Annotated in this window: 61 protein-coding genes and 1 tRNA gene; 32 read left to right on the top strand and 30 right to left on the bottom strand. The window is 47.3% G+C overall.

Annotated features, from left to right (window positions below):
• The first annotated feature begins 29 nt into the window (after nt 1–29).
• The 13 genes from cysT (at nt 30) to IE082_RS08425 (ending at nt 10,092) form a co-directional block, all read left to right on the top strand.
• Nucleotides 30–872 carry a sulfate ABC transporter permease subunit CysT gene (cysT, locus tag IE082_RS08485; RefSeq protein ID WP_229809790.1) on the top strand — a complete coding sequence of 281 codons (843 nt, stop codon included), beginning with the start codon at nt 30–32 and terminating at the stop codon, nt 870–872.
• Nucleotides 869–1,786: a sulfate ABC transporter permease subunit CysW gene (gene cysW / locus IE082_RS08480; RefSeq protein ID WP_189493490.1), complete on the top strand. Its 918-nt coding sequence runs from the start codon at nt 869–871 to the stop codon at nt 1,784–1,786. Before cysT ends, cysW begins: the two co-directional genes overlap by 4 nt.
• An 18-nt stretch (nt 1,787–1,804) precedes the next feature.
• Nucleotides 1,805–2,875, top strand: a complete 1,071-nt coding sequence (locus tag IE082_RS08475) for a sulfate/molybdate ABC transporter ATP-binding protein (RefSeq protein WP_189493489.1) — start codon at nt 1,805–1,807, stop codon at nt 2,873–2,875.
• A gap of 24 nt (nt 2,876–2,899) precedes the next feature.
• The gene (locus tag IE082_RS08470) at nt 2,900–3,835 is read left to right on the top strand and encodes a CysB family HTH-type transcriptional regulator (RefSeq protein ID WP_189493488.1); all 936 of its coding nucleotides are present in this window, start codon (nt 2,900–2,902) and stop codon (nt 3,833–3,835) included.
• Between the two features lie 86 nt (nt 3,836–3,921).
• The gene (locus IE082_RS08465; protein ID WP_229809789.1) at nt 3,922–4,455 is read left to right on the top strand and encodes a DUF2059 domain-containing protein; all 534 of its coding nucleotides are present in this window, start codon (nt 3,922–3,924) and stop codon (nt 4,453–4,455) included.
• A gap of 36 nt (nt 4,456–4,491) precedes the next feature.
• On the top strand, nt 4,492–5,436 hold the full coding sequence (locus tag IE082_RS08460; protein WP_189493487.1) for an alpha/beta hydrolase: 945 nt from the start codon (nt 4,492–4,494) through the stop codon (nt 5,434–5,436).
• Nucleotides 5,437–5,549: 113 nt separating this feature from the next.
• Nucleotides 5,550–6,761, top strand: coding sequence for an MFS transporter (locus IE082_RS08455; protein ID WP_229809788.1), 1,212 nt, complete (start codon nt 5,550–5,552; stop codon nt 6,759–6,761).
• A gap of 1 nt (nt 6,762) precedes the next feature.
• The gene (locus tag IE082_RS08450) at nt 6,763–6,981 is read left to right on the top strand and encodes a DUF3820 family protein (protein ID WP_189493486.1); all 219 of its coding nucleotides are present in this window, start codon (nt 6,763–6,765) and stop codon (nt 6,979–6,981) included.
• Nucleotides 6,982–6,998: 17 nt separating this feature from the next.
• On the top strand, nt 6,999–7,745 hold the full coding sequence (ispD, locus tag IE082_RS08445; protein WP_189493485.1) for a 2-C-methyl-D-erythritol 4-phosphate cytidylyltransferase: 747 nt from the start codon (nt 6,999–7,001) through the stop codon (nt 7,743–7,745).
• 86 nt (nt 7,746–7,831) lie between these two features.
• Entirely contained in the window at nt 7,832–8,326 is a 495-nt protein-coding gene (gene ispF, locus IE082_RS08440) for a 2-C-methyl-D-erythritol 2,4-cyclodiphosphate synthase (RefSeq protein ID WP_189493484.1), read from the top strand.
• Nucleotides 8,326–9,078: a tRNA (adenosine(37)-N6)-threonylcarbamoyltransferase complex dimerization subunit type 1 TsaB gene (tsaB, locus tag IE082_RS08435; RefSeq protein WP_189493483.1), complete on the top strand. Its 753-nt coding sequence runs from the start codon at nt 8,326–8,328 to the stop codon at nt 9,076–9,078. Before ispF ends, tsaB begins: the two co-directional genes overlap by 1 nt.
• Entirely contained in the window at nt 9,071–9,526 is a 456-nt protein-coding gene (gene rimI / locus IE082_RS08430; RefSeq protein WP_189493482.1) for a ribosomal protein S18-alanine N-acetyltransferase, read from the top strand. Before tsaB ends, rimI begins: the two co-directional genes overlap by 8 nt.
• The gene (locus IE082_RS08425) at nt 9,526–10,092 is read left to right on the top strand and encodes a hypothetical protein (protein ID WP_189493481.1); all 567 of its coding nucleotides are present in this window, start codon (nt 9,526–9,528) and stop codon (nt 10,090–10,092) included. The genes rimI and IE082_RS08425 overlap by 1 nt, the downstream gene beginning before the upstream one ends.
• Before the next feature lie 108 nt (nt 10,093–10,200).
• Here IE082_RS08425 and groL read toward each other — a convergent pair whose 3' ends face one another.
• The 15 genes from groL to IE082_RS08350 form a co-directional block, all read right to left on the bottom strand.
• Nucleotides 10,201–11,844 (bottom strand): chaperonin GroEL, encoded by a 1,644-nt coding sequence (gene groL, locus IE082_RS08420; RefSeq protein ID WP_189493480.1) that lies wholly within the window; start codon nt 11,842–11,844, stop codon nt 10,201–10,203.
• 34 nt (nt 11,845–11,878) lie between these two features.
• The gene (locus tag IE082_RS08415; RefSeq protein WP_189493479.1) at nt 11,879–12,169 is read right to left on the bottom strand and encodes a co-chaperone GroES; all 291 of its coding nucleotides are present in this window, start codon (nt 12,167–12,169) and stop codon (nt 11,879–11,881) included.
• 155 nt (nt 12,170–12,324) lie between these two features.
• Nucleotides 12,325–12,492, bottom strand: a complete 168-nt coding sequence (locus IE082_RS08410) for a DNA gyrase inhibitor YacG (RefSeq protein ID WP_189493478.1) — start codon at nt 12,490–12,492, stop codon at nt 12,325–12,327.
• Between the two features lie 21 nt (nt 12,493–12,513).
• A complete protein-coding gene (gene zapD / locus IE082_RS08405; RefSeq protein WP_189493477.1) occupies nt 12,514–13,314 on the bottom strand; it encodes a cell division protein ZapD in 801 nt (266 codons plus the stop codon).
• 43 nt (nt 13,315–13,357) lie between these two features.
• Complete coding sequence (gene coaE / locus IE082_RS08400) at nt 13,358–14,062, bottom strand: dephospho-CoA kinase (protein WP_189493476.1); 705 nt, start codon at nt 14,060–14,062, stop codon at nt 13,358–13,360.
• Between the two features lies 1 nt (nt 14,063).
• A complete protein-coding gene (locus IE082_RS08395) occupies nt 14,064–14,870 on the bottom strand; it encodes a prepilin peptidase (RefSeq protein ID WP_189493475.1) in 807 nt (268 codons plus the stop codon).
• Complete coding sequence (locus IE082_RS08390) at nt 14,867–16,069, bottom strand: type II secretion system F family protein (RefSeq protein WP_189493474.1); 1,203 nt, start codon at nt 16,067–16,069, stop codon at nt 14,867–14,869. The genes IE082_RS08395 and IE082_RS08390 overlap by 4 nt, the downstream gene beginning before the upstream one ends.
• 5 nt (nt 16,070–16,074) lie before the next feature.
• Nucleotides 16,075–17,001: a pseudouridine-5'-phosphate glycosidase gene (locus IE082_RS08385; protein WP_189493473.1), complete on the bottom strand. Its 927-nt coding sequence runs from the start codon at nt 16,999–17,001 to the stop codon at nt 16,075–16,077.
• A gap of 6 nt (nt 17,002–17,007) precedes the next feature.
• Nucleotides 17,008–17,931, bottom strand: a complete 924-nt coding sequence (locus IE082_RS08380; protein ID WP_189493472.1) for a PfkB family carbohydrate kinase — start codon at nt 17,929–17,931, stop codon at nt 17,008–17,010.
• Complete coding sequence (locus IE082_RS08375; protein ID WP_189493471.1) at nt 17,928–19,631, bottom strand: GspE/PulE family protein; 1,704 nt, start codon at nt 19,629–19,631, stop codon at nt 17,928–17,930. The genes IE082_RS08380 and IE082_RS08375 overlap by 4 nt, the downstream gene beginning before the upstream one ends.
• Nucleotides 19,631–20,905, bottom strand: a complete 1,275-nt coding sequence (locus tag IE082_RS08370) for an HlyC/CorC family transporter (RefSeq protein WP_189493470.1) — start codon at nt 20,903–20,905, stop codon at nt 19,631–19,633. Before IE082_RS08370 ends, IE082_RS08375 begins: the two co-directional genes overlap by 1 nt.
• 17 nt (nt 20,906–20,922) lie before the next feature.
• A complete protein-coding gene (gene ispB, locus IE082_RS08365; protein WP_189493527.1) occupies nt 20,923–21,903 on the bottom strand; it encodes an octaprenyl diphosphate synthase in 981 nt (326 codons plus the stop codon).
• Nucleotides 21,904–22,016: 113 nt separating this feature from the next.
• Nucleotides 22,017–23,843 (bottom strand): monovalent cation:proton antiporter-2 (CPA2) family protein, encoded by a 1,827-nt coding sequence (locus IE082_RS08360; RefSeq protein WP_189493469.1) that lies wholly within the window; start codon nt 23,841–23,843, stop codon nt 22,017–22,019.
• 113 nt (nt 23,844–23,956) lie between these two features.
• On the bottom strand, nt 23,957–24,529 hold the full coding sequence (gene kefF, locus IE082_RS08355; protein WP_189493468.1) for a glutathione-regulated potassium-efflux system oxidoreductase KefF: 573 nt from the start codon (nt 24,527–24,529) through the stop codon (nt 23,957–23,959).
• Nucleotides 24,530–24,667: 138 nt separating this feature from the next.
• Nucleotides 24,668–26,083, bottom strand: coding sequence for an MATE family efflux transporter (locus IE082_RS08350; RefSeq protein ID WP_189493467.1), 1,416 nt, complete (start codon nt 26,081–26,083; stop codon nt 24,668–24,670).
• A 195-nt stretch (nt 26,084–26,278) separates the two neighbouring features.
• Between IE082_RS08350 and pyrG the strand changes: the two genes are divergently transcribed.
• From pyrG to icd, 3 genes are all read left to right on the top strand, one after another.
• Nucleotides 26,279–27,925 (top strand): CTP synthase, encoded by a 1,647-nt coding sequence (gene pyrG / locus IE082_RS08345; RefSeq protein WP_189493466.1) that lies wholly within the window; start codon nt 26,279–26,281, stop codon nt 27,923–27,925.
• A 507-nt stretch (nt 27,926–28,432) separates the two neighbouring features.
• Entirely contained in the window at nt 28,433–28,636 is a 204-nt protein-coding gene (locus IE082_RS08340; protein WP_189493465.1) for a hypothetical protein, read from the top strand.
• Between the two features lie 69 nt (nt 28,637–28,705).
• Nucleotides 28,706–29,953: an NADP-dependent isocitrate dehydrogenase gene (icd, locus tag IE082_RS08335; protein ID WP_189493464.1), complete on the top strand. Its 1,248-nt coding sequence runs from the start codon at nt 28,706–28,708 to the stop codon at nt 29,951–29,953.
• Between the two features lie 109 nt (nt 29,954–30,062).
• Here icd and IE082_RS08330 read toward each other — a convergent pair whose 3' ends face one another.
• Nucleotides 30,063–31,811: a M61 family metallopeptidase gene (locus IE082_RS08330; RefSeq protein WP_189493463.1), complete on the bottom strand. Its 1,749-nt coding sequence runs from the start codon at nt 31,809–31,811 to the stop codon at nt 30,063–30,065.
• Nucleotides 31,812–31,915: 104 nt separating this feature from the next.
• Here IE082_RS08330 and IE082_RS08325 point away from each other — a divergent pair, with 104 nt between their 5' ends.
• The 3 genes from IE082_RS08325 to IE082_RS08315 all read left to right on the top strand — a co-directional run bounded on the left by IE082_RS08325 (nt 31,916) and on the right by IE082_RS08315 (nt 36,759).
• Nucleotides 31,916–32,698, top strand: a complete 783-nt coding sequence (locus IE082_RS08325) for an enoyl-CoA hydratase (RefSeq protein ID WP_189493462.1) — start codon at nt 31,916–31,918, stop codon at nt 32,696–32,698.
• Nucleotides 32,699–32,704: 6 nt separating this feature from the next.
• Entirely contained in the window at nt 32,705–34,021 is a 1,317-nt protein-coding gene (locus tag IE082_RS08320; RefSeq protein WP_189493461.1) for a cryptochrome/photolyase family protein, read from the top strand.
• A 527-nt stretch (nt 34,022–34,548) separates the two neighbouring features.
• A complete protein-coding gene (locus tag IE082_RS08315) occupies nt 34,549–36,759 on the top strand; it encodes a patatin-like phospholipase family protein (RefSeq protein WP_189493460.1) in 2,211 nt (736 codons plus the stop codon).
• A gap of 150 nt (nt 36,760–36,909) precedes the next feature.
• On the opposite strand, the gene IE082_RS08310 is transcribed toward IE082_RS08315, so the two are convergent.
• The 7 genes from IE082_RS08310 to IE082_RS08280 all read right to left on the bottom strand — a co-directional run bounded on the left by IE082_RS08310 (nt 36,910) and on the right by IE082_RS08280 (nt 40,682).
• Complete coding sequence (locus IE082_RS08310) at nt 36,910–37,266, bottom strand: PspC domain-containing protein (protein ID WP_189493459.1); 357 nt, start codon at nt 37,264–37,266, stop codon at nt 36,910–36,912.
• A 126-nt stretch (nt 37,267–37,392) separates the two neighbouring features.
• On the bottom strand, nt 37,393–37,830 hold the full coding sequence (locus tag IE082_RS08305) for a hypothetical protein (protein ID WP_189493458.1): 438 nt from the start codon (nt 37,828–37,830) through the stop codon (nt 37,393–37,395).
• 43 nt (nt 37,831–37,873) lie between these two features.
• Nucleotides 37,874–38,287, bottom strand: a complete 414-nt coding sequence (locus tag IE082_RS08300; protein ID WP_189493457.1) for a hypothetical protein — start codon at nt 38,285–38,287, stop codon at nt 37,874–37,876.
• Nucleotides 38,288–38,350: 63 nt separating this feature from the next.
• A complete protein-coding gene (locus IE082_RS08295; RefSeq protein WP_189493456.1) occupies nt 38,351–38,851 on the bottom strand; it encodes a C40 family peptidase in 501 nt (166 codons plus the stop codon).
• A gap of 12 nt (nt 38,852–38,863) precedes the next feature.
• The gene (gene xth / locus IE082_RS08290; RefSeq protein WP_189493455.1) at nt 38,864–39,640 is read right to left on the bottom strand and encodes an exodeoxyribonuclease III; all 777 of its coding nucleotides are present in this window, start codon (nt 39,638–39,640) and stop codon (nt 38,864–38,866) included.
• An 87-nt stretch (nt 39,641–39,727) separates the two neighbouring features.
• Nucleotides 39,728–40,021 carry a polyhydroxyalkanoic acid system family protein gene (locus IE082_RS08285; protein WP_229809787.1) on the bottom strand — a complete coding sequence of 98 codons (294 nt, stop codon included), beginning with the start codon at nt 40,019–40,021 and terminating at the stop codon, nt 39,728–39,730.
• Between the two features lie 19 nt (nt 40,022–40,040).
• Nucleotides 40,041–40,682, bottom strand: a complete 642-nt coding sequence (locus tag IE082_RS08280) for a TetR/AcrR family transcriptional regulator (RefSeq protein WP_229809786.1) — start codon at nt 40,680–40,682, stop codon at nt 40,041–40,043.
• Nucleotides 40,683–40,931: 249 nt separating this feature from the next.
• Between IE082_RS08280 and IE082_RS08275 the strand changes: the two genes are divergently transcribed.
• Entirely contained in the window at nt 40,932–41,501 is a 570-nt protein-coding gene (locus IE082_RS08275) for a fasciclin domain-containing protein (protein WP_229809785.1), read from the top strand.
• A 170-nt stretch (nt 41,502–41,671) separates the two neighbouring features.
• On the opposite strand, the gene IE082_RS08270 is transcribed toward IE082_RS08275, so the two are convergent.
• From IE082_RS08270 to IE082_RS08260, 3 genes are read right to left on the bottom strand one after another with little or no spacing between them, the layout of a single operon-like run.
• Nucleotides 41,672–42,556, bottom strand: coding sequence for an NmrA family NAD(P)-binding protein (locus tag IE082_RS08270; protein WP_189493452.1), 885 nt, complete (start codon nt 42,554–42,556; stop codon nt 41,672–41,674).
• A gap of 42 nt (nt 42,557–42,598) precedes the next feature.
• On the bottom strand, nt 42,599–43,000 hold the full coding sequence (locus IE082_RS08265; RefSeq protein ID WP_189493451.1) for a MoaF-related domain-containing protein: 402 nt from the start codon (nt 42,998–43,000) through the stop codon (nt 42,599–42,601).
• Between the two features lie 38 nt (nt 43,001–43,038).
• Nucleotides 43,039–43,416 (bottom strand): methyltransferase domain-containing protein, encoded by a 378-nt coding sequence (locus IE082_RS08260; protein ID WP_189493450.1) that lies wholly within the window; start codon nt 43,414–43,416, stop codon nt 43,039–43,041.
• Between the two features lie 2 nt (nt 43,417–43,418).
• On the opposite strand from IE082_RS08260, the gene IE082_RS08255 reads away from it, so the two are divergent.
• The 11 genes from IE082_RS08255 to phoR all read left to right on the top strand — a co-directional run bounded on the left by IE082_RS08255 (nt 43,419) and on the right by phoR (nt 52,533).
• Nucleotides 43,419–43,700, top strand: a complete 282-nt coding sequence (locus IE082_RS08255; RefSeq protein ID WP_189493449.1) for a helix-turn-helix domain-containing protein — start codon at nt 43,419–43,421, stop codon at nt 43,698–43,700.
• Nucleotides 43,612–44,298, top strand: coding sequence for a LysR substrate-binding domain-containing protein (locus IE082_RS08250; protein WP_229809784.1), 687 nt, complete (start codon nt 43,612–43,614; stop codon nt 44,296–44,298). Before IE082_RS08255 ends, IE082_RS08250 begins: the two co-directional genes overlap by 89 nt.
• A 162-nt stretch (nt 44,299–44,460) precedes the next feature.
• Complete coding sequence (gene arsH / locus IE082_RS08245; protein ID WP_229809795.1) at nt 44,461–45,093, top strand: arsenical resistance protein ArsH; 633 nt, start codon at nt 44,461–44,463, stop codon at nt 45,091–45,093.
• A gap of 56 nt (nt 45,094–45,149) precedes the next feature.
• Nucleotides 45,150–45,575: an arsenate reductase (glutaredoxin) gene (arsC, locus tag IE082_RS08240; RefSeq protein WP_189493446.1), complete on the top strand. Its 426-nt coding sequence runs from the start codon at nt 45,150–45,152 to the stop codon at nt 45,573–45,575.
• Between the two features lie 138 nt (nt 45,576–45,713).
• Nucleotides 45,714–46,787: a phosphate ABC transporter substrate-binding protein PstS gene (gene pstS / locus IE082_RS08235; RefSeq protein ID WP_189493445.1), complete on the top strand. Its 1,074-nt coding sequence runs from the start codon at nt 45,714–45,716 to the stop codon at nt 46,785–46,787.
• 140 nt (nt 46,788–46,927) lie between these two features.
• Entirely contained in the window at nt 46,928–47,878 is a 951-nt protein-coding gene (pstC, locus tag IE082_RS08230) for a phosphate ABC transporter permease subunit PstC (RefSeq protein ID WP_229809783.1), read from the top strand.
• A 9-nt stretch (nt 47,879–47,887) separates the two neighbouring features.
• On the top strand, nt 47,888–48,763 hold the full coding sequence (pstA, locus tag IE082_RS08225) for a phosphate ABC transporter permease PstA (RefSeq protein WP_229809782.1): 876 nt from the start codon (nt 47,888–47,890) through the stop codon (nt 48,761–48,763).
• Between the two features lie 18 nt (nt 48,764–48,781).
• On the top strand, nt 48,782–49,564 hold the full coding sequence (pstB, locus tag IE082_RS08220; protein WP_189493444.1) for a phosphate ABC transporter ATP-binding protein PstB: 783 nt from the start codon (nt 48,782–48,784) through the stop codon (nt 49,562–49,564).
• A gap of 119 nt (nt 49,565–49,683) precedes the next feature.
• Nucleotides 49,684–50,373, top strand: a complete 690-nt coding sequence (gene phoU / locus IE082_RS08215) for a phosphate signaling complex protein PhoU (protein WP_189493443.1) — start codon at nt 49,684–49,686, stop codon at nt 50,371–50,373.
• A 57-nt stretch (nt 50,374–50,430) separates the two neighbouring features.
• Nucleotides 50,431–51,120, top strand: coding sequence for a response regulator (locus IE082_RS08210; RefSeq protein ID WP_229809794.1), 690 nt, complete (start codon nt 50,431–50,433; stop codon nt 51,118–51,120).
• 126 nt (nt 51,121–51,246) lie between these two features.
• On the top strand, nt 51,247–52,533 hold the full coding sequence (gene phoR / locus IE082_RS08205) for a phosphate regulon sensor histidine kinase PhoR (protein ID WP_189493441.1): 1,287 nt from the start codon (nt 51,247–51,249) through the stop codon (nt 52,531–52,533).
• Between the two features lie 103 nt (nt 52,534–52,636).
• Here the strand turns inward: phoR and IE082_RS08200 are convergent, their stop codons facing one another.
• The 4 genes from IE082_RS08200 to IE082_RS08185 form a co-directional block, all read right to left on the bottom strand.
• Nucleotides 52,637–53,644 carry an inorganic phosphate transporter gene (locus tag IE082_RS08200; protein ID WP_189493440.1) on the bottom strand — a complete coding sequence of 336 codons (1,008 nt, stop codon included), beginning with the start codon at nt 53,642–53,644 and terminating at the stop codon, nt 52,637–52,639.
• 86 nt (nt 53,645–53,730) lie between these two features.
• A complete protein-coding gene (locus IE082_RS08195) occupies nt 53,731–54,357 on the bottom strand; it encodes a DUF47 domain-containing protein (protein ID WP_189493439.1) in 627 nt (208 codons plus the stop codon).
• Nucleotides 54,358–54,549: 192 nt separating this feature from the next.
• Nucleotides 54,550–54,625, bottom strand: a tRNA-Arg gene (locus IE082_RS08190).
• Nucleotides 54,626–54,639: 14 nt separating this feature from the next.
• Complete coding sequence (locus IE082_RS08185) at nt 54,640–55,359, bottom strand: POTRA domain-containing protein (protein WP_444542695.1); 720 nt, start codon at nt 55,357–55,359, stop codon at nt 54,640–54,642.
• Between the two features lie 740 nt (nt 55,360–56,099).
• Between IE082_RS08185 and IE082_RS08180 the strand changes: the two genes are divergently transcribed.
• Nucleotides 56,100–56,679 (top strand): helix-turn-helix domain-containing protein (locus IE082_RS08180; RefSeq protein ID WP_189493437.1); only part of this gene is annotated, 580 nt, incomplete at its 3' end.

The raw sequence follows: 56,679 nt of genomic DNA, 5'->3' as shown, positions 1-56,679 counted from the left end.
TGGGAGCTGCAGTTATATTGGAGCACATTTTGAGTAAAGTTCGTAAGCAAATACAGGTGTTGCCAGGGTTTAAGCTGACTCTGGGGTACACCGTGTTCTATTTATCACTGATTGTTTTGATTCCATTGTCAGCGATATTTATTCAAACCGCGAGTGCGGGTTGGACGCCTTTTTGGCAGACAGTGACCGACCCACGGGTGGTGGCGACTTATAAATTGTCGTTTGGGGCATCGCTAATTGCCGCTTTGATTAACATGGTATTTGGCTTGATGCTGGCTTGGTCTCTGGTGCGTTATTCGTTCCCCGGTAAAAAAATTGTCGATGCATTGGTAGATTTGCCTTTTGCTTTGCCGACCGCGGTTACTGGGATTACTTTGGCGACACTGTACTCAAAAGATGGTTGGATTGGGCAATTTTTAGAGCCTTTGGGCATTAAGGTGGCTTTTACGCCATTGGGTATTCTGATTGCATTGGTGTTTATCGGTGTGCCGTTTGTGGTGCGCACGGTACAACCGATTTTAGAAGATTTAGAACTTGAGTTGGAGGAGGCGGCCGCGAGTTTGGGTGCAAGTCGTTGGTTGACATTTCGTCATGTGACGTTGCCCATGTTGTTGCCTGCTTTGTTGACAGGGTTTGCTTTGGCTTTTGCTCGTGCGGTGGGTGAGTATGGTTCGGTGATTTTTATTGCGGGCAATATTCCGATGGTGTCAGAAATCACGCCTTTGATGATTATCAGTAAGTTGGAGCAATACGATTACAACGGTGCGACGGCGATTGCCTTGGTGATGTTATTGATTTCTTTTGTGTTGTTGTTGGTGATTAATGGCTTGCAGGCACGGGCAAGTCGTGCGACGGGGAGGGTACGCGTATGAGTGCTTCAGTATTTAAACCTTCTTTGACGCTATACGAGCAACGCTCCGCGACTCGCGAGTCGTCTGTGGTGCGGCGGGTGATTTTAACCTTGGGTTTGGCTTTTTTTGCATTCTTTTTACTGCTGCCCTTGATTGCGGTGTTTGCTGAAGGGTTGCGCAAAGGCGTAGACGTCTATTTCAATGCATTGATTGATGCTGGTACTCTGTCTGCATTGAAATTGACCTTGTTGGCTGCGGCGATTTCGGTACCACTCAATTTGGTTTTTGGTGTGGCGGCGGCATGGGCGATTGCAAAATTTGAGTTTCGTGGTAAATATTTGTTAACCACATTGATTGATTTGCCTTTTTCGGTCTCGCCTGTGGTCGCAGGTTTAATTTATGTGCTGATTTTTGGCGCACAGGGTTGGTTTGGGCCATGGTTAATCGCACATGGCATCAAAGTGATTTTTGCGGTGCCGGGAATTGTTTTGGCGACGGTGTTTGTGACCTTCCCGTTTGTGGCGCGTGAGTTGATTCCATTGATGCAAGCGCAGGGCAAAGAGGAGGAAGAGGCGGCCATCGTGCTCGGCGCCAGCGGTTGGCAGACGTTTTGGCATGTGACTTTACCGAATATCAAGTGGGGACTGTTGTACGGTGTGATTTTGTGTAATGCGCGTGCAATGGGCGAATTTGGTGCGGTGTCGGTGGTGTCGGGTCATATTCGTGGACAGACCAATACGTTGCCATTGCATGTGGAAATTTTGTACTCAGAGTACCATTTTGCGGCTGCTTTTGCCGTCGCGTCATTGTTGGCAGTGTTGGCATTACTGACCTTGGTGATTAAAACGTATGTCGAATCACGTGTGCATTCTGTCAGTGACGATGTGCCGATGGAAAATATCACGACGCCCATCCATCATGTTTCGAGCCATTAATCGTTTAGAAAGTGCAATATGAGTATTCAAGTTAAAAACATCCAAAAACGTTACGGCGAATTCACCGCCTTGGACGATATTTCTCTCGATTTCCCAACTGGTGAGTTGGTGGCATTGCTCGGGCCTTCGGGCTGCGGCAAAACCACATTGTTGCGTATCATTGCAGGTTTGGATTCGCCAGACTCAGGGCAGGTTTTGTTGGAGGGTGAGGATGCATCCGACACCCACGTGCGCGAGCGTCAAGTGGGTTTTGTCTTTCAACACTACGCGTTATTTCGCCACATGACGGTGTTTGACAACGTCGCTTTTGGTATGCGCATGAAGCCGAGAGCTGAGCGAGCCTCTGAAAAGCAAATCAAAGAAAAAGTCCATGAGTTGCTTAATCTGGTGCAGCTTGATTGGCTGGCTGACCGCTTGCCCACCCAGCTATCGGGTGGCCAACGGCAGCGCATTGCTTTAGCGCGTGCGTTAGCGGTTGAGCCGCGCGTGTTATTATTGGACGAGCCATTTGGCGCGCTGGATGCGAAAGTTCGCAAAGAGCTGCGCCGCTGGTTGCGTCGTTTGCACGATGATTTGCACATCACGTCGATCTTTGTCACGCACGACCAGGAGGAAGCACTGGAGGTTGCAGACAGAGTGGTCCTGATGAATCATGGTCATGTGGAGCAAATTGGCACGCCAGAAGAAGTTTATCGTCATCCACAGACACCATTTGTGTATGGTTTTTTAGGTTCGGTGAACCTGTTTCATGGACGTGTTGAGGGCGACAATGTGCATGTGGGTGAGGAAGTTTTGCCACATGAACCGCATGAGTTTGAGCATGGTGCGCAGGTGGTGGCATTTGCGCGACCACATGAGTTGCAAATTGTCACAGACTTGACCAATGAGCAAGGGATTCGGGCGCGTGTGTCACGGGTTTTGGCGTTTGGTGTGACGGCCAAAGTCGAGCTCGATGGTTTGAATGGCGCAACAGGGCAGCATTTTGAAGTAGAAACCACTCGTGAGCAGATTTTGGCACAGGGGTTGCAAGATGGGCAGGAAGTTGTTCTGCTACCCTCACGTCTCAAGGTGTTTGAACATGTCGAATAATATGCATCACATCATGGAGGCTGTATGAATTTTCAACAACTGAGGATTGTCCGTGAAACGGTGCGCTGCCATTTCAACCTCACCGAAGTGGCCAATGCGTTATTTACCTCGCAATCGGGTGTATCCAAACACATCAAAGATTTAGAGGATGAGTTGGGTGTTGAGTTATTTGTGCGAAAAGGCAAACGTCTACTCGGCTTGACTGAGCCTGGGCAAGAGCTGTTGGTTATTGTAGAGCGCATGTTGCTTGATGCCAAAAACATCAAGAATCTGGCAGAACAATACACCCGTCGTGATGAAGGACAACTCACTGTAGCAACAACACACACGCAGTCACGTTACGCTTTGCCGTCTGTGGTGACGCAATTCAAACAGGCTTTTCCCAAGGTGCACTTAAAGTTGCATCAGGGGAGCCCCGATGAAATTGTACAAATGTTGCTCGATGGTCGTGCCGACATTGGCGTTGCCACTGAGGGCGTGTCGCACGTGCCAGAGATAGTGACATTCCCGTATTACAATTGGCATCATGCGGTGCTTGTGCCTGATCATCATCCGTTACAAACGATAGAACCCCTTACCCTCGAAGCCATTGCGCAATATCCAATCGTGACCTACCACGAAGGTTTTACAGGGCGTGGTTTGGTCGATAAAACATTCAAAAAAGCTGGTTTAACACCAGACATCGTCATGAGTGCCCTAGACTCGGATGTGATTAAAACTTATGCTGAGTTGGGTTTGGGCATCGGTATATTGGCATCTATGGCCTATAACACAGAAAAAGACAATAGTCTAAAGCTACTTGATTCTAATCATTTATTTGCTGAAAACACCACTTATATTGCCGTGCGCCAAGGGCATTTTTTACGTGGGTTTGCCTATAGGTTTATTGAGTTGTGTAATCAAAACTTAAGTGAAAGCACTGTGCGAGCATCGGTTAACCCGTCTCAAGAAAAAACCTAAATACGATGTGGGCGTGATTGCCACAAGCCGACTATGCTGTGGGATAATGCGGCGGTTGCCTACCACCAAAAAACGTGAGGAAAATCATGAAAACATTAAAAACTATACTGTTGGTGATTGCCGCTGGGTTTTCGCTGAATGCTGCAGCGATGGATGATACACCAGAAAATCGAGCCAACCAGTACGTGCGTTTAGAGCAAAGTATGAATCTAAAGTCGATGATGGTTGATATGAAAGAGCAGATTATGCCTGCCATCATGGGTCAGATGGGCATAAGTAAAAACATGTCCAGCGGCCCTGAGTTTCAAAAATACGTGACCTTTATTGTCAATGAAGTGTTTGGTGATACTTTGTCAGACCAAGGCATGGAGAAATTGTTTAAAGAAGTCTATATCGAGTCGTTTACAGCGGACGAGTTGGCCGCCATGGCTGATTTCTATGGCACCGACATTGGAAAAAGCATCATGAAAAAATCAGCTGATGTGGGTGTCAAAACCATGACTAAAATGACAGACAAAATGCAAACTCAATCACCTAATTTGACCCAAAAGATTCAAACGTACATTGAAAACACCCCCAAGTTGCTTGAGGAAATGTCTAAAACCAAGTTGGTGAACTAATTAATCATCCAAATAATTCTGTCCAGAAAGTTATTCATGCCGCCACTTGACTCAGATATGGCCGACTTGCTCGATCGGCTGGCTCGTGCGAAAGCGCCTGATTATCCAGAAATGGGTGCGGTACTGTCCAGAGCATTCGTGGATAAAAACTTGCCCGTGATTGACGTTAAGCCTCTGCCTGTTCACGAGATGCAAGACATCCATGTTGATGGTTGGCAAGGGGCATCGCTTAATGCGCGTTTGTATTTTCCGCATCAGACGAGTTGGGCGAGTCCGTTGCCTGTGCTTTTGTGGTTCCATGGTGGTGGTTTCACGATTGGTTCGATTGCCAGTTATGATGCAGTGTGCCGCACACTGTGCGCGAAGGCAGATGTGGTGGTGTTGTCAGTTGAATACCGATTGGCGCCTGAAGCGAAGTTTCCCACGGCGGCGATGGATGCTTTCTCGGCCTATCAGTGGCTGTTGTCTCATGCGGCTGATTATGGGTTGGATGCACAAAAAATCATCATCGGGGGCGACAGTGCGGGTGGCACGCTAACCGCGGCGACTTGTCTGATGGCGCGTGATGCGGGTATGGTTCAGCCCTTGTCGCAACTACTGGTTTATCCTGGAACGTGCGGGTTTGGTGAAACATCTGCTTATACTCAATACGCGACAGGGTATCGGTTGACCAAACCCATTATTGATTGGTTTTTTGGGAATTATTTAAGCAGTGACGAGGAGCGAAACGACTATCGTTTTGCTCCTTTGTATGCAGAGTCTCACGCAGGCTTAGCGCCTGCGTGGATTGCGATTGCCCAATACGACCCTTTGGCTGATGATGGCCGACTGTACGCCGAAAAGCTGCGTAAGGATGGCACACCCGCTGAATTGGTGCAGTACGATGGTGTGATTCATGGCTTTTTAAATTTCGGTGGCGTGATTGCTCGGGCGCATGAGCTACATGATGGTATGGTGGCCGCAATGCAGCGGGTGATTTAGTGAGTTTGCTCGTATAATAGTCGTCCTCTTGTGGGATACCGTTGCTACGGGGGTTGATTTTTTGGTTTGGGGTGGTTGCTGCTTGATTGCGGCTTTATTTTTGAGAGATTTTGATGAGTGTGAGCAAGCAAGCGAGTAACCATTACATGCCCTTGGTGATAGTTAGTTGTGTGATTTTGATGGTGACGATGGGGATTCGACAATCATCGGGCTTGTTTGTTGCCCCTTTGGTGGCCAGTACAGGATTGTCGATTAGTGTGATTAGCTTGGCTATGGCGATTGGTCAGTTTATGTGGGGCGTTGCTCAGCCTTTGGGCGGTTTGATGGCTGAACGTGTTGGTTCGCGTACTGTGGTGGCAACTGGTGTGGCTTGCTTGGCTGCGGGTATGATGCTTGTACCTTGGATGCAGGGCAGCTTCGGGGTGTTTGCTACTTTTGGTGTTTTGGCTGCTGTGGGTTCTGGTTTGGCGAGCTTCTCAGTTTTGATGGGGGCTGCGGCACAGCGTGTGCCTGAGAATAAACGGGGTTTTGCATCGGGTTTGATTAATGCGGGCAGTTCAATGGGGCAGTTCATTTTTGCGCCGCTGACGTCCTTTTTGATCACAGCTTGGGGCTGGGCAACGGCTGCTTTGAGTTTGGGCTTGATTGCTCTGGCGTCCTTGCCATTGTTGGCGTGGGTGACCAGTCGTTCGGCTCAGGCTGGGATGCGCCAAGCTGCGCCATCTGAACGCATTAGTTTTGGTCGAGCATGTCATTCATCAAATTACCAGTTACTGCATTTGGGTTTTTTCACATGTGGGTTTCACATTGCGTTTTTGGTGACGCACTTGCCTGGTGAGATTTCAATCTGCGGTTTGCCTGCGAGCGTGGCGGGTACATCATTGGCGGTGATTGGCGCTTTTAACATCGTCGGTAGCTTGGTGGTCGGGCAGTTGTGCCAAACACGATCTATGCCGCGTGTGTTGGGCTGGTTGTACTTAATTCGTGCGATTGCGGTTGTCGCCTATGTGTTTGCGTCCAAAACTGAATGGACTTGGTATATCTTTTCGGCGGTTTTGGGTGCATCATGGCTCGCGACTGTGCCACCGACCGCTGGTATGGTGGGGCAGTTGTTTGGCCCGCGCAATTTAGCGACATTGTTTGGCATGACGATGCTTTCGCATCAGATTGGCGCGTTTCTTGGGGCTTATTTGGGTGGTTTGGCTATCCAATATACGTCGAGTTACAATTGGATGTGGTGGGCGGATGCGGCTTTGGCACTTTTGGCGGCATTGGCAAGTTTCACGGTGAAGTTACCCAAACCTCAAGTGTTAAAGGCAGCGTGAGATGAATCCTCAAATGCTCAATGATTTGGTGCAAAAGACCATGCCTTTTGGTAAGTACAAAGGTCGGCTGATTGCTGATTTACCTGGGCATTATTTGGGGTGGTTTGTACGCGAGGGTTTGCCAAAAGGCGAGTTGGGTCAGCTCATTGCACTGGCATATGAGCTCGATCACAACAATCTCAAAGCTCTTTTAGAGCCTTTAAGACAGAGGTCTTTGTGAGTTTGTCTGTGAATTCTATGATGCCTTTTTCGTTTAAAACGATGGCGTTGATTTGTGCCGCTGGTGTAGGCTCTCGTGCGGGCGGTACTTTACCAAAGCAATATCAGTCATTGAACGGTTTGCCGATGCTGGTGCATACCATCGCGGCATTTGCGCAGACGCCCTGTGTGTTGGATGTTCTGGTCGTGATTGGGTCCGCTGATGAATGGTTTGATGAGTTGGTCGCTCCACATTTGCCCGCTGGTGTGATGGTCGCTCGTGTAGGTGGGGCGAGTCGAGCGATTTCTGTGAGCAATGGTTTACAGTTTTTGAAAGATTATGGAAAAAATTTAGACCACTGGGTCATGGTGCATGACGCGGCGCGGCCGTGTATTCGCCCTGAGTTGATTCAGCGATTGTTCGATGGGGTTTGTGCGGCGCAGGCTGATGGTGGTTTATTGGCTTTGCCTGTTGTGGATACGGTGAAGTTGGCTGAACAATTATCGGACGCTGCTCCAGATGTGTATCAAGTCCGTCAGACATTGAAACGAGATGAGCTTTGGTTGGCGCAGACGCCGCAGATGTTTGGTTTAGGTGCTCTGTTGAGGGCTTTGAGTCATGTAATCGATGCTGAAAACTCAGACTGGGTGACCGACGAGGCCAGCGTGATGGAGTCCTTCGGTGTGTCACCGTTGCTGGTTGGGGGGCACGCATCGAATTTGAAAGTGACTTATCCTGAAGATTTTTTGCTGGCTGAGTTTTGGTTAAACCATCACAAAACGTGATTAATGTGATGATAAAGAATGGTAGCTGATGGTTTCATATCTGCAAAATGGCGTGATTTTTTACTTTAAGTTTCAATTGTAATCATATGAATTTATTAAATATTAGAATTGGTCATGGCTTTGATGTACATGCTTTAGTAGAGCAGCGACCTTTGATTATTGGTGGCGTGACGATTCCGTTTGAGAAGGGCTTGTTGGGACACTCGGATGCGGATGTGTTGTTGCATGCGGTGACGGATGCGCTGTTTGGGGCGTTGGCTTTGGGTGATATCGGCACCCATTTCCCTGACACAGATGCGCGTTTTAAAGGCACAGACAGTCGGGTATTACTTCGTGCTGCGTTCGTCAAGGTGAGCGATCTGGGTTATGTATTGGGTAACTTAGACGCGACCATCATTGCACAAGCCCCTAAAATGGCACCGCACATTATGGGTATGCGCGAGAACATCGCAGCGGATTTGCAGACTGACTTAAGCCAAGTGAATGTAAAAGCAAAAACCTGCGAAAAATTGGGGTTTTTGGGACGTTCTGAAGGAATTGCTTGTGAAGTGGTTGTGATTTTATTTAAGAAAGATGCTTGATGACGAACCATTTGGCTTCCATTTTAGCGATTGACACATCGAGCAGTCATTGCTCTGTGGCTTTGCAGACACCTGCGGGTGTTTTGAGTGAGCACGTGGCGACTGAGCAGAGCCATTCGGAGCATATTTTACCGATGATTCGGCGTTTGCTTGACGGTGTGGGTGTGGCGTTGGCGGACGTGGATGGGTTTGCGGTTGGCGTTGGACCAGGTGGTTTTACCGGCGTGCGTTTGGGAGTGGCGGTGGTACAGGGATTGGCTTATGCAACGGGGAAAACTGTGGTTGCGCTCTCGTCGCTACTCGCTTTGGCTCGGGCTGCGTGGGATGCACGCGCTGAGGGTGTGTCAGCAATGACGGTGGCCGTGGCGAATGATGCACGGATGAGTCAGGTTTACTGGGCGGTTTATCGGTTTGAGGTAGAGGCGGCTGACTTTGTTTATCGTGAAATATCTGCGCCGAGTTTGTGCGATGTAGTAGATTTGCCCAATCAGTTGTCTCTTTTGGGAGAGGAGCTTACTTTGGCGGGCAACGCGTTTTCGGTTTTTGATGAATTGACCAACTGGCTGTCAAGCACGGGCGTGACTGTGGCTGAGATTGATCACAGTGCGCCTAATGCACTGTATTTACTGCCATTGGCACAAATGGCGTTCGCTCAAGGTCAGGCGATAGCGCCACATCTGGTGGCACCGTTGTACGTGCGTGATAAAATTGCACAGACCATCGCTGAGCGTGAGGCGGCCAAGCATGCGTGAGTTGGTTTTGCGCGAGATGGTGGTGGCTGATTTAGCCGCTGTTGCTCAGTTGGAGGAATTGGTACATGTGACACCATGGTCACAGGCACAGATTTTGGGGTTGTCGGGGCTTTTGGGTGGGCAATACCGTGGGTTTGTTGCGCAGGCCGATGAGGTGGTGGGTTATGTGGTATTGCAAATATTGGTTGATGAGGTCGAAATCTTGACCATCGGTGTCGCAAAACAAATTCAAAGGCAGGGCGCTGGTGCGCTTTTAATCAAATATGCGCTGACTGAGTTACAGAGCCAATTGCCAAGTGTAAAGGCGTGTTTTTTAGAAGTCCGCGAGGGCAATGTGGCAGCAAAATCCCTGTATCAAAAATTAAACTTTATCCAAGTGGGTAAACGACAAAATTATTACCAAAATCCGCGTGAACACGCGCTGATTTATCGTTTGGACTTGATGTGATGACAGAATCAACAGAAGCAATCCTGACATACCCAGAGCACCATGTGGCTTGGTTGGAGGCGATGGGGGTGACGCGCTGGCAGGCAAATAAGCCTTTCATGAAGACAGCTGCGCTTGAAATTCCCACAAGCAGTACTATGCACAACAGAGCTGTTAAGCTTGTCACAGAACAACCAATTCCCCAGACCTCGCTGACCCCGCAAATCGAAATGGCGAGTTACTGGGTTATCGGTGCCCAGCCTCTAATATCTGCTGAGGCCTATTTGTTGGCGGGTATGATGCAGGCGATTGATGCGAAAGCTGTTGTGTTTAGCCATCCTGCGGATGAGTTGGCGCAAAGTGTGGCGCAGACGGGGCTGGCTTCTTGGCCTCGATTGATTGTGCAAGCCTTACCACTCACAGGATTATTTATAGTGCCAGAAACCGTTAAGGTTTTATTCTTGGGTGATGCGTTATTTGAGCATGCGGCTAAATCATGGTGTTTGCCCACATTGAACGAGTTATTTTCTGAACCGATGCGCAAGCGTGATGCGTGGGCAATATTAAAAAAAGCCAAAATAGCGTGACCTCCTCAAAAATGCTTGATACTCATCGTTGTGATTTAAACGAAATGGTTTGATTATAAAAAAACCGCAGCCTTTCGGTTGCGGTTTTTTTAGGTCAGGATGGCTAAATTACATCATTCCGCCCATACCACCCATTCCGCCCATACCACCCATGTCAGGCATGGCTGGTTTGTCTTCTGGGATTTCGGCAATCATGCAGTCAGTGGTCAGGATGAGACCTGCAACTGATGCGGCGTTTTGCAACGCTGTGCGGGTGACTTTGGTTGGGTCTAATACGCCCATCGCCATCATATCGCCGTATTCGGAAGTCGACGCGTTGTAACCGAAGTTGCCTGATTCGGCAATCACTCTGTTCACAACCACTGAGGCTTCTTCGCCAGCATTTTGGACGATTTGGCGCAAAGGCTCTTCCATCGCGCGCAGAACGATTTGGATGCCTGCATCTTGATCGGCGTTAATGCCTTTCAATCCGTTGATGGCTGCACGAGCGCGGAGCAAGGCAACGCCACCGCCAGGTACGATGCCTTCTTCGACGGCAGCACGAGTGGCGTGCAGGGCGTCTTCTACACGGGCTTTTTTCTCTTTCATTTCGACTTCAGTGGCTGCACCAACTTTAATCACTGCAACACCGCCTGCGAGTTTAGCAACGCGTTCTTGCAGTTTTTCGCGGTCGTAATCAGAAGTTGATTCTTCGATTTGCGCGCGGATTTGTTTTACGCGCGCTTCGATATTTACTGATTGACCCGCACCGTCAATGAGGGTGGTGTTTTCTTTACCGATTTCAACACGTTTGGCTTGACCCAAGTGCTCTAAAGTCACTTGTTCTAAAGTCAAACCAGTTTCTTCGGCGATCACTGTACCGCCAGTCAAAATCGCGATGTCTTCGAGCATGGCTTTACGACGGTCACCAAAACCAGGTGCTTTAACAGCAGCAGTTTTCAAAATACCGCGGATGTTGTTCACCACTAAAGTGGCTAATGCCTCGCCATCAACGTCTTCAGCGATAATCAACAATGGACGGCCAGATTTTGCCACTTGTTCCAAAGTTGGCAACAAATCACGGATGTTGGAGATTTTTTTGTCGAACAACAAAACGAATGGCGAGTCGAGCTCAACCACTTGTTTTTCAGCGTTGTTGATGAAGTACGGTGACAAGTAGCCACGGTCAAACTGCATACCTTCAACGACATCGAGTTCGTTTTGCAGTGATTTGCCGTCTTCGACCGTGATTACGCCTTCTTTACCGACTTTTTCCATCGCTTCAGCGATGATGTTGCCGATTGAGTCGTCTGAGTTGGCAGAAATCGTACCCACCTGAGCGATTTCTTTGTTTGATGTAGTTGGTTGTGACAATTTGCGCAATTCTTCGATGGCAGCCGCAGTTGCTTTGTCGATACCGCGTTTCAAATCCATCGGGTTCATACCTGCGGCAACGTATTTCATGCCTTCGCGAACCACTGATTGAGCCAATACGGTTGCAGTCGTTGTACCGTCACCTGCATTGTCAGACGTGCGTGAAGCGACTTCCTTCACCATTTGCGCGCCCATGTTTTGGAATTTGTCTTTGAGTTCGACTTCTTTAGCGACTGATACACCGTCTTTGGTGACAGTTGGGCCACCGAAGCTGCGCTCTAATACCACATTACGGCCTTTAGGACCCAATGTAACTTTAACTGCGTCAGCTAAAATGTTGACGCCTTCTACCATTTTTGCACGGGCGATATCGCCAAATAGCACTTGTTTTGCTGGCATTTTTTACTCCTAATAAATTTCAGTTAACGTTCAATTAAGCTTGGACAACGCCCATGATGTCTTCTTCGCGCATCACGAGGACTTCGTCACCGTTGATTTTGACGGTCTGGCCTGCGTATTTACCGAACAACACGCGGTCGCCGACTTTCACGTCGAGGGTTTGTTGCACGCCTTGGTCATTGCGTTTGCCTGGGCCGACGGCGATAACTTCACCTTGGTCTGGCTTTTCAGTCGCTGATTCAGGGATGACGATACCTGAAGCCGTGGTGCGTTCAGCATCCACACGTTTGACAATGACACGGTCATGCAATGGACGAATGTTCATGAATAAACTCCTTTGAAGTTTGGTTGAAATAAATCGAAATAAGGCGTTAGCGAGCGATAATCAAACACGATTAGCACTCAGGGCCTTAGACTGCTAATTATGCGGGCGAGTGGGGGATTTTTCAAGAGGTCTTTTATTTTTATTTTTTTGTGTATTTATTCTTCGTCTAAATCATCGCTGGATTGAACGGGTATTTTATAGGTCTCTTGAGACCAAGCACCCAAATCAATGAGTTGGCAACGCTCGGAGCAAAATGGGCGATAGGGTGATTGGGTATTATACTCGTGGCGAACACTACAGGAGGGGCAAGAAATAAGCGGCATAAAAAATGAAATAACAAAAGATCACATGCCACACAAGTTTAAATCAAACTGAATTTCTTGTGAAGGATGAGCTGGAAGTAGGTGTTGTGGTTGGCTTCGATAGGAGGGTAGAGCGAAGCGCAGCCAAATCACGTGCTTGTTGGCACTGATGTCAGGTAAGTAAGTTGAGCTATTGGGCAGCTTCACTTGCAGTAAGTCAAAGCGAGTGCCGTTTAGGGGGATTTGATAAGCTTTTTTGTCTGTCATGCATGATTTGTGCTTTATGGCGTTTCGTACAATCATCAACAACAATTGCAAGGTTTCAAACAAAGGAGCTAATGGTAGCCACCACGTTTCTAAGTCTGTTCGACGCCAGTGGGCTGGCTGTTGCAGCCATTGGTAATAAAATCCTATGTCAGATGAGCAGATACCACCTGGAACGACGATGCGAGTCTTAACGTTGAGTAGCCAGTCATTGTCTGACAAGACGCTACCGAATTTTGGGGATTGTTCGATTTGTTTTTGGGCGTCACTTAGTCGCAATAAGGTTTCAACGAGCTTTTGCTCTGACAGATCGGGCAAGTGACGCAGGTGATTTAAAGACAGTTTGTAGCGATTGATGTCAAAAATCAAGTCGCTTTTTAAATCATAACGAAACGCAAAGTCGTTAATTTCAAACAGAGTCATCAGCGCGCTGTGGTGGTCTTGAGCATGATTTGACTGTAAATAATGCTGCCAACGCTGATGCAGTGCATCAAGTCGTAGATAGGCGCGAAACCGCTCATTTAAAGGAAACTCAAACAAAGTGGTGTCGCTGCGAAGTAGGTTTGTTTCTGCACTCATACAATATTTGAGGCTGGCCTGTGGTTATGACGTTTACTCATCTTTATAAACGTTCTTCTTGGTAATGCTGTAATTTATTGATAATTATATTGATTTGTGTATAGAGGTGCAAGTGCTTATTGCGGTTTTCCACTGTATTTTGTGGACTATTATCAATGACGGCGTCGGCAATCGCTCGCCGAGCTTCTCGACTGGCTTGCTGGTTTAATATCGCCTCAATGGTTGGAAAAGGCAGATTGGGGTTGCGTTGTCTGATTCGTTCGATTTGAATTTCGCGCGGACAATCGATAACCACAATCCAATCAAGGGCTTTTTGCCATTGTTCACTTTCAGCGAGTAGCGGGATATCAAAAATAATCTTTCGGTGGGTTTGGGCAAAGCGATGGGCTTGCGCTGCGGCAGCATCATGAATCATGGGGTGCAAAATGCTTTCTAATGTTTGTTTGGCTTGTTTGTCATTAAAAACCATCTCACGCATGGCAACACGATTAAGCGCGCCATCCTGTGTGATAACAGATTCACCGAATGCCTGCGCCAATGGCTTTATGGCCGCACCACCTTGTTCGGTAAGCTCCTGGGCCATTTTGTCTAAGTCGATGACCGCCCAGCCAATTTGTTTAAAAAGCTGTGTCACCGTTGACTTGCCTGAGCCCATACCGCCTGTGATGCCGACACATAATGCGTTTTTAGGTAGACTGAAATTTTCTCGAGTCCGTAAATAAGGATGAATGATTGACACATCGGCCATATTAAGCCCCCATCAAATGCAGCAACCATCGTGGATAAAAAAGCCCAATCACAGCACCCAAGCTCAAAAAAGGCCCCAAAGGAATCAAAGGTGAGCGTGAACGAAAGGCACGTGCCGCTAAAGCCCAAACCAGAGCGAGTAAGCATGCGGTCAAAAGTACTGTGGGCAGCAACATGAGTCCCAACCAAGCCCCAATGGCTGCATATAATTTCATATCGCCAAATCCCAAGCCTTCGCGTTTTGTCAGAGCATAGTGGATGTGATACACCAAGCGCAGGAGAGCATAACCAAAAACCGAGGCGAAAATGGTATCATACACTTGAGCGGAAGGCGATAAACAAAAATGATATAGCAAGCCCAATACCAAAAGTGGCAGTGTGATTAAGTCGGGCAGCAAATAATGCATTGCGTCAATCCAACTGATGACCCACAGCGCATACAGGAATAAAAAGTAAAACAGACCTGTCCAAGACCAACCCCAATAATACAGTGACAACGCACCAATTAATAGACTCCCAGATTCAACAATAAAATATCGCCAAGGAATGTCCGCCTGACACTCGCCACATCGACCACGTAGCAAGATAAAGCTCACCAAGGGCACATTTTGCCACCAATGCAAAGGGTTTAAACACTTTGGGCAGTGAGAAGCAGGGTGACTCAGATTCAATGGCTCTTCAGCTAAATCATCAGCCTCAGACAATATCATGCGCGGCAAACGATGGATGAGTACATTGCCAAAGCTGCCCAAAATCACAGCCATCAATAAGGCAAAAAACCAGTGAATAATTGTCACTTCAGGCATCATCGAATCGCCGTGCCCAGATTGAGAATCGGCCAATACAACGCAATCACCATAATGGCCACCACCACGCCAATAAACAGCACCAGCAGCGGCTCGATGAGTGATGACAAACGTTTAATGGTTTGCTCAACCAAAAACTCGTTGTGTTCCGCATGCTGATTGAGCATGGTAGCCAGTGTGCCCGACTCTTCGCCGATTTGGATGCGTTGGATTAAGCTGCTTTCAAAAATAGGGTGCTGTGACATCGACAAAGACAGACTATGCCCTTGTAAAATATCGGATGTTCCTGCGTTGATGGCATCACGCATGGGTAAGTTGGGAACAGTTCGAGCAGATACGGTCAATGCTTGGTGCAGCGGAATACCTGCGCCATACAGCAACCCCAAAGTTCTGGCAAACTGAGCGTGCCACGCGGTACTGAGCAAGTCACCAAATATTGGTAGTTTAAGCTTTAACTTGTCTTTGGCATATTGCCAACGCACGTTGCTTGTGCGGTGATAAATCACCAATGCAGCTATGAGCAGCAAACCCAGTGCCCACCACTGATGTCGCAAAAATCGAGAGCTATCAATCAGCATTTGAGTCAGCCATGGCAGAGGTTTTCCGCTGTTTTTGTAAATGCCCTCAAACACGGGTACGACACCAATTAGCAAGGCCACCCAAATCAACAATGCGACCACAATCACAAACAATGGGTAGGCCAGTGCCGTGCGAATTTGTGCATTCAGTTGCGAACGGCGTTCTTGAGTTTGGGTGATATTGAACAATACTTTGTCCAGCTCACCAGCGGCCTCACCACTTTCGATTAAGTTGCAAGTCAACTCATCAAACACCCTTGGATGATGGCGCAATGCGCGATGTAGCGATTCACCGCGTTCGATGTCTAAGCGAATGGTTTGAATCACATTTTTAAAATGTTTGCTTTTTTGGCTGTGAATCAATACCGCCAAAATCCTCAAAAGTGGCACACCTGCTGCATAGAGTGTGGCCAACTCGCTTAAAAATCGGGTCACCAATACGGGTGAGACGGTGCGAAATAGAGGTTCTCTTGACGGGTGAATGCGTGTGGCGATGATGCCGCGTTGTGCCAATTGCTCTCTGATGCTATTTTTGTCGTCGCCGTACAGCACACCTGATACAGCCTGACCAGTGCGATTCTGGCCGTGCCATGTGTAGCGGGTGAACGTGTCGGTTTGATTCATGGATTTTAAGCGGTTGTTGCGTGGTGACAGTAGGCGGTAGCGATGTCTGCTGCGAGTCGAGCGTTATTGAGGACGAGTTGGATGTTTGACGCCAAGCTATCACCACCTGTGAGTTCGCAAACGCGAGCAAGTAAAAATGGCGTGGCTTGCTTACCATGAATCTGTTGCGCATCGGCTTCAGACAGGGCTTGCTCAATCGCAGTGTCAATCATAGCGGCTGGCATGGCAAACTCAGTGGGAATCGGGTTGGCGATGACCATGCCTGATTTGAGCTGCATCGCGTGTTGAGCCAGCATGGCTTGTGCAATCGCGTCGGCACTGTCGAGCTGGTAATCTACCTCGAATGGGCTGCCTTGGGTGAAAAAGGCAGGGAGCTGTTTGGTCTTGTAGCCGATGACGGGCACACCGTGCGTCTCTAAGTACTCTAAAGTCAAGCCCAAGTCCAGAATGGACTTAGCGCCCGCACAAACAACCGCGACAGGCGTCTGTGCGAGTTCTTGTAAATCAGCAGAAATGTCGAAGGTTTGCGCCGCACCACGGTGAACGCCACCGATACCGCCTGTGGCAAACACGCGAATTCCCGCCATGTGGGCAATCATCATGGTGGTGGCGACAGTGGTGGCACCCATGAGCTGATTGGCGACAATATAACCCATGTCGCGGCGGCTGACTTTAGCGACGGCGTGTCCTGCTTTGCCAAGCTGTGTGACTTCATCTGTGCTCAATCCCGCTTTAAGTCGGCCATTGATAATAGCGATGGTGGCGGGGATTGCGCCTGTTTCGCGTACTGTTGCCTCAACCTTGAGTGCTGTTTCAACATTCTGAGGGTAGGGCATACCATGTGAAATAATGGTGGACTCGAGTGCGACGACAGGGCGATTTTCGCGCAAGGCGGTGCTGATTTCGGGGGTGATGTCTAAGTAGGGGTTCATGGTCGTTTAGCTCGATAGTAAATCGTGTATGGCGCTGATGGATAGCGCAGGATTGTTTGTTGGAATAACGCCAACAGTCAGGGCTGCGCAAGCTTGAGCAAATTGGCAAGCATCGTGCAAGCTGGCACCCTGTGCGTGTGCATAAACCAAACCTGACGTCAGCGCATCTCCAGCGCCTGACGTGTTGACGACTCTGCATGATTGTGCATCCATGGCGCCTTGTTCGGTGGAACTGGCGTAGTATAGGCCAGCTTCATCAAGCGTGATGACGACTTGTTGAACGCCCTTATCAAGCAATGCTTGAGCACATGTTTCGACCTCACGTCTGGTGTCGCAACTCATGCCTGTCAGCGTTTGTGCTTCTAAACGATTGGGTTTGATGGTGTGAATGGCATTGAGGTGTTTTTTGACCCGTTTGGCTTTGATCCCCGAAACCGTGTCGACAAACACAGCGCGATCGCCATATTGTCTAAACAAATAGTCAATTGATGATTCACTCAAATTTGTGTCGATCACCCAGATATTGGCTGCGTTCAGCTTGTGCTGTTGGCGCATGAGAAACTCTGGGGTTAAGGCAGGCATGATGGCCATGTCATTGATGGCGATGGACAGCTCACCACTGAGGTTGTGTACCGTCAAATAAACCGATGTGCGCTCGTCTGGCAAATAAGCCGAGGTGCTCATGTCAATGCCGACTTCTTCGTTGTGACGCCAAAGGGCTTCACCATGGTCGTCCGCGCCCATCACGCTGCACAAAGAAACATTGAGGTTCAAACGAGCTAAGTTCTCAGCGATGTTGCGCGCAACGCCGCCTGCGCTCATTTTCACTTTGCCTTCGTATGAGTCGGCATTGGTCAGTTGAGTGCTGCTGACACCCATAATGTCCATATTTGAGCCGCCAATCACAGCGATTTTCGACTGATGTTTCATAATGTGGCCGCCATAATTTCGTCCAGCGTGCATAATCCAGATTGCACTTTGAGTAAGCCCGCTTGGCGCAAGGTCAAAATTCCCTCGTTTGATGCTTGGTTGCGGAGGTCTTGGGCATTGGCATTGTTGGCAATCAGGGTTTGCATGGCGCTGGAAATTGGTAAAACCTGAAAAACACCTATACGCCCCAAAAACCCCGTGTGATGGCACTGCGGGCAGCCAGTCGGTGCATAGGCTTGCCAGTCTGACTGCTTTGCAGTGTCTGCAGCGAAGCCTGCGCTCATCAGTAAAGCTGGGTCAATATGAACAGGGTTTTTACAAGAGCATAGCTTACGAACCAGTCGCTGTGCAGTGATGAGACTGACGGCAGAGGCGATGTTGTACGGCGTGACGCCCATCTGAGACAGTCGAGCCAAAGCCAGCGGCGCATCATTGGTGTGTAAGGTTGAGAAAACAAGATGGCCTGTTTGAGCCGCTTTGAGTGCAATGTCTGCGGTTTCGAGGTCACGAATTTCACCAACCATCAAAATATCGGGGTCTTGTCGCAAAAAAGCACGCAGTACTGTCGCAAAATCAATGCCTGCTTTTTCGTTAATCGAGACTTGATTAATACCCGATAAGAAAATTTCAACGGGATCTTCGACGCTGGAAATATTGACGTGTTCTTGATTAAGTTGGTTTAGGCAGGCGTACAGCGAGACGGTTTTGCCACTGCCTGTCGGGCCTGTCATGAGAATCAAGCCATGAGGATGAGCCAATGCAGTTTCTAACGCAGCGCGCTGCTCTGGTTCGTAACCAAGGTGACTGATGTTTAGGTCAGTATCTTGATTATTCAAAAACCGAACAACGATTTTTTCACCAAACAGCGTCGGCATCGAGCTGACTCGGCAGTCAATAGACTCATCATGAGAGAACTGAAGTTTGATGCGCCCATCCTGTGGCAGACGTTTTTCGGCGATGTCTAATTGAGCCATGACCTTTAAGCGCACCGCAATTTGTTCTTTGAGGGCGACATCTGGCTGATCAATCTCGTGAAGCACACCGTCTATCCGTGCGCGAATTCGATAATGCGTGGCAAAAGGTTCGAAATGCAAGTCTGACGCCCGCTGACGAATCATCTGACTCATCAGCTCATGGATGTAGCGCACCATGGGGGCATTGTTGTTGCCGCTGTTGGCATCGCTCTCGCTCAGTGGGCTGATGAGGCTATTGGCTTCGGGTTGCAGCGGGCTGTTAAAACGTTGGTTGCTTATATTGGTTGAGTCTGACGGATGCTGCGCATGATACTCTGTCAATGAAATGATGCGCCATTCAAAAGGCTGGTTGATGAGGAATTTCAGCCGTTGTAGTGTGACTGGGTTGCTTGCATCAACGATGCCCAAACGTGCTGGCTGCTCAGACAAACAAATGATGCCTTCGGGTGCGTTGAGCTTATCCACGGCCTGCTTGAGTTGTCCGTTCGCTTGAGGTGGGTTGTTTAACTCATGCGCCTGAGCGCGCGGGATACCTGTCTTGTCAGCGAACCAATGTGCCAATGTTTGCGTGGTGAATGGATTGTCAGGCAAATTTAGCCATGCAGTTAGCCAAGTCGGGCTATTGGGCGCATTAAGCTGTGCTAAATCATCTGCTTGTTTGTCAGTAAGGCAGTGATTTTGTTGGAGCAGGGCGGCCAATGATTGCCAAGAGCGGGATTCGGGCATTATTCAGTTTTTTCTTGTTTGGCTTTGTATAAGCGCACTGTGCGTACAGCGTGTTCGTCAACATGCAGCACCTCCATTGCACAGCCTTTGATTTTCAAACTCACAGAAGCATCGGGAATATCCTGCAGGTATTCGACAATTAAACCATTTAGGGTTTTCGGCCCATCTGTGGGCAGATGCAAATGCAAGCGACGATTGAGTTGACGCAGTGGGATGGTGGCCTCGACGATTGCTTGACCATCTTTGTCCCAGCCGATGTACGAGCGTGCATTTGGGGCGGCAGATGTGAACTCGCCGACCATTTCCTCTATGATGTCTTCCATGGTGATGAGTCCAAGCACTTCGCTGTACTCATCTACGACGATGCCCAAGCGCTGTTGGTCTTCTTGAAAGTGTTGTAGCTGCTCAAATACAGCGGCTTCTGAGGGCACAAAATAAGGTTTGGTCAGGTTTTCGCGAATTTCATCATGGGTCAGCTCATCGTTTTCAAGCAGATGCAGGGCTTTTCGGATGTGAAAAATACCAAGAATGTTGTTAATCTCTCCATCGTAGACGGGCAGCTTGTTGTGAAAACAGGTCACCAGCTGATGACGAATGGTGTCAATTGGCTGTGAAATATCTAATGCCTCAACCAGAGTCCGAGGCGTCATCAAATCATTGACCTCGATGGTTTCTAAGTCAAATAAATTGACCAAAATGCTTTTGTGCTTTTTGGGCATAAAGCGTGATTGATCGAGAACCAAAGCGCGTAATTCCTCGGGAGAAAGTGTCTCCTCATCGGGTTTTGGGTTGATGCGCATGATTTTGAGTAGGGCATTGGCAAACAGGTTTGTGAACCAAACCGCTGGGTAAATGATTTTCAACAAAGGCTTCAAAATGAAGCTGGCAGGTAGCGCAATTTTCTCAGGATACGTGGCACCGATTACTTTCGGCGTGAGCTCACTGAACACGATGATGGCAAATGAAATCAAACCTGCTGCAATCGTCAGAGCGTACTCATTGTTTTGAAAATAATAGGTGGCAATCGCACCAGAGAGCATCGCGGAGATGGTGTTGATAACATTGTTACCAATGAGAATCACGCCGAGAAGCTGCTCGGTATTATCCAATAACTCTTGGGTGCGTTTGGCTGAACGGCTGCCTTGCTTGACCAAATGACGTAAGCGAAATCGGTTTAACGCCATCATAGAGGTTTCTGAAATCGAAAAAAAGCCAGAAATCGCCAACAATGCGATAAGAATAGCAATCTGTAACCAAAGCGGTAAATCCGTCACGTCAGTTTCCTCGTTGTTTAAACTTGTCGCGCCACGGCATAGTCGGCCAGTGCCAATAAGTGCATTTTGTAGACAGACTCAGGTAAAAACGCTATGGCTAATTTGGCGGTAGCCGCTTCACTTTCGGCTTTTTTCTGAGTATATTCAAGTGCACCACGGGTTTTTATCGCGTTTAGAATCGCCTGAAACCCGACATGTGTTTCATCAATCCCACCGTTCTCGATGGCCGTTTTGACCAATTGCTTCTCACTGTCCGTGCCATGCTCAAGTAAGTAAATGAGCGGCAATGTCGGTTTGCCCTCACGCAAGTCATCGCCCACATTTTTGCCAAGCGTATCTGTATTACCCGCATAGTCTAAAATATCATCGGCCAACTGAAACGCCGCACCCAAGTGACGACCATAGGCGGCGCAAGCGTCCTCTTGTTCTGGCGTATTGCCATTGATGACAGCGGCCAGTTGTGCGGCGGCCTCAAACAGACGAGCGGTTTTGTAGTGAATCACCTGCATATAGCGCGCTTCAGTCACATCGGGGTCATGGATGTTCAGCAACTGCAATACTTCACCTTCAGCAATCACATTCGTCGTGTCTGCCAAAATCGACATCACGCGCATTTGCTCAACTGTCACCATAAGCTGAAAGGCACGCGAATACAGAAAATCCCCGACCAACACACTCGCCGCGTTACCGAACATTGCATTCGCGGTGCTGCGTCCACGCCGTAAGTCCGACTCATCCACCACATCGTCATGAAGAAGTGTCGCGCTGTGAATGAACTCAATCACAGCAGCGATGGTCGTTTGATGTTTCCCCGTATAACCCAAAGCACGCGCCAACATCAAATGAATCGCTGGGCGTAGTCTCTTGCCGCCTGCATTAATCAGGTATTCAGAAATTTGGTTGACCAGCGGCACGTCAGAGTGCAGCGATTGACGGATGGTCTCGTTCAAAGCCGCCATATCAGCGGCAATCGGTTTGAGTAAATCGGCGCCGCTCATGGCGGCAGGTGTGGGAGAAAGGGCGGTAGTCATGGGCTGTATTATATATCGTCAAGTCTTTGGGATGAAACTTAGTTTGCGAGCATTCTACTTGTCATGCCTTATCAAAATAACTATAGCCTCTCGTCTGCTGCCCTTTTAAGTGCTTCTTGCCATTCATAGCCGACTTTGGGGGCCTTGATTTCGACGGTGAGTTGGCGTTCTAATTCCTCACGGTTTTTGCGGACGGTGGCGGCGAATTCTTTGGTGTTGTCTCGATCTAAGTTTTCGTTCATGTGCAGTAACTCGTAGTTTTTATCACGGAATGAGTCAGCGAACTCACGAGCTTCATACGAATCAACGCCCATCATCTGCAAACATTGGCGGCCTAAACGCAGTGAGCCTTCAAATAATTCGCGTTCAGCCACTGTGACACCGAGTTTACGCAAGTCATAATAATGGCGGACATCATAGGCACGGGCAATGATTTGGAGGTGAGGGAAGTGGCGTTGCGCCATTTCAACGATTTTTAGATTCGTGTCTTTGTCATCCACTGCGACGACAAGTATTTTCGCATGTTGCGCGCCCGCAACTTCGAGCAAATCAAGGCGGGCTGCGTCACCGAAATATACTTTAAAACCAAACTGACGCATGCTGTCAATCAGGGATGAGTCATGATCCAACACTGTTGGCTTAATGCCCGCTGAAAGCAATAAACGACCAATAATTTGCCCAAAACGACCGAAACCTGCAATGATGACAGGGCTGTGGTGCATGTCGGTGTCCATTTCGGCTGTGTCTTCTTTGCCGGTGAGGAAGCGGGCTTGGACGAAATCGTAGGCTTTTATGAGCAGTGGTGATGCAGCCAGCGATAGAGCGACGATGAGGTTGAGCCACGCACCTTGTTCGCTGGTAAATAGCTGCCCACTGACGGCGAGTGAACCGACCACAAAGGCGAATTCGCCACCCTGTCCCAATAATAGTGCAAAGGTCAGACGCTCTCGCACATTGATGCGCACGATGGCCGCGACGATGTACAGTAAAATAAACTTCAAAACCATGTACGCGATGAGTAAGCCCAAAATCTTTGGCCATTGAGCAAACAGTAATGGAATGTCCATGCTCGAACCAATGGTGATGAAAAACAAACCGAGGAACAAACCGCGAAACGGGTTCAAATCAGCTTCTAACTCATGGCGGTACTCAGAGCTGGCGAGCAGAACACCTGCTAAAAATGCACCCAAACCAGCAGAGACACCGACTTTAATCATCAACTCCATCACGGCAATCACCAAAAGCAGGGCCGCACCGACGAATAACTCACGCGAGCCATTCTGTGCAATCCATCGAAGTAGATACCGAATCAAGTAACGTCCCGCGACAATCACGGCAATCACCGCACCGATGGCATTAAGCGCATTAAAGTGTGCTGCGCCTTCAGATGGCGCGAGAATGCCAATGACGATGATCAGCGGAATCGCCGCCATGTCTTGGAACAATAAAACACCAAAAACACTGCGACCTGCTTCTGTTCCCATGAGGTTTTTGTCATTCATGATTTGTACCGCCACGGCTGTAGACGACAGAGCAAGTGCCAATCCGAGTACCAATGCAGGCAACTGACTCAGACCAAAAAATTGAGTGACGGCATAAAAAACACCACCACACACCGCCATTTGTAACGCACCAAACGTGAACACGCGATGGCGCATGTCCCAAAGTTTCTTGGCATCTAACTCCAAACCAATCGTGAACAGCATCAACACCACCCCAAGCTCGGCCAGAGTGCTGATACTGCTCGTATTCTCCGCTAATCCAAACCCATTAGGCCCCAGAGCCAGCCCTGCAATGAGATAACCAAGCACCACGCCCAGACCCAGTCGTTTGGCAATGGGAACGACCACAACCATGGCAGCGAGATAGATAAGGAAATAAAAAAGGACGTTGGTTTGTTCGTGCATATGAATCTTTCAAGTAAATCACTGAGGGCGAGTGCGGTTTCTGATTGTTTTTTCAGAAATGGATGGATAGGAGCATTGAGGCCGAGCTAAAAAGGTTTTTGCGATTATGCACCTCAAGCTTCAGGCAGTGTTTGCTTCTCCAGTGTGACGTGGGTTTTGAGATGAGTCAGCTCCTCAACCAGGCGGTCGCGGTACGCTTCACTTTGGATTAATAATTGCGTATCATCTATTGAGCCTGCGTCATGTGTTATAAATGGCGGTAACCACTCCATCCCGCAAAACAAAGCGGTCTGTTGAATCGGTGTGCCGATTTGCTCAATGGGGAAATTGTTATAACCCGTTGTGGCATATGCTGCTGCGTCGCCACCTGTGGTTGGCGCCCACATGAGTCGTTTACCTGCCAGAGCACGGCCACTATCGCCATACGCCCAACCGTAAGCCAGCACCTTCTCAAACCATAGACTGAGTAAGGCAGGCGTGTGATACCAGTGCATCGGGTGTTGGAGCACGATGGTATGTGCGTTACATAGGGCTTCTTGTTCGGCAGAGACATTGATGTGAAAGTCGGGGTACAGATCGTACAACGACCGAATGTTCACATCAGGCAGATTGTCGACAGCCTCACGCAAGGCTCGATTGGCGCGTGAGTGTGAAGGGTATGGATGTGCGTAAATAATGGTAATCATGGTTTAATTTATTTTGTTTGATGTGATTGAGAATGGAGCAGGGTATTTTCGGTTCTGATGTCTTATAGGCGTGCATCTATTCTTTCGGTCTTTTTTAGCAATGCTAGATGTTTCTTTGTTGGTTGTATGAAATAGTCATTAACTCGTCGGTTTAAAAGATGGGATGGCCGTCGCGTCATCAACAGCGTTGTTAGCGGTGGTTTGGGTCTTGATGGCTTCTTTTTCCAGTCTTGCCACCACCTTAAAGCACAGCCAGCCGCCCACCAGTCCAAAAATGACCACACCCAAACCATAGCCAGCTAGAACGCCTGTTGCCCCAAACCAATGCGAGCCGAGCCAGACAAAAGGAATCACGCCGAGTGTCGCCCGTCCCCAGTTGAGCATGGTTGAGTAAAACGCAAAGCCCAAGTTATTAAAAGCCGCATTGGCGACAAACAACACGCCATTAAACAAAAAGCTCGCTGAGACAAACAAACAGAAAAACACAATCAAATTCTTGGCGTCGCCCGTTGCGCCAAAGATGGCAGCCACTTGGTTACGGAACAAAGCCAACAGCAGCCATACTACCAATACATAGATGACAGTGACTTTCAGACTTTCTCGCATGGTTTCACGAATGCGGTCAAATCGTTGTGCACCTAAGTTCTGACCCAAAATCGGCCCGACCGCGCCTGATAAAGCAAAGATGATACCAAACGCCACAGGAATCAAACGACCAATCACCGCCCAACCCGCAACGGCTTCATCACCGAATTTCGCCATCGCGCTTGTGACGAATGTATTACCCACAGGCGTGGCAATTTGAGTGAGAATCGATGGCATGGCAATCGCCCAAAAGGCAGGCAGTACGGCGCGTGCGCTGACCCAGCTTGGTTTTTTGAATAATCCATGAACCTTGACCAAACCATAATAGCCAATGCCGATGAGTACAAAACGAGACAGCACGTTCGCAATCGCAGCACCGTCTAACCCCAGACCAAGTCCAAAAATAAACAAAGGATCAAGTATTGCTGTCGCTGCACCAGCACCGAGTGTGACATACATCGAACGCTTCGCATCACCCAATGCACGCAGCAGAGCCGACATGCACATGCCGACCGCCATAATCGGCGTGGATGGCAGCACAATCCGCATGAATCGCACGGCCATGTTCGCCGTCTCTCCTGTTGCCCCCATCCCCGTCATAATTAATGGTAGGAGTGGATACAGTACCACCGTCATCACCGTCATCACCGTTGTCATAAACAGCAAGGACGCACCCGCCATCTCTTTCGCACCCTCACGGTCCCCGCACCCGAGTGCACGCGCTGTCAAAGCAGTCGCCGCAATGGACAATCCAATCGCAATGGATGTAAAAAAGAATAAAAACGTTCCCGCATACCCCACAGCCGCAGCCAGCTCGCCATGCCCCAACATCGAGATGTAAAAAAGATTGAGCGCATCAACAATAAAAATCGACACCAAGCCAATCGAGGCCGTGGCGGTCATATTAATCACATGCTTGAGTGGCGAACCCGTGACGAATTTGCCTTGAATAGAGGAGGGTTGTGACATGAAATAGAGGCTTTAAATAAAACCGCCATTATAGCGATGAATCCGATGATGAGCTTGCGAGCTCTTTTTTATTATGCCTCCTGTGTTTTGCTTTCGTCATTTCTTGTCAGGTGAGTTATGAAAATCTGGAAAGATTCCTTGTGTTTGTCATTTTCTTTACGGGTATAATCGCGCTTTCCATTGCAGGTGATTTTCATGACTAAATACGTATTTGTGACGGGCGGCGTTGTCTCGTCTTTGGGTAAGGGCATTGCAGCAGCATCTTTGGCGGCATTATTAGAATCGCGTGGCTTAAAAGTGACCATGCTCAAACTTGACCCCTACATTAATGTTGACCCAGGTACGATGAGCCCGATCCAGCATGGCGAGGTGTTTGTGACCGAAGACGGTGCAGAAACTGACCTCGATCTGGGGCATTACGAGCGCTTCATCAGCGCGAAAATGCGCAAATCAAACAACTTCACCACCGGTCAAATTTATGAATCAGTTTTGCGTAAAGAGCGGCGTGGTGAATATTTGGGTAAAACTGTTCAGGTCATCCCGCACATCACCAACGAAATCCAAGCCTTCATCGAACGTGGTGCCGCTGCATCAAACAATGGTCAAACGGATGTCGCGATTGTTGAGATTGGCGGAACGGTCGGCGATATTGAGTCTTTACCATTCCTTGAATCTGTCCGTCAAATGAGCTTGCGCATGGGGCGTGGCAACACCGCGTTCATCCACTTGACCCTTGTGCCTTTCATTGCTGGCGCGGGCGAGTTAAAAACCAAGCCTACCCAACACTCTGTTCAAAAACTCCGCGAGATTGGCATCATCCCACACGCTTTACTGTGCCGTGCTGATCGCCCGATTCCTGAGGACGAGTGCGCGAAAATCTCGATGTTCTCAAACATTCCTGTGAATGCAGTGGTTTCAGTGTATGACGTTGATACTATTTATAAAGTGCCACGTTTGTTATTTGAACAAGGGTTAGATCAAGTTATTTGCGACGAGTTGCGCCTTGATGTCCCGCCTGCAAATGTGGACTTATGGGATAACTTGGTCAATGCATTGGAACATCCGAAACACTCCATCACCATCGGCATGGTTGGTAAATACATGGATTTGACCGAATCGTACAAATCTCTTATCGAAGCGTTGCGCCACGCCGGAATTCACAACCAAACCCAAGTCAACATCGAATACATTGACTCCGAAGAGTTCGAAAACAACGAAGCCGCCGTACAGCAGCAACTCGGCCACCTCGATGCGATTCTCGTCCCAGGTGGTTTTGGCAAACGCGGCACCGAAGGCAAAATCCGTGCCATCCAATACGCTCGTGAAAACAAAGTGCCGTACCTCGGCATCTGTCTCGGTATGCAACTCGCGGTGATTGAATACGCGCGTCACGTTGCGGGTTTGGCTCAAGCCAACAGCACTGAATTTGAACCAAAAGGTACGCAACCCGTCGTCGCCCTCATCACCGAATGGATGGGCAAAGATGGCTCACTCCAAAAACGCGATGAAGAATCCGACCTTGGCGGCACCATGCGTTTGGGCGCACAATCATGCCCAGTCAAAGCAGGCACGCGCGCGTTTGACATCTATGGTGCGACGGTCACTGAACGCCATCGTCACCGCTATGAGGTCAATACGCAATACGTTGATCAGCTTGAACAATCAGGCATGATTATTTCTGCCAAAACACCGACTGAACAACTGCCCGAAATGATGGAGTTGCCTGAGTCAACTCACCCGTGGTTTATGGGGGTTCAGTTTCACCCCGAGTTTACATCGACACCGCGTGATGGGCATCCGTTGTTCAGCGCGTTTGTTAAGTCAGCGTTGATGAATCGTTAATTATATTGAGGAGTTCGTTATGTTGGAAGTTTGGCGCGATATGGATGGCGAAACATTGACTGTGGTTTTATTGAGTTTGGCCAGTCTTGTGTTTGGCGTCTTGGGAACTGGTATTTGATCGTTTACGCATCAATGATCAGAGTCGTGGTGCAGTTCTTATTATTGGTGCGGCATGTGGTGTTGGTTCCATTCTGATTCAATTGCTGCGGGCGAAAACCCAACTCACGGTCATCACCACCGCGTCACGATCTGAAACAGTTAATTGGGTCAAGTGATTAAGTGCGCATCATGTAATCAATTATCATCAGCCTCTTAAAGAAGAGTTGGCAAATATCAGTTATAAGGAAGTGCGCTATGTCATCAGTTTGACCAATACTGATCAACACATCATGGCCATTGCAGATGTGTTGTAGGCACAGGGACAGTTTGCCTTGATTGATGACCCAGTGGGTGTGGATTTCACTGTATTTAAGTAAGCGAAAAAGTATTTCTATGTACTGGGAGTCAATGTTCACACGAACCTCATTTGCCACTGTTGATATGGCTCATCAAGGCAAAATTTTGTCTGAAGTTGCACAATTGGTTGAGGTGAACAAATTACGTAGCACCATAACCCAAGACTTTGGTACGATCAATGCTGCCAATATTTGGCAGGCAGACCGCGCACCCAAAAGAGTACAAAAACCCATGAAAACCTCTCGCACCATCTGAAAAATCGGGCATAATACGCGAGTTGAGTCTTATACAAGACTACTTTTATAAATCCAACTGGAGATGCGCATGTACCAACACGTCAAAGTGCCCGAAGGCGGCAAAAAAATCACAGTCAACGCGGACTTTAGCCTCAATGTCCCACACAACCCCATCGTGCCGTACATCGAAGGCGATGGAACAGGTTTGGATATCACACCAGTGATGCTCAAAGTGGTGGACGCTGCCGTGGCCAAAGCCTATGGCGGTGAGCGTCAAATTCATTGGATGGAAATCTACGCTGGCGAAAAATCGACCAAAATCTATGGCCCAGACGTGTGGTTGCCACCTGAAACCATGGAAATTTTGCGTGACTACGTGGTCTCAATCAAAGGCCCGTTGACCACACCGATTGGTGGCGGTATTCGCTCATTGAATGTTGCTTTGCGCCAAGAGCTCGATTTGTACGTGTGCTTGCGTCCCGTTCAGTACTTTGATGGTGTGCCAACGCCAGTGAAACATCCTGAACGTGTTGACATGGTGATTTTCCGCGAGAATTCTGAAGACATCTACGCAGGCGTTGAGTGGGAAGTCGGCTCGGACAAGGTTAAAAAAGTCATTAAATTCTTGCAAGAAGAAATGGGCGTCACAAAAATCCGTTTCCCAGAAACCTCTGGCATCGGCATCAAACCCGTATCTGTCGAAGGCACAACCCGTCTCGTGCGCAAAGCGATTCAGTACGCCATCGACAACAAAAAGCCAAGCGTGACATTGGTACACAAAGGCAACATTATGAAGTTTACTGAAGGTCTGTTTGCCAAAACAGGCTACGAAGTGGCTCAAAAAGAATTTGGTGCAGAACTGCTCGACGGCGGCCCATGGATGGTCATCAAAGCACCACATGGCGACATCGTTATTAAAGATTCCATTGCCGATGCGTTCCTCCAACAAATCTTGCTCCGTCCTGCTGAGTACAGTGTGGTGGCCACATTGAATCTCAATGGTGACTACATTTCTGATGCATTGGCCGCTCAGGTCGGTGGTATTGGTATCGCACCTGGTGCGAACCTGTCTGACACAGTGGCGATGTTTGAAGCGACACACGGTACTGCACCAAAGTATGCAGGCAAAGACTACGTCAATCCAGGTTCTGAAATCTTGTCGGCTGAAATGATGCTGCGTCACATGGGCTGGGTCGAAGCGGCTGATTTGATTCTCGCATCGATGAGCCGCTCGATCGCTGCGAAAAAAGTCACTTATGACTTCGCTCGTTTGATGGACGGTGCCACTCAAGTGTCTTGCTCGCAGTTTGGTCAAGAGATGATTAACAATATGTAATGCTTTAAGTATTGTTTGTAATCAATTGATTTAATTAAAAAATCCTAATTTAAAAATTGGGATTTTTTGCAAATCAGATTTATAAAAATAAACCAATCAATTGCACTTTCTATTGTGATTTAGCAGGATTGAGCTCGTACAGACCGTGTGGCGCAGATTGATTAATGAAGCTCGCTTGACATAGAGTGTCGTCACGCAAGTAGTGCACCGTGATGGTATGACCGATGGCGTAGTGACTTAGAGACTCGTCTGGGGTTTGTTTGAGTTTTAGACGATTGAATGTGAGGAGCACATCGTCTGGGGCGAGGGCGGCTTTTTGGGCAGCACTGCGGTTGTGGATTCTGATAATCTGATAGCCACCGTCAACTTTTTTCACCGTAGCACCGAGCTGGGCTACGGCGGTCTTTGGATCTGATAAACTCATCTCATTTTGGGCAAAGAGTGATTTAAAATCAATGGCCTGTGTGGTTTGAGTGACACTTTGAATGAATACTGCACAGCCAGTAGCGAATGACTCAGCAACACGAGTAATGTCGTCAAGCGTTAAGCCTTTGGCTGATGGTTTGGTATAAAAATCCGCACCGAATTCACGCCAGAGCTGACGCATGACATCATCAAAGCTATATTGGTGATTTGAGTTGTGACGAATGTATAGATCAATGGCAAGGGCCGCAAGGGCGCCTTTGGTGTAGTAACTGACCACGGCATTTGGGGTGTTGGGTGAGGTTTGGTAGTATTTCGTCCAAGCATAGTAACCGCTTTCGGCAAGGCTTTGAACATTGTGGCCATCGAATCTCAACACAGTATTCAGGTTGTTTTCAATGCGTTTGAAGTATTGCTCTTGAGTCAATAACCCTGTTCGTACCAGTATGAGGTCATCGTAGTAGCTGGTGACGCCTTCAAAGAACCACAGCAAGCTGGTGTTCACGACTTGGGTTAAATCATAGGGAACAAAGCCGGTGGGTTTGATGCGCTTGACATTCCATGAGTGAAAATACTCGTGGCTGCACAAGCCCAAGAAATATAGATACGCCTCACTGCGCGGCTCATCCGCATCCACCAATCGAGGCAAATCATCGCGGCAACACAACAAAGCCGTCGATGAGCGATGTTCTAAACCACCATAACCTTCTGAACGGGCATCAACCAAAAACACATAGTGCTCAAATGGCGCACGACAAGTTTCTGGTTCAAATAAGGCAATCTGGGCTTGGCAAATGGTCTGCAAATCTTCGGTTAAACGGGCTTGGTCTAATTGCGCCACAGCCCCAGCAATCGCCACTTCATGAGGTGTGCCGTGCGCTTCAAATTTTAGCCAAGTCAACTGCCCCATGCGCACAGGGCAATCAGCCAGCTCATCGTAGTTGGCAGAGATGTATTGCCCAAAGCCACGGTGCGGCGTGCGACCGAGGCGAGGTAAACTGGTGGCGACTTGCCATTGCTCCATGCCTTTAGGTGGCACGATTGTGATTTGATGGGGTTGATTGGCCAAATGATTCACACTCAGACACAGCGATGTGGCATTAAAAAAGCCCCCCGAACCATCCAAAAATGCTGTGCGCACCGATGTGTCGTGTGCATAAACCTCGTAATGCAATGTCACAGGCTGATTTGTGGCGACATGCCACGATGACTGAGACAATGGTGTCATCTTGACATCACGCCCAGCCACATCCAAGGCCTGTATGCCGATAATATGTCGCGCAAAGTCGCGCAGCATATAGCTGCCGGCAATCCACGTCGGTAAATGCACCTCAAACCCATTATCAGAAACGCAGGGAGTGATTTTCATACTGACCAAAAAGACATTTCGTGCAATCAGTGGGGTGATGGTGTAGTGAATTGGGGCTTGAGTCATGTTGTGAGAGTGTTTTAAAGTAATGAGTCAATGATGCATAGCAAAAAATAGTGGTTTTACAGTATCATCGTGGGACTTTGTAAACCCTGAATAAGGATCGCACCATGACGCCGTACAACAACATTTTACTGGAAACCATTGATGCCGTCGCGCGCATTACCCTAAATCGTCCTGCACAGCTCAATGCACTCAATGATGAGCTGATGGACGAGCTGAGCTATGCGCTCACGGCGTGCGATGCAAATCCAAGCATTGCCGCTATCATCATCACTGGTTCAGACAAAGCATTCGCGGCTGGGGCGGACATCAAGGCGATGGCCAATCTGGATTTCGAGACTGCCTATCTCAATAATTTCATTACCCGAAACTGGGACACCATCAGCAACGTGCGTAAACCCGTGATTGCCGCAGTGGCAGGCTTTGCCTTGGGTGGTGGTTGTGAGCTGGCTCTGGCTTGTGACACCATCGTTGCGGCGGACAATGCACAGTTTGGCCAACCTGAGATTAAACTTGGCGTGATTCCTGGCGCAGGTGGCACACAGCGATTGACCCGCGCGATTGGTAAAGCGAAAGCCATGGACATGATTCTGACGGGGCGCATGATGGATGCGGCAGAAGCGGAGCGTTCGGGATTGGTCTCGCGCGTGGTACCCTTGGCCGAGTTGGCCGGCACAGCGCTCAAAATGGCCAACATCATCGCTGGTTACGGCCGTCTGTCAACCATGATGGCGAAAGAAGCGGTGAATTTAACGCAAGAAGCTTCGTTAAGTAGCGGTTTGCAGTTCGAGCGACGTGCTTTTCACAGCTTATTTGCCACGGCTGACCAAAAAGAGGGCATGGCCGCCTTTATCGAAAAGCGCAAAGCCACATTCAAAAAGCCTGAATAATTCATCATGAAACCATCTGTAATCTTGTTTTGGTTTCGTCGCGATTTGCGCCTTGAGGACAATGCGGGGCTTTATCATGCGCTGAAAAATGCTTTGGCTGCAGGTTTGACAGTGCAGCCGTTGTTTATTTTCGATACGACGATTTTAGACGCTTTGGTTGACAAAGCCGACAAGCGAGTGGTGTTCATCCATCAAGCGATTGAGCGACTGCATGCTGAGTTGGCAGAACTTGGTGCAACACTTGATGTGCGTCATGGTGTGCCGTTAAATATCTTTGCAGAGTTGCTCAATGAGTACGATGTCAAAGGCGTGTATGCCAACCGCGATTATGAGCCAGATGCTAGGGCGCGGGACAAAGTGGTTTATGAGTACCTAAACGAGCAGGGCATTGCCTTTCGCGCCTTCAAAGACCATGTGATTTTTGAAAAGAACGAGGTGATGAAAGCCGATGATTCGCCTTATACCGTGTTTACGCCGTACTCACGCAAATGGTTGTCGCAGCTTGATGATTTCTATGTGCGCGCTTATCCGACTCGCGTTTATTTGGACGGCTTTTACCAACAAGAAAAACGCGTGATACCGAGCATGGGACAGCTGGGCTTTGAACCCATGACGGTTGAATTTCCCTCTGAAGAGCTTGATTTTGGCGCATTGGATGCTTACGCTGAGCAGCGTGACTATCCCGCTTTACCAGCGACATCTCGTCTTGGCGTGCATTTGCGCTTTGGCACGGTGAGTATTCGACAGGTCGCTGCGCATACACGAGCGCGCAGCGCAGTTTTTCTCAGTGAGTTGATTTGGCGGGATTTTTATCAGATGATTTTGTGGCATCATCCGCAGGTGGTGACGCAGTCATTTAAACCGATGTATGACCAGATTTTGTGGCGCAATCAATCATCAGAATTTGCACAATGGTGTGCGGGACAAACAGGCTATCCACTAGTGGATGCAGGGATGCGTGAACTCAATGAAACGGGTTTCATGCACAATCGCGTACGAATGGTGGTTGCGTCGTTTCTGACCAAACATCTATTGATTGACTGGCGATGGGGTGAACGATACTTCGCACAAAAGCTACTCGACTATGATTTGGCAGCCAATAACGGTGGTTGGCAGTGGGCAGCAGGCTGTGGTTGTGATGCTGCGCCGTATTTTCGGGTGTTTAATCCCACGCTGCAAATGGAAAAATTTGACCCCAAAAATGAATATGTGCGCCGCTGGGTACCAGAGTTTGAAACGGCAGCGTATCCTGAACCGATGGTAGAACATCGAATGGCGCGTGAGCGTTGTTTACAAGTATATTCGACAGCTTTAAAAACGTAATTTTCAAAGTGCAAGGCATAAAAGAACTCCTCAATAGAAGGGGAGAAATACAACATGAAATGTGTTTGCTTGAGGTTTATTCGCCCCCCCCCAAATCAATTGACGGTACACCCAAGTTTTTTGGTTCTGTGGTAGCTAATTTCAACCCAAGCAGGTTGAGCAGATGACAGAACAAAGACCTCTCCGTATTGCGCCGTTTTGATTTTTTTGCATTCAAGTTTGGTGCGCTTCGCAAATTAGGGCGTATTAACACTATTTGCTTGTACTGGGTTTGTGTGAGTTTATGTACACATTGTAACAATTTATTGGTAGTGTTAACACGCCCAGTCAATGGAGCAGTTAGGCGCGAAATTTTCTGATTTATTAAGGCCTATTACAACCTCAAACGCAAATATTCAAAATTGGGATGCCAAAGTCCTGTAAAATTCGAATCCGCAGCACTTTAAATAGTTGCTTAAACTGTCCGTTGAAATGTGGGCGGAACACTTTGACTTGGCCAATTGATAAGCATTTTTTATGAGTTTATAATGATTTTTTTAAACAGGCATCGAACTTTACCTCGTCTGAGCGCATTGGCGCTTATTTTATTTGCATATACACCTGCAGCGCATGCGGATGATTCGAAGCGACTTAAGGTTGGTTTAGTGCTGGGTGGTGGGGGTGCTCGTGGCGCAGCTCATGTTGGCGTTATTCAAAAGCTTGAAGAGTTGCATATTCCTGTTGATTGTGTTTCAGGAACCAGTATGGGAGGCTTGGTTGCTGGGGCTTTTAGCACAGGTATGAGTTCAAAGCAGATGAGCCAAGCTCTAGCTGAGGCCGATTGGCGTGACATGTTTAATGACTCACCCAGCTATGCTGAACTTACGCCGCGCAACAAAAATATTTCTCAAACTTTTATACCCGGAAGTGAAGCAGGCATTAAAAATGGACATCTTCAGTTTCCATCTGCTGTTTTAGGCGGGCAAAAAATTAAGTTTTTTATCAATCAATTGGTGGGGGCAGATAAAACGCCTCAAATGATTGAAAATCAAAAAATGCCTTTATCTCTCATAGCGACTGATATTGTGACGGGGCAACGGGTAGCCTATCGGAATGGTGATTTAACAACGGTGATGCGAGCGACTATGTCGGTTCCAGGCTTGATAGCACCTGTTAAGTATAATGGTCGGACTTTGGTCGATGGTGGTTTAGTTGACAACGTTCCCATTCGAGAGGTTAAAGAAATGTGTCACCCTGATGTTGTGATTGCGGTCAATGTGGGTTCTCCTTTACTCAAAGAAGAGGAAATTGAGTCTTCGCCATTGTCTGTTACCGCTCAAACCTTGAATTTACTGACAGAGCAAAATGTTACACAATCTTTGGCAATGCTCAATCGTCAACAAGATATTTATATTCAACCCAATTTGGATGGGATTACTGCCGCCGATTTTGAACGGAATCAAGAAACTATTAAACGTGGTTATGATTCAGCTAATCAAATAGAAGCCCAATTAAAGAAACTCTCTTTGACGCAGTCAGAATACAGCAATTGGCAAGCCAAGATTCAGAATGAACAACGACCAAGCCCTACTATAGATAAAGTAGAAGTGGTTGGCGATAATGCTCAAGATGACGTTATTCTTGCCCAGCAGATTAAACAAAAACCCAACGAACCTTTAAACACGACTCAATTAGAAAATGATTTACTTTATGCTTATGGTGATGGTCGTTATTCGAATATGGATTATCAACTGTTATCAGATCATGATAAAACGACCTTGCGAGTCTTGCCCACAAAAAAACCGTGGGGGCCTAATTACGTAAGGGCCGGGATTAATTTTGCCTGGGGAACGAAAGAAAGTGCGGCCTACAATTTGCGTTTAGGCTACCAAATGACCGAAATCAACAAATTAGGAGGTGAGTTATTATTTAGCGGTCAATTGGGCAGTAGCAACCGCGCCGCTATAAACTGGTATCAACCTATTGATTCTCGCCGTAGATTCTTTACGGATGTATTTGTAGGCTACAACGATCAAAAAATAGACGTTTATCAAAATGGTCGGGCTCAAGCCTCTTACAACACAAATGTCACAGAGGCGAGGGCAGCGGTAGGTTTTAACTTTGATCGCTATGGCGTTATGAAGTTAGGCGTACTCCAGCGTCGTCCCCGTTCGAGTTTAGATATTGGTTTGGATGGTTTAGTGCCAAGTGGGGCGACTAAGTCTGCGCATGGTTTATACTTGTCGGCAGATTTTGATCGTATGAATCGATTGTACTTTCCTACAAAAGGCTGGCTTGCGCGAGTCAATTACTTTGACATGACCGATTACAGTAAGCTCTCCGCAGAGGTTCAAGGGGCTTATAGCATTAAAGACTTTGTTTTTACTGGTAAGTTGGCCTACACAGGATCACCTAAAGGCCAGCTACCACTCAGTGATGCAGCCTTTTTAGGTGGTGTAAACAATATAACTGGGCTTAATAATCAGCAGATGATTGGCGACAATCTTCAATACGCTGGTTTAAGGGTCGAGCGGGTCATCGGCAAAATGCCATTGGGCATACGCGGAGATTTACGTCTGGGGCTGTCAGCTGAAATGGGTAAGATGAAAATTCGCTATAGTGAACCTCAAAATCAAGGTTGGGTCAAGTCTGGCAGTGTCTATCTTGGAGGCGAAACACCCGTGGGCCCTTTGTATATAGGTGTGTCTAAGGCCACTAACAATAGCTCTCGCGTGTATTTATTTATTGGAACACCATAGGATGGCTCGCTAGCTGCTTTGTTGCGATTTAAAAATTAAGGGGCTGTAGTTTTGTTTGTGCGTCTAAAACGATTAGCCTCATTGTGCCTGATTATAAAAGGCGCGATGTCTCGCGCCTTTGGGTTTTAAGCTTTTAACCTAACTTTTAGATCATGTGGCTGAGTGACTCTGTGTGATTTCATTTTGATAAGGTAATAGCAACCACAGCAAACCATAAGCCAAAAAGCCTGTGCCGAAAAAGAACGCTGTACTCGCGAAACCCAGACGCCATAGCCAAGGGGGCGTGCCTGTTTGTTCGGCCAAACCACCACAGACACCGCCGAGCATGACGTCTTTATTTGAGCGACCCATGCTGTGGATAAACTTTGATACGGATGATTGGGTGCTTGTGCTGGCAGGTTCGGCTTGGGTGATGATACGTGTTTTAGCCAGGGCGAACTCTTCTTCGGACAAAACACCTGTTTCACGCAAAGATTGTAGTTTTGTGAGTTCGTCTGCCATGCTCATGGTATGTCTCCTATCACGATAAAAGTTCTGTTATAGACTGCATTGGGTGCTTTCAGCGAAAATCAATAGCCTACTTTGACTAAGCAGTCTTGGCACCATTAAAGCGTAGTAACTGGTTTTGTGACTCTAGGGTTGGGTGTTTGGATTGATTGGTGTCTGACAATCAGGGTTTTTATCCACGCGAGGGAGGCGGTTACTGTCTGGAATCTGCCAGATGGTAACGCACTGACCCACTTCTAAGTTGTAAGGGCTTTGGAGGGTGAGCTTCTCAGTTTTATTGACCAAGACGCGGTATTGATAAAACACGTCCTCATGCACCGTTGATTGGTAGCCCATCGGCCAATAATAAAAAGGATCATAACCCCAACGTCCGCTGCCATGATAGCCATAATAGCCAAAACCACCATAAAACACAGGGTTTTGCTCAATCACACGATTAATGACGGTTTCCTTATCAGTGATTTTGCCTAATTTACCTACTGCGTCTTGATGAATCGTGCCTATACCCAAACTGGTACAGCCAGTTAACGTGAAGGCTGTGATTAGAGTGATGAGTGTTTTCATGATGTTCTCCTGCTTGATGCTCTGCTTTAGACAATTAAGTCGGTTATTGAGTTGCGGCTGAGAGTTGGCAGTTCGGGTTGGCTTGCACTTTCGGATAGCTTCGATTTTCTGCAAGTTCAAGCACCGTTACACATGTACCAATCTCAAAGTTGTCGGCTGATGCAACCGAAAGTGACTCATGGTCGCCGAGTTTGACTTTGTATTGGTATGTGGTATTGGTGCTTTCACGTCCCAGACCAAATAACTGTCCCAAACCGACACTCAGCCCCCAACCAATATTGCCGCCACCGCCGATACCAATCCCAATGTCCACGGGTGATTGATGGCGCGTTTGACTAATGACGGTTTCTTTCTCTGTCACTTTACCGAGTTTGGCCTTGGGCGAGGGCGTCGAGGTATTTGTGCTCGCACAAGCAGCGAAACTGAGTGAGGCAAGGGCTATGGCGATTTTTTTCATGATGGTCTCAAAATGTAGTGATTTGATGAAAGCAAAGCGAGGGATTTTACTTTGTTCTTACGATTACTTAATGCGTCGTGCGCTATTAATGCGAGGTTGCCAGTATGGGTTGGTATAGCTGTCAACGCGAACGACGCCACCGCTCGATGGCGCATGAACAAAAAAGGTATCCCCCAGATAAATACCTGCGTGCGAATTTGGTTGACCCGTGGTGTTAAAAAACACAATATCTCCTGCTTTTAGCTCATCTACGCTGATTTTTTCACCAAATTGGCTTTGTTGGCGGGTGGTTCGTGGCAAATTCAAGCCCAACGAGCGTTTTGCGCTGTATTGAATCAAGCCTGAACAGTCAAACCCCTCTGATGGCGCAGAACCGCCAAAATAGTACGGAGTCCCCAAATACTTCATCGCTTCCACCGCAAAGGCTCGGTTTGGCCCTGCGCCTATGGTCACATTAACAGGTGGTTTCTTGTAGGGCACTCGTTTTTTACTGCCTGTACTCCCGCAAGCGACGAGTATCAGGGCCAAAAATATAAGAGTTAGTTTTTGTAAATTTTTTTTCATCGCAAACGTTGCTTAAATATCAATGGTTGTCAAAACAGGTGTGTGGTCGGATGGTTGCTCGTGTCGGCGCGGTTCTTTGTCAATCACACAAGCAGTGCATTTTTTGGCCAAAGTCTCTGTCAGCAGTATATGGTCGATGCGCAAACCTGCATTGCGTCGAAAGCCCATCTGACGGTAATCCCACCATGAGAAAGACTTTTCTGGCTGTTCAAACAGTCTGAATGAATCAACCAGCCCCAGAGCAATCATGTCATTGAACGCCGCACGTTCGGCTGGCGAGACAAGGTTGCAACCCTCCCATTTTTCTGGATTGTGAACGTCGCGATCTTCAGGAGCGATGTTAAAGTCACCGAGCAGGGCGAGTTTCTCATGGTTTTTTAGCTCGTCGCTGAGGTAGTTTTGCAGTGCGGCAAGCCAATTCATTTTGTAAATGAATTTCTCTGACTCGAGGGCTTGGCCATTGACAATGTAGGCGCAAATAATGCGCACGCCACTGATGGTCGCTGTGATGAGTCGTTGCTGTGGGTCTTCAAAATTAGGTAAATTACGCTGAATATCGTGCTGCGGCAACTTACTGATGATGGCAACACCGTTATAGGTCTTTTGCCCCGTGAATGACACATGCAAGCCTGCGTCAATAAAGGCTTGCTCGGGAAAAACCTCGTCAGTCATTTTGGTTTCTTGCAAGCACAGCACGTCAACCGTGTTTTTTGCCATGTAATCAAGGACTTGTGGCAGGCGAACTTTGAGCGAATTGACGTTCCAAGTGGCGATGGTGAAAGCGGGCATGAGGTATCCGTGAATGTGATAACAAAATCGTATTATCCCCGAAAGCGCTTAAGCATGTTGTTGGCTGGGCAACAATCGTTAGCAACCTTAGCTTTTGCCAAGCACTTGATCTAAATTTTTTTCAATCTGCTGTTTGATCAACGGTAAGAAACTTTTGAATAAAAAACCAAGTTTTGCCTTGATCTCAAACGCATCTGCCGTGCTGATAACAATTCCTGTGACACCTGATCGGTTGAATGTAACCGTGTCTTGGTGTTCAGTTCGCTCTAGTTCGCAGACCATGCGGTAGTCGTTTTCGGCTGAGTGTATCCAGTTATCAGTGATTTGTCTGGATTTTTCGATACCTAATTGGTGTGTGCGTTTGATGTGAAGATCATCCATGAAGGTCTCCTTCGCTGTGTCATTCATTGAGGCGGTAATGGGCTGGATGACCAATCCCGTCAAAGCAGGTGCTTGTCACCATTTCAATGATTTGTTCTTCTTCATACAGGCCGCTGCTTTTTAAAAAGCCCAATACAGGGTCACATGCTTTCGCGTACAGAGTGTACAGGATGCACAATGGGGTGACTGAAGTGGTGATTTGCTGATCAGCCTGAGCTTGTTCTATCCATTGACCAATACTGTCTGACATGTTGACCAGCATGTCCATGTAGGTTTCGTGAGCCAATAAATGTTCTCGGAGCTGCGAGTTTTCGCTGGGAAGATTGGGCATTTGCTGATTGAGTTTCAGCCGCATTGCCCACTGAGTAATGGTTTTGAGCTTGTTTAGTGCAGAGAGTGTGGTTTGATTGAGTGCTTCAATTTGCGCCAAACCGTTTTCCATGGTATTGACCAATGCAGCCACAGCCAGAGCCTCTTTACTTGGAAAGTGGCGATACAGAGAAGCTTTGGCAATGCCGACCGTGTCCGCAATCTCATCAACGGTCATGGTATCGTAGCCTTTTGTGGCCAAAAGGCCATTAACCGTTTGAATGATTTGTGCTTCGCGTTCAAGCATCATTTTTTGCTTGAATGATAGTTTGATGTTTGAGCTTTGGTTCATCTTCATCCTCTTAAATAGCCTTTTTTAGACAATTTCTTTTTATTTTCTCCATTATCTTGGGTAACTTTAACACATCACGGCAAAAGAAGATACTGGTTGAATTAAAATATTACTAATTAGTATAAAAACAACTTGAAAGTTTTTATTTTGTACTGTAAAGTATTTTCATCATCTATGATGATGCTAAAAAAGTAGTTTATGCCATTTGGCAGATTTTATTAACGCAATAAAACATTAAGGATACATGTCATGAAAACTCAATCATCTTTCACTGCAAAAAAACGCAACAGTGCTTTAACTCTGATGGCCGCATGTTTGTCTGGGGTGTTGTTGGCTGGTTGCATGAGCACGCAAGCAGGCCATGAAGCAAAGAAAAGTCACTCTGGACAGATGACTAAGCAAAACTTGGTACAAGTGGCTCAAGGTAACCAGGACTTTAGTATTTTGGTTGAAGCCGTGGTTGCTGCTGGTTTGACCGACACTTTGGCAAATACGCCAAACTTAACGGTATTTGCCCCCACCAATCAGGCTTTTGCTAACCTTTTGGGTGAGCTGGGTGTGACAAAAGAACAATTATTGGCGAATAAGCCCTTGTTGACCCAAGTGTTGACTTACCATGTGGTTCCTGCCAAGGTTTATGCCGCTCAAGTCAAACCTGGGATGGTGAAAACGGTTCAAGGTAGCCAGTTTACATTTGGCGCTGACGGCTCAATCACCGATGGCAGAGGCAGGGTAGCGAAGCTGGTTGCAACCGATGTGAAAGCCAGCAACGGCGTGATTCATGTCATCGATAAAGTCATATTGCCACCAACTAAATAAGACATTTAGTGGTGTCTGACAACGCAAAACGCGTATGCAGGTTCAAGTATTTTTGATAAATTCGGCATTCATGCTGTCTTTATCAAATGTGTTCTTGAACCTGCATTTTTTATGGGTGGGTTTTACCCAGAGACTGTCTTTTTTATGAGTTTTCGTCTAATAGACATCACTCAATGTTTTGGGTTAGCCCTTGAAAGTATCTCTTTAAAAGCGTCTTCAAGAGTCACCGTCCCAATTACCATTGGGACATTGCCCTCGAAAACAATGTGATCGGTATTAAAACCATGCATCATCTCTGCAAAGGCTTGTGCTGTCACAGTTGCAAAACCGATGGACCTAAAGAACGGGGCGATTTGCTCGTTAGTCACAGCAACGGCTGTCACTTCTCTGTTCAGCAATTGGCTCAAAATTCGAGCGGCATCATGGGCCGAACAATCCTCAGGGCTTTTTAGCTCGACGAGTTTCTCTGCTTGGTTACCTTGAATCAATGTTTTGGCTACGGTTCGACCAATGTCAACAGATGAGACCATAGGGAATTTTTTGTCCAATGGCAAAAACATCGAAGGTAATACACCATCTTGTCGCGCTTTGCCGATGGCTGATAGCCAGTTGTCTAAAAAGTTAGCTGCACGAACCACACTGACATTCAGCCCTGATTGGTTAATTTGTTGTTCAAAATCATAAGTGGTGAGGATGTTACCTGTACCGTAATCATGTTGTCCACCAACAGACGACAGTGCCACTGCATGCGCAAGTTTGGCCGATTTCGCCGCTGCGAGCAGGCTTTCATGTACTTGATGTGCGCGGGTGAACATGTTTTCATGAGTGTAGGCAGGTGGGTTCATTAGATACGCACCATCAACGCCTGTGAAAGCCTGAGTTAATGCTTCTGTATCATCGACAGATGCGATGAATGGCTCGTAACCTTGAGAGGCGGCTTTGTCTGCAGCTTCTTTATTTCGTACAATGGCGCGAACCGTGTGACCTGCTTCAACCAATGTTTGGGCAACAACGCTGCCCGTTTGGCCTGTGATTCCAATAATGGCAAATTTCATATTTAACCTTTCGATGTGTTTATTAATTTAAATAGGTGTGATTTAGTCTGCTTTGGATTTTTTAGACACGACTTTAAAATCCGCGACGCTTTGATAGAGCTTTCCATCAGGCATGACAAAATTGGCGATGACTTTTCGTTTGCCAAAGTCAAACACATCCACCACTTGTGCCCCTAACTGCTCAGTCCATGCGGCCAAAATCATGTCACGGCGTAAACCAACGCTGTCGATATTCTCTAAAGCGGTTTTGCCGACTTCTGCGGCCACTGGTGCCTCTAAGTAGGTCCAGCGCAATTGCTTGTCATTTAAAAACTCCGTCTGAACTGTGTAACCAGCGACTGAATACTCGATGGTTTTGCCAGTGGCGACAGAATCTTTGGCCCACAACGAGTTGCTAGAGACGAGTGCGCACAAAGCAGTGGTGAATAAAATACGGTTTTTCATAATGGCTCCTTTGGGTTGTAAAAAATTAAGTTTAAAATTCAGATTCGACGTAAAACCTGTGTGCTGTTGTGTTCAATGGTTTGAATTTTTTGCCATCGCTCGGTTTGTTTGAGTTCGTGCTGCAGCGCACGCAAATCCGAACCGCCAGCCAAACCCAGATTGGCAAGGATCAAAACACCATTTAGGTTGAGTAAATTGCGCATTTGCTCAAGCAATGATAAAGAAGGGGCAAAGCCATCAAAAAATACGGCGTCATAGCTTGTTTTGAGTTTGACAAGAATCTCCTCAAAACTACCATGATGAATGGTGACTCTCCCATTTAGCCCCAGTTGCTGCATGTTTTGACGTGCCAAGAGAATATGGATTTGATCCATTTCGATGGTATCAATCAGCGCCTTAGGTAAAGCAGTAGCCATACATGCCGCGCATGTTGCGTGCTTTGCTCAACACATCAAGTGTGACCAAAAGCGGTGAGCAACTGGGGTTAAGTCAGCCAGCAGCAAGCCGTACCATGAGCAAGCTGCGTGATGTGTTTAAAGATCCATTGCTGGTACGTACCAGTAAAGGCTATGTGCTCACACCTCTGGCGGAATCCCTGCGCCCATCGATTGATGCGGCGGCAGGGCGTGTTTTCGCAGCAACACTTCGACGCGCACATTTCAAACCGAGCATTTCACCTGTGCAGCACCGATTATGGTGAAGCGATTGTGCTGCAGCCGTTATTCGCGAATTTGACTACGACTGCACCATACATTTCATGCCATGTGGCATCATGGTCAGATGAGACCTTGCAGCAGCTTGAAAGTGGTGCACTTGATTTGGCCTTGTATGTCGATGGAGACCTACCCGCTGATTTTCACTATCGCGATTTATTTATTGACCGTTACGCGTTAATTGTTCGGCGAGGTCATCCGTTAGATGGGCGAAGTTATACCGATTTAGATGCTTTTATCGGTGATGTGGCGGATTTTCCTCAAATCACCGCCCGTTATCCTCAGGGTCGTGGATTTGCCAATGATGATGTACTCAAACGCTTGGGCGCTGAGCATTATCACGTAGCCTTTGCAACACCATACTTTAGTAATGCACCAGCCTTAATCGCCCAATCAGACCATGTGATGCTGATGCCCAAGCGCATGGCACAAGCGTTTGCCAAATACTCGCCAATTTCAGTGATTGATTTACCCACTCAGCAGGAGTCGTTTCAATATCGCATGATTTGGCATGAACGCTCCCATAGGGATCAGGGACATAAATGGCTACGTGAACAGATTTTAAGTGCCTGTTCTCATGCATGACTCCAGACAATTGTTGGATACCTTGCTTTATTATTATATTTCAATTAATATTGAAATATCAAAACGACTGAGGCATCTTAAATGCGTATACGCACACTCCCTGACTCCGATCACTTACCTGCATTGTCACCTGAATTCACCACACGATATCCCGCATCAGGGATGGGGGAGAATGAGCCACCTGTGCGGATTTTGTTGCTGTACGGTTCGTTGCGTGCGCGCTCGTTTTCGCGTTTGGCGGTGGAGGAGGCGGCGCGGATTTTGCAATACTTTGGTGCAGAAACACGAATTTTTGACCCATCCGACTTGCCTTTTCCTGACCAAGTGGCCAATGATGACCACCCTGCGGTGAAAGAGCTGCGTGAGTTGTCTAATTGGTCAGAAGGACAAGTGTGGTGTAGTCCCGAACGTCATGGGCAAATTACTGGTTTGATGAAAGCACAAATCGACCATTTGCCACTAAATATCGGTTCAATCCGACCGACTCAAGGCCGCACATTGGCTGTCATGCAAGTGTCTGGTGGCTCGCAAAGTTTCAATGCGGTTAATACTCTGCGCCTATTGGGGCGCTGGATGCGCATGTTCACTATCCCAAATCAATCATCAATTGCCAAGGCGTATCAAGAATTTGACGAAGCAGGGCGCATGAAACCTTCTGATTACTACGACCGAATTGTCGATGTGATGGAGGAGTTGGTGCGGATGACGGTTTTGCTTCGCCCACACGCCGAACAGCTCACGGATCGATATTCAGAACGTAAAGCTCAGGGGCGCAGAGTCGCTCTAGCAGAGTAGTTTCAGTTGTTATCAATTGTTATTTTTACTCATTTAATCTACTAAAAGGAATAACCATGACCCAAGTCACCATTTACCACAATCCAAAATGTGGCACGTCGCGTAACACACTCGCCTTAATTCGTAATGCAGGTATTGAACCAGAAGTGATTCTCTATCTGGAAACACCGCCTGACCGTGAAACGTTGAAACAACTGATTGCTGCGATGAAAATACCTGTGCGCGACGTGATGCGTCGAAAAGGCACGCCTTACGATGAGCTTAATTTTGACAATGAGGATTTGACAGATGATGACTTAATCGCATACATGCTTGAACATCCCATACTCATCAACCGCCCGATTGTGTTGACACCATGGGGCACTAAACTGTGTCGCCCCTCTGAATTGGTGTTGGATGTCTTGCCGTTGCCACAAAAAGCACCATTTAGCAAAGAGGACGGCGAAGTGATTATTGATGAGCAGGGTAGACGTGTGAAATAAGTCACAAAAAAACCACAAAATCGCAATGCAGCATAAAAAATGTCGTTGTCACAGTCTTGTAACATTCTATCGCTATAGTGGCGACATCTCGTTAAAACGAGCGTTTTTAACATTTGTGTCACTTTAGGAGAATACACAATGCGTTTGAAATTTTTGATGGTGGGCTTAACAGCGGCGGTTTTGGCAGCTTGCGGTGGTGCTAAAGAAGAGAAAAAAGCAGAAGGTGCAGCGCCAGCTGCAACTGCTGGAGCAGCGGGCATTAACGGCGCTGGTTCATCATTCATCGCACCTTTGTTTGGCAAATGGGCGGCTGAATACAACAAAGCCAGCGGTGTTGCAGTGAACTATCAATCAGTCGGCTCTGGTGCTGGTGTTGATCAGATCAAGAAGAAAACTGTTGGTTTTGGTGCATCTGATGAGCCAATGAAAGCTGACGATTTGACTGCAAATGGTTTGGTACAGTTCCCATCGGCCATCGGTGGCGTGGTCGCTGTATACAATATCAAAGATTTGGCACAACCTTTGGTCTTCAACGGTCAAGTGTTGGGTGATATTTACCTCGGTAAAATCAAAAAATGGAATGATCCAGCCATCGTGGCATTGAATCCAGGTGCGAAATTGCCTGACATGGACATCAAAGTGGTTCGCCGCTCAGATGGTTCTGGTACATCATTCTTGTTCACTGAATTTTTGGCCAAAACCAATAAAGAATGGGAAGCACTCGGTGCACATAAATCACCTAAATGGTTTGAAGGTTCTATCGGTGGTAAAGGAAATGAGGGTGTGGCAACCAACGTGAAGCAGTTTGACGGCTCAATCGGTTACGTTGAGTACGCTTATGCGAAGAAAAATGACATCACTGCTGCATCTTTGGTTAACAAAGATGGCAAAGTGGTGGCACCAACTGCTCAAGCATTCGCTGAAGCAGCTTCTAAAGCCAATTGGAAAGTTCCAGGCATGGCAGCGAGCTTAACTTATGCGCCAGGTGAAAAATCATGGCCGATCGCTGGTACGGCGTTTGTCTTGATGCACGCTAAACAAGATAATCCAGACAATGCCGCAAAATTGCTTAAATTCTTTGACTGGGGTTTCACTTCAGGCCAAGCGCAAGCGACTGAGCTTGACTATGTGCCAATGCCAGCAGAAGTTGTGGCTTTGATCAAAGAAAAAATGAAAAAAATCACTGATGCATCTGGCAAACCAATCATGTAAATCAATGATGTGGATTCATTTTTTCATGTTGTAATTTAAAAGGATGTGGCAAGGCGTGAGTCATGCGCATCCTTTTTTTCGCCTGCTTTTATGAGGCACAGACACTGTGCGCAAAAATAAGTAAAAGGTTCAATAAGAATATGGAACAAACCTCAGAACATGTCATGAAGCGACAAATGCCTTGGATGGATAAAACATTCAAAGGCCTGACGTTTCTCAATGCGTTACTGGTATTGGTGGTGATTGTTGCCATCATCGGTTCTCTGATTTTCAGTGCGAGCGATACATTCAGTACACAAGGCGCTGCTTTTTTATGGAAAGAAGTCTGGGATCCTGTGTCTAATGAGTACGGCGCCTTAGGCCCCATCATTGGTACATTACTCACCGCTGGGATTGCAATTGTTTTGGCTTTGCCTGTGAGTTTTGGGATTGCGATTTTTCTCACAGAGTTGTCACCGCGCTGGTTGCGTCGTCCGCTTGGTACAGCGATTGAGCTATTGGCGGCGATTCCGTCGATTATTTATGGTATGTGGGGTTTGTTTGTCCTCGCGCCTTTGTTTGCCAAATATGTTCAGCCTTTGCTGATTGCCACAATTGGTCAATTGCCTGTGATAGGTAAATTATTCGCTGCACCTGTTTTGGGTGTGGGTGTGTTCACCGCAGGTGTGGTTTTGGCGATTATGATTGTGCCGTTCATCACAGCGGTGTTGCGCGATGTGTTTGAACTCGTGCCACCAATGCTCAAAGAGTCTGCTTATGGATTGGGTGGTACCACTTGGGAAGTGGTGCGCAACGTTGTCATCCCTTACACCCGCATCGGTGCGGTCGGAGGGACGATTTTGGGACTGGGTCGCGCTTTGGGCGAGACGATGGCCGTGACCTTTGTGATTGGTAATGCGCACGGTATACAGGCTTCATTATTCGCCCCCGGTAACAGCATTGCCTCCACGATTGCCAATGAATTTGCCGAAGCCTCAGATCAACACTTGTCTGCTTTACTTGCTTTGGCACTGGTTCTGTTCCTCATCACGACACTGGTTTTGGCTTTTGCTAAACTCTTGTTGTCGCGTTTTGAAACTCATAAAAATTAAAGGGATATCATGATTCAGTCTGCTGCTTCTATGACCAACCCACTGTACATTCGTCGTCGTCGAATCAATATATTGATGCTCAGTCTGACTGGGGTATCGGTTGCCATTGGGTTATTTTGGTTGGTTTGGATATTATGGTCTCTGCTGACAAAAGGTTTGCCTGCATTGAGTCCTAGTTTTTTCTTGGAGTCTCAGCCCACGATGGGCGATGTTGGTGGTGGTTTAGCCAACGCGATTGTGGGTAGCTTGTTGATGGTGGGTGTTGGTACGCTGATCGCCACACCTGTCGGTATTCTCGCGGGGACTTATTTGGCCGAATATGGTCGGGATAATAAGTTCACGCGATTGGTGCGGTTCGTGAATGATATATTGCTGTCTGCGCCGTCGATTACCATCGGTATGTTTGCTTTTATTTTGTTTTACTTTGGTTTGGGACTCGGTGCTCGTGCTAATTCTGGTTGGTCAGGCTCGATTGCTTTGGCCATCGTCATGTTGCCTGTGGTGGTTCGTACCACGGATGATATGCTTAAATTGGTACCGAGCGCATTGCGTGAAGCCGCTGTGGCTTTGGGCTGTCCTTATTGGAAAATGATTTTTTCCATCTGCTATCGTTCTGCCAAAACAGGTATGTTGACGGGTTTATTACTCGGTGTCGCGCGAATTTTTGGTGAAACCGCGCCATTGATTGTCACCGCGGTCGGTAATAACTTCTTCAGCACCGACATGACGCAACGCATGGCCAGTCTGCCCAAAGTGATTTTAGACTTTGCCTTAAGCCCTGATGATAATTGGCAAAAACTGGCATGGGGGGGGGCAATGCTGATCACCTTCTTTGTCTTGTTGATCAATATTGTCACCCGCACCATCGCCAACCGTAGCAAGTAATTGAATTGAAAGAAAAAAATGGTCACTGAAAATATCTTAGCCAATGAAACCGCAAAAATTGAAGTCAAAAACTTGAGCTTCTTTTATGGTCAAAACAAAGCCCTTAAAGACATCAATCTCATCATTCCAGAGAAAAAGGTCACGGCGTTCATCGGTCCATCAGGTTGTGGCAAATCGACTTTATTGCGCACACTAAATCGCATGTTTGAACTGTATCCAGGTCAAACCGCCGAGGGCGAAATCATTTTTGAGGGTGAAAACATCCTCACCTCGAAACAAGACGTTTCGCTCATGCGTGCGAAAGTCGGTATGGTGTTCCAAAAACCGACCCCATTTCCCATGAGTATTTACGAAAACATCGCCTTTGGCGTTCGCTTGTTTGAGAAACTTTCAAAAGGCGAAATGAACGAGCGCGTTGAGTGGGCTATCAAAAAAGCCGCTTTGTGGGATCAAGTCAAAGACAAGCTGCACGAATCAGGTAACAGTCTGTCAGGCGGTCAACAGCAGCGTTTGTGCATCGCGCGTGCGATTGCGGTTAAACCGCAAGTGTTGTTGATGGATGAGCCGTGCTCCGCGCTGGATCCGATTTCAACAACCAAAATCGAAGAGCTCATTACCGAACTCAAAGAAGACTACACTGTGGTCATCGTTACACACAACATGCAGCAAGCTGCGCGTTGTTCGGACTACACGGCTTATATGTATTTGGGGGAATTGATTGAGTTCGGTGAAACACGTCAAATGTTCCTCAAGCCTTCACGCCAAGAGACCGAAGATTACATCACAGGACGTTTTGGCTAATTCATTAAATTGCCTTTCCATATAAAAGAGAAGGGCAGGGGAAATGTGTTTGTATACTCAATAAGCCAACAATTTCCCCATACCTCAAAACATGAGGAAACCCAACAAAAGGAGTCAGCATGAACCACCTACACACATCAAAAAACTATCAAGAAGAACTTGAAAACCTGCGCACATCCATTCTTAAAATGGGCGGTAAAGTAGAGTCTCAACTACGCCAAGCCGTACTTGCCTATTCAGAAAATAATGCCCAGTTGGCGGAGCAAGTCATGACGGTTGAGCGCGAAGTGAATCAAGACCATCTCGAAATCGACCATGCTTGTTCCGAAATCATCGCGCTACGTCAGCCTGCTGCATCGGATTTGCGAATGTTGCTGGGTTGTATCCGAGCTATTTCTGATCTTGAACGTATTGGTGATGAAGCCTCAAAAATCGCTAAAATGGCCATCAAACAAGGTGACCAACGCGCTAAACTACCTCGCGTTCATACCATTTTCCAATCGGCGGATATTGCGACGGGTATGCTACGCCGTGCTTTAGATGCATTTGCTCGCGAAGACACCTCAGAAATGCCGTCAGTATTTGCCGCAGATATTGAGCTGGATAACCAATACCAAGCCAGCATGCGTCAGCTCATCACCTTCATGATGGAAGATCCTCGTACCATTAGTGCGGCTCTCGATGATCTATGGGTGGCCAAAGCCATCGAACGCGCGGGTGATCACGCTGAAAATATTGCTGAAACAGCGATTTATGTGTTTGAGGGTGAAGATGTCCGCTACACACACAACAGCTCCACAGAACAGTAATCAGCAGTACGGGCAATGGCTCGTTCATCATTTAATTTGAGAAGGTGCACCGTGAATATTCAGCCCATGGTTTTGGTGGTCGAGGATGAGGATGACATTGCGGAGTTGTTGCGCTTTGGATTACAGCGCGCAGGCTTCGCTGTCAGTTGGGTCAAAAACTTAACCGATGCTCGTGCCAGCGTTAAAAAGTCGTTACCAGACTTAATTTTACTTGACTGGATGCTGCCCGATGGCGAAGGCGTACAGTGGCTGACCCAGTTGCGTGGCGATGAGCGCAGCAAAATGCTGCCCATCATCATGCTTACCGCCCGTGCGCAAGAAGCCGACAAACTCAAAGGCTTAGAGGGTGGGGCGGATGACTACCTCACCAAACCATTTAGTCCCAAGGAGTTGATTGCCCGTATTAATAACGTTTTACGCCGTTCAGCGCCACAACACGTCGCTCAGGTAATCACGATAGGGCAGAGTGTTTTGAACGATGATGACCATACTTTGGCAAAAATGGATGGTTCTATGCATGAAACATTGGGTAATACAGAATTCAAGCTGCTAAAATTTCTCGTCACGCACCCCAATAAATGCTACTCGCGCGCCCAACTACTCGATTATGTTTGGGGTGATCATGTATACATTGAGGAGCGGACGGTAGATGTTCATGTTTTGAGATTGCGCAAAATCCTACAGAAATTTGACTTAGAAAATGCCTTGGAAACCGTTCGTGGTGTGGGTTACCGCTGGGCAGTATGAAGTTTGCATGAGGTGTTTTTGATTTGACATCACCATGCTGTATTCGATATATTTAGAGTCATCCAATGTGCTGGGGTATGCGACAATGCTGGCGATACCCATCACAACTAAAATTGCCACAAAAACATGAAACCAGTCTCTTTCTGGCGTGACTTGACGCCGATTTTCATCATTTGCTTGTTAATTGTTGGCATTACCAGTCTTTTTTCTTTGACATGGTTGGGGCTACTTGTCTGCATTGCCGTTTTACTGTGGCGCTTGTCTGGCCACTATCGTGAATTGAACCATTTTGCATTGTGGATTTCTAATCCGACCAGTAAAAACGTCCCTTCAGGGCATGGGGTCTGGACAGATATTTTCGCGAAACTTTACGCCCTGCGCCGCAACGATGAGTCCAATGAGGCTCAGCTCGCAGAGTGGCTCGCTCGATTTCAAAACACCATGAGCCATTTACCCGATGGTGTCGTGCTTATGGATAAAAGTGCTTATCTTGAGTGGTGCAATCCTGTTGCTGAGCAGCATTTTCGATTTTCTCTCTTGCGAGACAAAGGCAATCGCGTCGTCAATCTCGTTCGTGAACCCGCATTGGTTCAATACATTCAGGCAGGCCTCTATGATGCGCCCACCAAAATCGAATACCTCAACCGCCAACTCGAACTCACTCTCATTGAATTCGAGGAAGATCGCATGATACTCGTTAGCCGAGACATCACTGAAACCGAAAAAGTCGATGCCATGCGCCGAGACTTCATCGCCAATGCATCACACGAGCTACGCACACCATTAACCGTCATTTCTGGGTTCTTAGAGTACGCGCTGGACGCGGGCGACATCGCCCCAGAGGAGCGCGTGCGACAGATTGAGCTAATGCACAAACAAGCCGAGCACATGACTGTGCTCGTTCAAGACATGCTCATGCTTTCTCGATTAGAAAGCGACGTGAAAGTTGACGACGTGACCATCAACATGACCGAGCTACTCAATCAGCAACTCGGCCAAGCAGTGGCTCTCTCAAACGGGCAGCACCAATTCATCACACACATAGATCCTATCAACTTAAACGGCAGCGTCCAAGAAATTGCCAGTGTTGTCACCAACCTGCTGTCAAACGCTGTACGCTACACACCCAATGGTGGCGAAATTCATCTGACATGGCAGACCATCGATAATCAGCCTACCTTATCCATACGAGACACGGGGCAGGGTATCGCACCCGAGCATTTGCCACGTTTAACTGAACGATTTTATCGTGTCAACAAAGACCAATCCCGCGCTAGTAAAGGCACAGGGCTCGGCTTAGCCATCGTCAAACATGTGCTCATTCGCCATCAAGCTGAGCTTAAAATTGATTCAAAAGTAGGGGAAGGCACAACATTTACCGCTATATTTCCGCACAGCCGACTGGCTAAATAGCCGATATCCGCAGGGTGAACAAAGCTTGTGGTTTGTGATGGCTTGTGAGTAAATGCAAAAAAGACGCGAATTCGCGTTTTTTTATACACTGTGTGGAAACGGATTACATGATTTTGGTTCCTACCCACCAAGCAATCGCCGCCATAAAAGCCGAAGCTGGGATGGTGAAAATCCAGGCCCAAACGATATTACCTGCCACGCCCCAGCGAACGGATGACGCACGTGCGGTCGAGCTTGCACCTGTAATCGCACCCGTAATAGTATGTGTAGTAGACACGGGAATACCCATTGCAGTGGCACTAAACAAGGTAATCGCCCCCGCTGTCTCAGCACAGAAGCCACCGACGGGTTTGAGTTTTGCCAATTTTTGCCCCATGGTTTTCACTATGCGCCAGCCACCAAACAGTGTACCCAAGGCAATTGCCGCAAAACAAGAATAACCGACCCATCCAGGCAAATCATCATCTGCTTTCAAATAACCACTGGCAATCAACAGCAACCAAATAATCCCCATGGTCTTTTGAGCGTCATTACCGCCATGCCCCAAACTATACGAAGCCGCAGAAACCAGTTGTAAACGACGGAACCAGCGGTCTACTTTCGCAGGGGAGCTGCGGTAAAACAGCCATGAGACAATCAGCATCAAGGTTGAACCAAGGGCAAAACCAATCATCGGTGCAATAAATATAAATGCCACTGTTTGCAAGATTTTCGCGCTTAATAAAGCGCCAACGCCAGCTTTAGCAACCGCTGCACCAATCAAACCACCCATCAGTGCATGAGAAGAGGAGGAGGGGATGCCAAAATACCACGTCACCACGTTCCAAATAATCGCACCCGCAAGCGCGCCAAAAACAACGTATTGATCCACAACGCTGGCTTCAATAATGCCCTTGCCAATCGAGGCGGCCACCGTGTGTGGCAATACATAAAACGCGATGAAGTTAAACACCGCTGCCATAATAACAGCGTGTTGGGGTTTTAAAACCCCTGTCGAAACCACCGTTGCAATCGAATTTGCTGAATCATGAAACCCATTCATGAAATCAAAAATCAAAGCCAAGGCAACCAAAAAAACAACCACACCCAAGCTGATGTGTAAGGTATCCATAAACATCAATCCAAAATAAAGTATTTAAAATACAAATAGTTAAAAAGCTTTTTTAAAGTGCTTTTCACGCCTTTCGGCGTACATTTTTAAGCATTCTCAACGACGATTCCTTGGATGATATTTGCCACGTCTTCACACTTATCCGTGATGGACTCAAGCAATTCGTAAATGGCTTTGTACTTAATCAAATTTTTTACATTTTCTTCTTCACGGAACAGTTTAGACATCGCACTGCGTAACACACGATCGCCATCTGACTCCAAACGCTCGATTTCGGAGGAGATTTTAAGCATATCACCCGCATTCTTCATATTGTCTAACAAATGAACGGATGCACGAACCCTCTCGCAGCAAGACACGCTGATTGCTGCCAGCTGTTTCGCCTCATCCGTTGTCACTGTAACGTCGTACAGAAATGCTGTCTCAGCGACATCTTCCATCAAATCGGCAATATCATCCATATTTGTAATCAGCTTGAGCATATCGTCTCGGTCAAGTGGCGTGATGAACGTCTTGTGCAATAAATCTACGGTCTCGTACGTTAAGCGATCTGCACGTTTTTCCAAATCTTTAATCACGCTCATATACCGATCCATGTTGGCCAAGTCATTGAATAAATTGACAACTTCCTTTGACGCCTCAACCAAGATGTCTGCGTGCTGGTTAAACAAATCAAAAAACTTAGCCTCTTTGGGCATTAAGCTGTTAAACATGAGAGTCCCTTTGTATGAAAGATTGGTGGTGATTCACAGTTAAAAATATGACATTTTTAATCAAACGCGGCATTCTACTACACCAAAACAAGACTTACTGTTGTAATTATGGAGAAAGACAGATGATGGAGGCCGTGAGTCAATCAGTCAGTCAGGCCTTTGTTTTGACGTGTTATGAAAAACACTAAAAGCTGGCGCCACCGGCACGAATCGAACGTGCGACCCATTTCTTAGGAGGAAATTGCTCTATCCACTGAGCTACGGCGGCATTTGTAATCGATATTATATAGATACGTAAGTAAGCTTGCTGCAGCTATTTACTCCAATATTTAATTTAACATAATATAATTTATACGAACCCACNACGCTGCCAATTGGCTTGCCGCCTGCAGTCTCGTAGCTCACTTTGCCAACCGTACCAGGATACCATTCAATCATGAGTGTGCCACTGGCAATGTTCTGCTCTGGGAAATCCACTTTACTGGTGATGTGCCCTTGCTCAATCAGGGCATTGGACAAGCGTTTTTGTAACGCCACAATTTCAGCCTGACCCAGGCAGTTCGCAGCTCCTTTGTCAGAGATGCCTTCGGGCAAAGACGAGCGACCATCAGGTTCACTGGGGTTGCTGCGAATCACATTGTTGGCCAATCGTTTGAGATACCACGGTGGTTGCACCGTTCCCTGTGCATTGCGCCATTCAACTTGATGGATACGAAAGCAAACGCCAGACGGATCTGGCGTTGTATGCTTTGGGTCAACAGGGACTGGTTGAACAGGCGTGCTCGTTCGTGCCCGTTCCTCTTGCTCCTGCAACTGCTGTGCACGTTGTTGCTCTTGTTGCTCTCGTTGCCGTTGCTCGATTTGCTGTGACGTTTGTAAGACATCAATACCCTGCTGCGCTTGTGCCCAAGAAGATGTCGTTAGTGCACAAAGCAAGGTCGTTAATTTGAACGGATGGACCAAGTCTCTTTTAGGTGGTTTATATGTACACTTAGTAAGCATTCGAGAGATACATGTTAGTCTATTAATCGACGATTATATCATGCGAAAAAGGGACTTACTAATGATTTAGCGGGCTTGGCGGGTGTTTTTGATGTTTGGTGTGGTGTGTAAGGTACAAAAATGTCCTTGGAGGATTAAGAAAATGCCAGGATACAAAAACATTATTGGTGATGCCTTGCCTGGGTGAATGATTTGTTTGACAGAACAAGGATCACTCACTTCTTCAACCTTAACAAATTAAATACAGGACAATGAGACATTTTAAAATAGCCAGAAATCGGACATTTTAAAATAGCTTTAACACATGGTGTAGCGGCTTTTTTAAAATGTCGCATTTGGGCTATTTTAAAATGTCACATTCGCCTCTCAGTTTCTCAAACTACAATTTATCAAAATACTATATATTGAAAAACAAAATACCATATATTGAATATTTTAAATTAAATTATGATATTGAAATAACGTTTAATATGAATAATTACTGTTGCGTCGAAAAATAAATCCTGCTACATTGAGCAGGGTTTTTTATTCATAAGGAGCAAATAACGAGACGCATATCCATCTAAACCTCACACCTAACCCATAAAAGACAAAAGACCCAAAGCTGTAACTTTGAGTCTTTCGGTGCAACCAGTCAATCCTAGGCTGGAGTGATTGATTGCATTGTCTTTCCAATTCAGTTTGATGTCAAGCAGTTTTTGGTATCACAGGGCGTTTTACGCCTTTAAAAAGGAACAGCAATGTCAAAGCAAAATAAAAAACACCTCAGTAAGCTTGAGCTTGAAGCCACCATTTCCATGAAACTCCGGGAGCTTGAGCGTTTGGATGTTATCCAAGCAGTCTGCCGCAGAGAATTATCCACTTGGCGGGCAGCAGAAAAACTTGGAGTCAGTTGTAGACAAATCCACCGTCTAGTTAATAGGTTTATCGAACATGGCCCAGCAGGTCTAATTTCTAGGCATCGAACCCGTAAACCCAGCAACCAAATATCACCAAGGATTTTGCAGCAGGTTTTGGAGATCATCCGTGAACGATATCATGACTTTGGCCCAACGCTTGCTTGTGAGAAGTTGCGCGAGGTTCACAATATCAATTTAGCAAAAGAAACCGTCCGACGACTCATGACCAACGCAAATCTTTGGATCACCCGTAAAAAACGAGCTCCGAAGATTCAACAACCACGGCTACGCCGTTCATGCGTCGGTGAATTGATTCAAATTGATGGTAGCGATCATGATTGGTTTGAAGGGCGTGCACCGCGTTGCACCCTCCTCGTCTTTGTTGATGACGCGACAAGTCGCCTTATGCAACTGCATTTTA

The organism is Formosimonas limnophila, assembly GCF_014652675.1.
In the GTDB taxonomy this organism is placed as follows: Bacteria; Pseudomonadota; Gammaproteobacteria; order Burkholderiales; family Burkholderiaceae; genus Hydromonas; species Hydromonas limnophila.
The sequence above is the reverse complement of the archived record's forward strand: the minus strand, read 5'-3'. Positions and strand labels throughout refer to the sequence as shown.

Excerpts from the sequence above, each read along its gene's own strand:
- cysW (WP_189493490.1), top strand. The coding sequence starts at position 869 with ATGAGTGCTTCAGTATTTAAACCTTCTTTGACGCTATACGAGCAACGC.
- IE082_RS08475 (WP_189493489.1), top strand. The coding sequence starts at position 1,805 with ATGAGTATTCAAGTTAAAAACATCCAAAAACGTTACGGCGAATTCACC.
- IE082_RS08470 (WP_189493488.1), top strand. The coding sequence starts at position 2,900 with ATGAATTTTCAACAACTGAGGATTGTCCGTGAAACGGTGCGCTGCCAT.
- IE082_RS08465 (WP_229809789.1), top strand. The coding sequence starts at position 3,922 with ATGAAAACATTAAAAACTATACTGTTGGTGATTGCCGCTGGGTTTTCG.
- IE082_RS08460 (WP_189493487.1), top strand. The coding sequence starts at position 4,492 with ATGCCGCCACTTGACTCAGATATGGCCGACTTGCTCGATCGGCTGGCT.
- IE082_RS08455 (WP_229809788.1), top strand. The coding sequence starts at position 5,550 with ATGAGTGTGAGCAAGCAAGCGAGTAACCATTACATGCCCTTGGTGATA.
- IE082_RS08450 (WP_189493486.1), top strand. The coding sequence starts at position 6,763 with ATGAATCCTCAAATGCTCAATGATTTGGTGCAAAAGACCATGCCTTTT.
- ispD (WP_189493485.1), top strand. The coding sequence starts at position 6,999 with ATGATGCCTTTTTCGTTTAAAACGATGGCGTTGATTTGTGCCGCTGGT.
- ispF (WP_189493484.1), top strand. The coding sequence starts at position 7,832 with ATGAATTTATTAAATATTAGAATTGGTCATGGCTTTGATGTACATGCT.
- tsaB (WP_189493483.1), top strand. The coding sequence starts at position 8,326 with ATGACGAACCATTTGGCTTCCATTTTAGCGATTGACACATCGAGCAGT.
- rimI (WP_189493482.1), top strand. The coding sequence starts at position 9,071 with ATGCGTGAGTTGGTTTTGCGCGAGATGGTGGTGGCTGATTTAGCCGCT.
- IE082_RS08425 (WP_189493481.1), top strand. The coding sequence starts at position 9,526 with ATGACAGAATCAACAGAAGCAATCCTGACATACCCAGAGCACCATGTG.
- groL (WP_189493480.1), bottom strand. The coding sequence starts at position 11,844 with ATGCCAGCAAAACAAGTGCTATTTGGCGATATCGCCCGTGCAAAAATG.
- IE082_RS08415 (WP_189493479.1), bottom strand. The coding sequence starts at position 12,169 with ATGAACATTCGTCCATTGCATGACCGTGTCATTGTCAAACGTGTGGAT.
- IE082_RS08410 (WP_189493478.1), bottom strand. The coding sequence starts at position 12,492 with ATGCCGCTTATTTCTTGCCCCTCCTGTAGTGTTCGCCACGAGTATAAT.
- zapD (WP_189493477.1), bottom strand. The coding sequence starts at position 13,314 with ATGAGTGCAGAAACAAACCTACTTCGCAGCGACACCACTTTGTTTGAG.
- coaE (WP_189493476.1), bottom strand. The coding sequence starts at position 14,062 with ATGGCCGATGTGTCAATCATTCATCCTTATTTACGGACTCGAGAAAAT.
- IE082_RS08395 (WP_189493475.1), bottom strand. The coding sequence starts at position 14,870 with ATGATGCCTGAAGTGACAATTATTCACTGGTTTTTTGCCTTATTGATG.
- IE082_RS08390 (WP_189493474.1), bottom strand. The coding sequence starts at position 16,069 with ATGAATCAAACCGACACGTTCACCCGCTACACATGGCACGGCCAGAAT.
- IE082_RS08385 (WP_189493473.1), bottom strand. The coding sequence starts at position 17,001 with ATGAACCCCTACTTAGACATCACCCCCGAAATCAGCACCGCCTTGCGC.
- IE082_RS08380 (WP_189493472.1), bottom strand. The coding sequence starts at position 17,931 with ATGAAACATCAGTCGAAAATCGCTGTGATTGGCGGCTCAAATATGGAC.
- IE082_RS08375 (WP_189493471.1), bottom strand. The coding sequence starts at position 19,631 with ATGCCCGAATCCCGCTCTTGGCAATCATTGGCCGCCCTGCTCCAACAA.
- ispB (WP_189493527.1), bottom strand. The coding sequence starts at position 21,903 with ATGAGCGGCGCCGATTTACTCAAACCGATTGCCGCTGATATGGCGGCT.
- IE082_RS08360 (WP_189493469.1), bottom strand. The coding sequence starts at position 23,843 with ATGCACGAACAAACCAACGTCCTTTTTTATTTCCTTATCTATCTCGCT.
- kefF (WP_189493468.1), bottom strand. The coding sequence starts at position 24,529 with ATGATTACCATTATTTACGCACATCCATACCCTTCACACTCACGCGCC.
- IE082_RS08350 (WP_189493467.1), bottom strand. The coding sequence starts at position 26,083 with ATGTCACAACCCTCCTCTATTCAAGGCAAATTCGTCACGGGTTCGCCA.
- pyrG (WP_189493466.1), top strand. The coding sequence starts at position 26,279 with ATGACTAAATACGTATTTGTGACGGGCGGCGTTGTCTCGTCTTTGGGT.
- IE082_RS08340 (WP_189493465.1), top strand. The coding sequence starts at position 28,433 with ATGTTCACACGAACCTCATTTGCCACTGTTGATATGGCTCATCAAGGC.
- icd (WP_189493464.1), top strand. The coding sequence starts at position 28,706 with ATGTACCAACACGTCAAAGTGCCCGAAGGCGGCAAAAAAATCACAGTC.
- IE082_RS08330 (WP_189493463.1), bottom strand. The coding sequence starts at position 31,811 with ATGACTCAAGCCCCAATTCACTACACCATCACCCCACTGATTGCACGA.
- IE082_RS08325 (WP_189493462.1), top strand. The coding sequence starts at position 31,916 with ATGACGCCGTACAACAACATTTTACTGGAAACCATTGATGCCGTCGCG.
- IE082_RS08320 (WP_189493461.1), top strand. The coding sequence starts at position 32,705 with ATGAAACCATCTGTAATCTTGTTTTGGTTTCGTCGCGATTTGCGCCTT.
- IE082_RS08315 (WP_189493460.1), top strand. The coding sequence starts at position 34,549 with ATGATTTTTTTAAACAGGCATCGAACTTTACCTCGTCTGAGCGCATTG.
- IE082_RS08310 (WP_189493459.1), bottom strand. The coding sequence starts at position 37,266 with ATGAGCATGGCAGACGAACTCACAAAACTACAATCTTTGCGTGAAACA.
- IE082_RS08305 (WP_189493458.1), bottom strand. The coding sequence starts at position 37,830 with ATGAAAACACTCATCACTCTAATCACAGCCTTCACGTTAACTGGCTGT.
- IE082_RS08300 (WP_189493457.1), bottom strand. The coding sequence starts at position 38,287 with ATGAAAAAAATCGCCATAGCCCTTGCCTCACTCAGTTTCGCTGCTTGT.
- IE082_RS08295 (WP_189493456.1), bottom strand. The coding sequence starts at position 38,851 with ATGAAAAAAAATTTACAAAAACTAACTCTTATATTTTTGGCCCTGATA.
- xth (WP_189493455.1), bottom strand. The coding sequence starts at position 39,640 with ATGCCCGCTTTCACCATCGCCACTTGGAACGTCAATTCGCTCAAAGTT.
- IE082_RS08285 (WP_229809787.1), bottom strand. The coding sequence starts at position 40,021 with ATGGATGATCTTCACATCAAACGCACACACCAATTAGGTATCGAAAAA.
- IE082_RS08280 (WP_229809786.1), bottom strand. The coding sequence starts at position 40,682 with ATGAACCAAAGCTCAAACATCAAACTATCATTCAAGCAAAAAATGATG.
- IE082_RS08275 (WP_229809785.1), top strand. The coding sequence starts at position 40,932 with ATGAAAACTCAATCATCTTTCACTGCAAAAAAACGCAACAGTGCTTTA.
- IE082_RS08270 (WP_189493452.1), bottom strand. The coding sequence starts at position 42,556 with ATGAAATTTGCCATTATTGGAATCACAGGCCAAACGGGCAGCGTTGTT.
- IE082_RS08265 (WP_189493451.1), bottom strand. The coding sequence starts at position 43,000 with ATGAAAAACCGTATTTTATTCACCACTGCTTTGTGCGCACTCGTCTCT.
- IE082_RS08260 (WP_189493450.1), bottom strand. The coding sequence starts at position 43,416 with ATGGCTACTGCTTTACCTAAGGCGCTGATTGATACCATCGAAATGGAT.
- IE082_RS08255 (WP_189493449.1), top strand. The coding sequence starts at position 43,419 with ATGCCGCGCATGTTGCGTGCTTTGCTCAACACATCAAGTGTGACCAAA.
- IE082_RS08250 (WP_229809784.1), top strand. The coding sequence starts at position 43,612 with ATGCGGCGGCAGGGCGTGTTTTCGCAGCAACACTTCGACGCGCACATT.
- arsH (WP_229809795.1), top strand. The coding sequence starts at position 44,461 with ATGGGGGAGAATGAGCCACCTGTGCGGATTTTGTTGCTGTACGGTTCG.
- arsC (WP_189493446.1), top strand. The coding sequence starts at position 45,150 with ATGACCCAAGTCACCATTTACCACAATCCAAAATGTGGCACGTCGCGT.
- pstS (WP_189493445.1), top strand. The coding sequence starts at position 45,714 with ATGCGTTTGAAATTTTTGATGGTGGGCTTAACAGCGGCGGTTTTGGCA.
- pstC (WP_229809783.1), top strand. The coding sequence starts at position 46,928 with ATGGAACAAACCTCAGAACATGTCATGAAGCGACAAATGCCTTGGATG.
- pstA (WP_229809782.1), top strand. The coding sequence starts at position 47,888 with ATGATTCAGTCTGCTGCTTCTATGACCAACCCACTGTACATTCGTCGT.
- pstB (WP_189493444.1), top strand. The coding sequence starts at position 48,782 with ATGGTCACTGAAAATATCTTAGCCAATGAAACCGCAAAAATTGAAGTC.
- phoU (WP_189493443.1), top strand. The coding sequence starts at position 49,684 with ATGAACCACCTACACACATCAAAAAACTATCAAGAAGAACTTGAAAAC.
- phoR (WP_189493441.1), top strand. The coding sequence starts at position 51,247 with ATGAAACCAGTCTCTTTCTGGCGTGACTTGACGCCGATTTTCATCATT.
- IE082_RS08200 (WP_189493440.1), bottom strand. The coding sequence starts at position 53,644 with ATGGATACCTTACACATCAGCTTGGGTGTGGTTGTTTTTTTGGTTGCC.
- IE082_RS08195 (WP_189493439.1), bottom strand. The coding sequence starts at position 54,357 with ATGTTTAACAGCTTAATGCCCAAAGAGGCTAAGTTTTTTGATTTGTTT.